Origin of the sequence: Sphingomonas sp. IBVSS2 (assembly GCF_002127225.1) — a bacterium.
GTDB lineage: Bacteria > Pseudomonadota > Alphaproteobacteria > Sphingomonadales > Sphingomonadaceae > Sphingomonas.
The window spans coordinates 58,291-115,961 of the sequence record NZ_NFUR01000001.1; the positions used below are offsets into that span (position 1 = coordinate 58,291).

The following is a 57,671-nucleotide window of genomic DNA, read 5'->3' on the forward strand; positions in this document are numbered from 1 at the left end:
CACGAAATTGCGGTCGGGGCAAGTGACGATCACGCGCGCGGATATGATCTCGGCCATGACGTGCCCTGCTTCCCCTTCCTGTCCGGCGCGTCGTCCGGCGCGCGCCTTATGCTTGGTAGCGCTACCATTGTTGCCCTGTTACAAGCTTGTCAACGGCGGCGTATGACCGCGAACCGGTAGGAAGAGCGATGCTTCGGAAATTGCTGGCTATTTTGTCTGCGTTTTTGTGTTTCGGCCTTGCGAATCAAGGCCATGCCGAGGACGGATATGATCTCTGGCTGCGCTATCGGCCGCTCGAATCCAGCACGGTCGAGCGCTATGCGTCGCGGATCACCAATGTCGTCGGACCCACCGATCGCCCGACGATCGGCGCCGCGGTCGAAGAGCTCCAGCGCGGGGTCAAAGGGCTGTTCGGTCACGACCTCGTCCGGCGCGAGACGGTGATGCACGATGGTGCGGTGCTGGTCACCCGCGCGGACTCGCCGCTGCTGAAAAACCTCGACCTGCCGTTCGCCAGGCTGGGCGACGAAGGCTATCTGATCCGCACCGCCATGGTGCAGGGCAAGCGCACCACCATCATCGCCGGCAACGGCGATATCGGCGCGCTCTACGGCGTGTTCCGCTTCCTCCGCCTGCTCCAGGCCGGCCAGCCGATCGACAGGCTCGACATCGTCGACGCCCCCAAGCTGCAGGTCCGCGTCCTCAACCATTGGGACAATCTCGATCGCCATGTCGAGCGCGGCTATGCCGGCCAGTCGCTCTGGGACTGGCAGAAGCTGCCGCGCTTCAAGGATCCGCGCTACACCGATTATGCCCGTGCCAACGCCTCGATCGGCATCAACGGCACGGTGCTGACCAACGTCAACGCCAATGCCGATATCCTGCGCCCCGATTATCTTCAGAAGGTGAAGGCGCTGGCCGAGCTGTTCCGGCCCTATGGCATCAAGGTCTATCTCACCGCGCGCTTCTCCGCGCCGATCGAGCTGGGCGGGCTCGGGACGGCCGATCCGCTCGACCCGGCGGTGCGCGCCTGGTGGAAGGCGAAGATCGACGAGATCTATGCCGTCATCCCCGATTTCGGCGGCCTGCTGGTCAAGGCCAATTCCGAGGGCCAGCCCGGCCCGGCCGACTATCATCGGACCCATGCCGAAGGTGCGAACATGCTGGCGGACGCGCTTGCCCCGCATCACGGCATCCTGATGTGGCGCGCCTTCGTCTATGCCGCCGAGAATGCCGAGGATCGGCACAAACAGGCCTATACCGAGTTCCAGCCGCTCGACGGCAAGTTCCGCGACAATGTCCTGGTCCAGGTCAAGAACGGCGCGATCGACTTCCAGCCGCGCGAGCCCTTCCATCCGCTGTTCGGCGCCATGCCCAGGACGCCGCTGATGATGGAATTCCAGATCACCAAGGAATATCTCGGCTTCGCCACGCACCTCGCCTATCTCGGCACGATGTGGGAGGAAGTGCTCGAGGCCGATACCTTCCGCCCGGCCAGGGGCAGCACCGTGGCCAAGGTGATCGAGACGCCGGTCGATGCCGGCGCCGTCACCGGCATGGCGGGCGTCGCCAATATCGGCAGCGACCGCAACTGGTCGGGTTCGCAGTTCGACCAGGCCAATTGGTATGCCTTCGGGCGGTTCGCCTGGGATCCGGACGCGAAGGCCGAGGCGATCGCCCGCGACTGGGCGCGGATGACCTGGGGCAAGGATCCCGCGGTGACCGACACGATCGTCCGCATGATGATGGGCTCGCGCGAGGCGGTGGTCGATTACATGACGCCGCTCGGCCTCACGCATCAGATGGCGACCGGCCATCATTACGGCCCGGGGCCCTGGGTGTCGGACCTCAAGCGGCCCGAATGGAACCCGGTCTATTATGCGCAGGCCCGCCCCGACGGCATCGGCTTCGACCGTACTTCCAGGGGCAGCGATGCGCTTGCCCAATATGCGCCGCAGGTTGCGAGGAACTGGGGCAGCCTGGCGACGGTGCCGGACGAACTGCTGCTCTGGTTCCACCATCTTCCCTGGGACCATCGGATGAAGTCCGGGCGCACGCTGTGGGACGCGCTGGTGATCCGCTACGATGCCGGGGTGGACCATGTCCGCCGCATGCAGGCCGATTGGGTGGGGCTGCGCGGCAAGGTTGACGAGACCCGCTGGGCCGAGGTCCGCGACTTCCTGGAGATCCAGCTGGACGAAGCGATCTGGTGGCGCGACGCCTCGATCGCCTGGTTCCAGTCGATCTCGAAGCGCCCGCTGCCGGAGGGGCACAAGCCGCCCGCGCACGATCTGGACTATTACAAGGCGATCACCACGCCCTATGCGCCGGGGCAGGGGAAGTAGGTCTCCCTCTCCCCTTTGGGGGGAGAGGGAGAAGCGCTACGGCCTCGCCAATCCCCGCGCCAGATATTGCTTGATGTACTGGCGCAGCTGCGGGGTCGGCTCGCCCAGCACGCTGCGATGCTCGGGCGCCAGATGTGCCGCCGGATCGCCATGTTCCCGGAAGACGAAGGTGTCGAAATATTCGGACCAGGCCGCGCGCCGCTCGGGCGGCAAATGGCTGAGCGTCAGTACCGCATAGACCATTGCGTCGAACCGCGCGTCCTGGTCCGGCGAGTCCGGCCACCAGAAGTTGACCAGCACGTTGAACGGCGAGAGCGCCTCAACCTGGTGCCACCAGAGCGCGGGGATGTAGATCGCGTCCCCCGGTTCGAGTTCGGCCATCCGCGCCGCCGCCAGCGCGTCGCGGAAGCGCGGGAAACGCGCGAAATCGGGGGCGGCCATGTCGACCATGCTCAAGGGCTGCCCTGCCACTGTGTGGTCCAGCGGGCCGATATAGAGGTTCGCCGCCTGGTCGGGCGGGAACAGGGTGAAGCGGCGCCGCCCGGCCGCGACGCAGGCGATATTGTCCGATGCGTCGAAATGCGTGGCGATGCTCGCCCGGTTGCCGATCCAGATCCGCGGCTCCGCGCCCATGCCAAACAGGGCGGGCAGGGCATTGGCGCCGGCCAGGCCCGGCAGCGCCTGGGCCGTCTCTACTGCGCCGGCATAGACGGCGGGCGCGTCGTCGCGGTCCCGCAACTGCAGCACATAGCGCAGAAGGTCGGCGAAGCGGCCCTTGCGCCGCTCGAAATTATAGCCGCGCATGTCGTCCGAATAGAAGAAGCGGCCCCGGATCGCCGGCGGGCCGACGAACGCCTCCGCCGTCGCTCCGCGATCGAAGCCGAGCAGATAGTCGCATAGGGCCTGATCCGACTGCCGGCCGGCCGCCACGAGCGGCCAATCCCCGGCCACGCCGCGCAGCACGACGGGCGCATAGTCCCGGACGAGCACGGCCAGTCCGGCTGCGTCGAGCGGCCCTTCGATCTCGCGGATCCCTGCTTCCTCCTGCCTGGGCATTTTTCGCTATCCCGGAAATGCGCTGGTCATATCCGGGTGGTTCGTGTCCCCGGCATGTCCATGTTGTCGCACGATTTTTCGCTCAACCCGCGCCCCGCCGCCCGGCTCTCGCGCCTGGGGCGGGAAGGGGAACCGCTGCTCTGCCTCGACGGGCTGATGCGCGTGCCCGCGGCCCTGATCGACTATGCCGCGCGCGAGACCCGGTTCGCGCCCGTCCATGGCCCGCATGGCGGCTATCCCGGCATCCGCGCGCCGGCGCCGCTCGACTATGTCGAGGCGGTGGTCCGCGCGCTCGATCCGGCGGTGCGCGATGCGTTCGGGCTGGGCGCGGTCCGCCTCGGCCGGGCCGAATGCAATTTCTCGTTGGTCACGCTCGCGCCCGATGCGCTCGCGCCGTCGCAGCGCGTGCCGCACATCGATACCACGGATCCGCTGCAATTCGCCTTCCTGCACTATCTCTGTGGGCCGGAACAGGGCGGCACCGCCTTCTATCGCCACCGCGCCACCGGCTATGAGGCGATCACGCCCGAGCGCGCGCCGCGCTACGAAGCCGCGCGCGTCGCCGAGCCGGTGCCGGGGCCGGGCTATATCCAGGGCGATACCGGGGAATTCGAGCGCATCGCCGCAGTGGACGCCGAACTCGACCGGCTGCTCGTCTATCGCAGCCGCCAGCTGCATTCGGGGCTGGTCGCCGGCGCCGGCTCGGCGGATCCGCGCCGGGGCCGGCTCACCGCCAATATCTTCCTCACCTATCGTCCCGCCTGAAAAAATCGGCGCCGCCGGCTGGGAACCGGCAGCGCCAGGCTGGGTGTCTCCGTGGATCAGAAGTTGAAGCGCGCGATCGCGGCGAAACGGCGGTCGTTCATGTACCAGCCGCGCGGCACCTCCACATACCCCTTCGGGTCGCCGATCTTCGTGATCACCGCGGTGGTGCGGGTGATCTCGTTGGTCAGGTTCGAACCCTGGACGCCGATCTTGATCTGCGGCGTGATCGTGAAGAAGATCGACGCATCGAGCTGGCCGGTCGCCTTGTTGATGATCGGGTCGTTCGGCACGATCACGTCGCGAATGGTCAGCACGAAGTCCGAGCGCCACGAATAGCTCGCCCGCAGCGACACCGGGCCATAATCGAAGAACGGGGTGATGTTCACCTGGTGCTTCGAGAGCCCCTGTAGCGGCAGCAGCGACAGGTCGACCGTGGTGACGCGACCCGCGGCGACGTCCGGATCGGTTTCCGACAACGTCGACTGGGGCACGCCCGAACTGTCGATATAGGTGTAGTTCGCCTGCAGGCCCAGGCCCTTGAGCGGTCCGGGCAGGAAGTCGAAGGTCTGCTGATAGCCGACTTCGACGCCCTTGATCTTCCCCTTCTGCGTCGCGTTGATCGGCGTGGTGATCACCACCGGATAGGTCTGGCCGTTGTTGGTGAGGTCCACGCGGCGGGTGTTGTTGGTCACCACGCCGTCGAGCACCTTGTAGAAGGCCGAGACGGTGAGCGAGCCGACGCGTGAGAAATACCATTCCGCCGTCAGGTCGAAATTGTCGGCCTTTACCGGCATCAGATAGGGATTGCCGGCGGTGGTGACGCCCTGCAGGCGGAAGCTGCCGGGGATCAGCGTGCCGCTCGAGTCGACATTCTGCACCGCGCTCAGATTGGCCTGGAGATAGTTGCGGATATAGCCGGTCTGGGGCGGCGACACGCCCTTGAAATAGGCGGCGCGGAACTGCAGGCCGCCCCCCGCCTCGAGCTTGAAGTTCACGCTCGGCAGCCAATAGTCATAGTCGAACTTGACGTGCGACGGGATCAGCGCCCCGTTGACGAAGGCACGTGCCTGGTCGCGGGTCGGCTGGTCGAACGAGCAGAAGGGCGATGCCGTCTGCCCGGCCGGCGGCGGCGTGGCGCAGGTCGTGTCGGTCGGCAGCGCCGTGGTGTTGCTGAACGAGATATAGCCGTCGGTATTGCGCCTGGTCTTGGTGTAGCGCACGCCGACATTGCCGGTCAGGTGCAGCCCGCCCAGATGCGTGTCGATGCGCGCCATCAGATAGGCGGCATAGTTGCGCTCGCGGATCGGGTTGATCTCGTCGGGCAGGAACGGCGTGCCGGAGATCACGCCGCAACGATCGGCCAGCGCGTTCCAGCCGGCATTGACCACGCGGCCGCCGGCACAGGTGGTCGTGCCCTGCCATTCGCGCGCGATGGCATTGGCGTAGCGCACCATCGCGTCATAATCGCTGACGGTGTTGCCCGTATAATAGAGGCGCCCGTCGCCGCCGAGCGGATTGGTCACCTGGCCGCGGAAGAAGTTGTTGAAATAATAAGGAGAGTTGGCGTTGAACGGCTGTCCGTCGGCGCGGCTGGCGTTGTTGCCGTTCACCGGCATGTCCATCCATACCGGGCCGTTATTGCCCCATTGCTCGGAGAGCACGCCCCAATTGTAGCGCGAGAAGCGCGAGACCTGGTCGCGATCGGCATAGCGCACGCCGCCCTGGATCGACTTCAGGAAGCTGCCCTCCGGCAGCGCATAGTCGAGGTCGAGGCGGAAGGCGTCCGAATTGCCGTCGCTCTGCTCGATATGGTCCATCGCCGCGCGCGGGAAGCTGTTGAACGGATCGGTGAAGCTGGTGTGGCCGGCGCCGAAATAGTTCGGCGTGTACTGGTTGGGGTTGCCGCCGGCGCGGCAGTCATTGTCCGTGCCCTGGGCGTCCTGCATGTTGGCGGCCGGGCCGCTGCAGACCTGGGGCGGCAGGAAGGCCACGGTCGGGAAGTTCGAGCCGTTCAGCCGGATCGACGCGTTCTGATAGGTCGAGTTCCACACCGTGTTGTCGAGCAGGTTGGTGCTCGATTTCACATGCTGATAGTCGAAGACCACGCCCAGCCGCTCGCTGGCGTTCCACTTCAGGTTGAAGCCGTAATCGTCGGTGACGAGCTTTTCCTGGTGATCGCGGCGCTGGTTGTTCGATTGCAGGCCCAGCATCGGCACGCGCGGGATCAGGCCGCTGTTGTTCTGGCCGATATTCTGGTCGCCGCGCCAGCCGGTGGGGCCGGTGATGGTGCCGCTCACGAACATCCCGTCGCTGTCGAAGTCGAGCGTGGTGCCCGGCACGCGGCGGGAGTCGCCGTTGGACGAGACATTGTCGGTCGCGATCTCGATCGTGCGCTCGGTCCAGGCCTGGCGCGCGTCGGAGCGCAGGAACTGCGCGACCGCCTCGATCGCGCCGTCATTGCTGCGATACTGGAGCGCCGCGGCATAGCCATAGCGCTCGCGGTTGAACTCCTGGCGGCCCATCACTGCGCCGCGCGGGAAATAGACCTGGCGCTGGACGGTCGCGCCATTGCCGTTGTTGATGACGTCGCCATCCGAATAGAGGTTGCGGATGCGGAAGCTGGAGACCTGGAACCGGTCCGACTGGCTCTTCAGCTGCGAATAGGAGAAATTGCCGAGGATGCCGATCTCGCCGATGCCGGTCTCCCAGCGATCGCTGACCATCAGCGAGCCGGTCGGCGTCCATTCCTTCTTGTAGTCGCCGTAATTCGCCTCGAGCGAGCCGGCGATCACCAGGCCCTTCTTGTTGTCGAACGGCTTGCGGGTGCGCAGGTTGACCACGCCGGCGATGCCGCCCTCGATGCGGTCGGCCGAGGGCGACTTGAACACGTCGACGCCGCCCATCATTTCCGAAGGCACGTCGGCGAAGCTCAGCGAGCGGCCGTTATTGGCGGTGAACGCCTCGCGCCCGTTGAACTCCGAGCGGACATAGGTGAGGCCGCGCACCACCACGCCCGAGCCCTCGACCGAGAAATGGTCGGGGTCCACGCCGGCGGCGAAGCGGTTGATCGAGACGCCGGGAATGCGCTGCAGCGTCTCGGTCACCGAACGGTCGGGCAGGGCGCCGATGTCCTCGGCGGTCACCGAATCGACGATCACGTCGGCATTCTTCTTGAGCGCCTGGGCGCTCTGCAGCGACTGGCGATAGCCCTGGACGACGATGGTATCTTCCGGGGTCTGCGCATCGCCCGAAGCCGGCGCCGCCTGGGTGCCCTGCGCCCAGGCCGGCGCGGCGACCGACAGGCAGGCGAGCGCAGCGACGGAGACGCCGGCGCGTAGCGCCCCCGTGCGGAATCTGCCCGCCTGGCTCGCATGATGAATGGAATCGTGCTTTCGCATCGCGCTGTCCCCTCCCGTGTTAGCGCTACCATATATTGGCGCGTTTCTTGTTTGGGCCGAACCTAAAGTAGGAGTTATCGAAAGATCAAGCCGTCTTGTGACGCTTCGATGCAAGCCACGGATTTGTGGCGATTTCGCAACGGTTTCGTTGCGTTGCGGCACGGATCCCGCATCTGCGAAGGGCGGGTTTCGGCTTCGAATCGCCCGTGGACGCGATTGACGATTTTGCGACGGGAGCGCTAACATTCGCGGCGGAGAGGGGCATCGCAAGCATGCTGGCAGGGCGCATACTCGTGGTCGGCGGGGGCACCGCGGGGTGGATGACCGCCGCGGCGCTGGCGCACAAGCTCGCCGGCATGCCCGCGCGGATCACGCTGGTCGAATCCGCGGAGATCGGCACGGTCGGCGTCGGCGAGGCGACGATTCCGCACATCCGCCATTTCAACGCGACGCTCGGCATCGACGAGGCCGATTTCCTAGCCGCCACCAAGGGCACCTACAAGCTCGGCATCGAATTCGTGGACTGGGGCCGCAAGGGCGATTCCTATATCCATCCCTTCGCCGAGTTCGGTGCCCCCATCGGCGGCGTGCCCTTTCACCAGCAATGGTGCTCGGCGCGGGATGCCGGAGCGTTCGAGGCATATTCGCTGCCGATCCAGGCGGCCCGCCGCGGCCGTTTCCGCCGACCCGATGGCGATCCGTACAACTATGCCTATCAGTTCGATGCCGGCCTCTATGCGAAGTTCCTGCGCGGCTATTCGGAGGCGCGGGGAGTCACCCGGCGCGAAGGCAAGGTGATCGACGTCGCCCGCGACGGCGAGAGCGGCTTCGTTCGCTCGGTCGCGCTCGAAGGCGGCGAGACGCTGGAGGCGGATCTGTTCATCGATTGCTCGGGCTTTCGCGGCCTGCTGATCGAGCAGGCGCTCCATGCCGGATACGAGGAATGGACGCACTGGCTGCCCTGCGACCGGGCGATCGCGCTGCCCTGCGCCAATATCGGCCCCATCCCGCCGCTGACCCGCGCGACCGCGCAGGATGCCGGCTGGACCTGGCGCATCCCGCTCCAGCACCGCACCGGCAACGGGCATGTCTATGCGAGCGGCTTCACCAGCGACGAGGAGGCGCTGCGGGTCCTGCTCGGCGCGATCGCCGCGGAGCCGATGGCCGATCCCAATCGCCTCCGCTTCGTCGCCGGCAGGCGGCGCAGGCAATGGGTCGGCAATGTCGTGGCGATCGGCTTGTCCTCGGGCTTTCTCGAGCCGCTGGAATCGACCAGCATCCACCTGATCCAGCTGGCGATCGGCCGGCTGCTCGACCTGTTCCCCACCCGGGATTGGGACCCGCTCGACGCAGCCGAATTCAACCGGCTGATGGCGCTCGAATATGAGCGGGTCCGCGATTTCCTGATCCTGCACTATCATTGCACCGAGCGCGACGATTCCGAATTCTGGCGCCATTGCCGCGCCATGCGCCTGCCGGACTCGCTCGAATACAAGCTCGCCCTGTTCCGGGAGCGCGGCGTGGTGGTCCAGTATCGCGAAGGCACGTTCCTCGAACCGAGCTGGCTCGCAGTCTATCTCGGCCAGCACGTGACGCCGCGCCACTGCGATCCGCGCGCGGGCGGGGCGGCGGCCGTCGCCGCCATGGCCGCGATGCGGGCCGGTATCGCCGCGACGGCCGAGGCGATGCCGGCCCATGAAGCCGCGCTGGGGATATCGGCATGATCCGCAGCATCGGCATCGTCGGCGGCGGGGTCGCCGGCTGGATGGCGGCGCTGGCACTCGTCCGGGCGCTCCCCGGCATCCAGGTCTCGCTGATCGAGACCGAAGGCCCCGACTGGAGCCTGGGGCCCTTCGGCCCGGCCGAGGCCAGCCTGCCGGATTTCCCCGCCTGGCTCGGCGAGCACGGCATCGACGAAGGCGCGCTCCTGCGCGGCGCGCGCGGCGGCTTCTCGCTCGGCACCGCGGTTTCCGGCTGGGCGGCGCGCGACGCGGACTGGTTCCTGCCGTTCGGCACGATCGGGGCGCCGCTCGCCGGCATCGCCTTCCACCAGCTCGCCGCCCGCATTCGTGAGGGCGGCCGGGCGCTCCGCCTCGCCGATTTCTCGCTCGCCGCGGTTGCCGCCGCTGCGGGCCGCTTCGCCCGGCCGAGCCCCGATCCGCGCTCGATCCTGTCCAGCTATGGCTATGGCCTGCATCTGGATCGCGCCGGCCTGGCTGCCGCGCTGCGTGCCGCTTCCGGGCTGGAGCCGGTGGGCCAGTTCCGCCGTGCGATTGTCGAGGGCGCGGTCACCGCCGTCGCGCTGCGCGGCGGCAGCCGAATGAGCGCCGATCTCTGGCTCGACTGTTCCGGCCCGGCCGGGTTGCTCGCCAGCCGCATGGGCGGTCGCTGGGAGGACTGGTCCGCCTGGCTCCCCTGCGACCGCGTCATCGAAACCTGGGCCGAAGTGGAAGGGGTTCCGCCGCCCCATGCTCATGCCGGTGCCTTCGAGGCCGGCTGGCAGCGCACCGTGCCGCTGGTCGGCGGGCAGGGCGGGGCGCTGTTCCATTCCGCCGCGCTGCTGCCCGACCGGCCCGGCGCCATTCCCCTTGCCCAGGGGCGCCGCGTGGACGCTTGGACCGGCAATGTCGTCGCGCTCGGCGGTGCGGCCATTCTGGTCGAGCCGCTCCATGGCTGGAACCTCACACTGCTCGCGAACGCGCTCGTCCGGCTGATCGGCCTGCTCCCCGCCGCGCCCAATGGTCCCGAGCCCGCCGAATATAACCGCCTGACGGCGGCCGAGGCCGATGGCGTCCGCGACTTCGCGATCCTCCATTACAAGACCAATGGCCGCACCGGCGAGGCCCATTGGGATACCGCCCGCGCCATGCCCGTCCCGGAGGCGCTCCGGCGCAAGCTCGATCTCCATGCCAGCCGGGGCCGGGTGCCGCTGGAGGACGAGGAACTGTTCGGGGCGGACGACTGGATCGCCGCGCTCGACGGCCAGGGCCTGCGTCCGCGCCGCTACGATGCGCTGGCCGATACCATTTCCGAGGCGCGGCTGATCGACCATGCCGGGCGGGTTCGCGCGCTGATCCTCGACGCCGTCCGCGCGATGCCGCATCACGGCGCCACGCTGCGTGCCGAGGGATTGATCGCATGACCGCTCCCGCGCCGATCCGCCGGATCGTCATCGTGGGCGGCGGCACCGCCGGCTGGATGGCGGCCGCCGCGCTCGCCCGGCTGATCCCCGCCGGCGTCTCGGTGACGCTGGTGGAATCGGAGGAGATCGGCACCATCGGCGTGGGTGAGGCGACGATCCCGCCGATCCGCAACTTCAACGCGCTGCTCGGCCTCGACGAGCATGATTTCCTGAGCCGGACCCAGGGCACGATCAAGCTCGGCATCGAGTTCGTGGACTGGACGCGCGAGGGCCATCGCTATGTCCACCCGTTCGGCGAGTTCGGCTTCGACGTCGAGGGCGTGAAGTTCCACCAGATCTGGCGCAAGCTCCACGCCGAGGGCCGCGCCCGCGAGATCGACGCGTACAATGTCTGCGCGCTGGCGATGGCGGCGGGGCGCTACCAGCCGCCGGTCGCCGATCCCGGCTCGATCCTGTCGCGCATGGCCTATGCCTATCAGTTCGACGCTTCGCTCTATGCCCGGTACCTGCGCGACCATGCCGAGGCGCGGGGCGTCGTCCGGGTCGAGGGCAAGGTCGCGCGCATCCCGTTGCGTGCCGAGGACGGCTTCATCGAGGCCGTGGTGCTCGAAGGGGATCGCCGCGTCGAAGGCGAGCTGTTCGTCGACTGCACCGGCTTCCGCGCGCTGCTGATCGAGCGGGCGCTGGGGGCCGGTTGGGAAAGCTGGGCGCACTGGCTGCAATGCGATCGCGCCGTCGCGGTGCCCAGCGCCAGCCCGGGGCCGGAGATCACGCCCTTCACCCGCAGCACCGCGCACCGGGCCGGCTGGCAATGGCGCATCCCGCTCCAGCACCGCGTCGGCAACGGCCATGTCTATTGCAGCGCCGACATCTCGGACGACGCGGCGCGCGAGACGCTGCTGGCGAACCTCGACGGCGTGCCGTTGCGCGATCCCTTCATCCTCCGGTTCGAGGCCGGCCGCCGCAAGCGGGCCTGGCACCGCAACTGCGTCGCGCTCGGCCTGTCCTCCGGCTTCCTCGAGCCGCTGGAGTCCACGTCGATCCACCTGATCCAGTCGGGAATCCACAGGCTGATGGCCTTGCTTCCCGATACCGGCTTCTCGCCCGTGGAGCGCGACGAATATAACCGGCTCACCGACGTTCAGATGGAGCAGGTCCGCGACTTCGTCATCCTGCACTACCATGCCAACGCGCGGCGGGAGGGCGATCTGTGGCGCCGCGTCCGCGAGATGGCGATCCCGGAGACGCTGGCGCGCAAGCTCGCCTTGTTCCGCAATCGCGGCCGCTTCTTCCGCACCGAGGACGAGTTGTTCGCCGAATCGAGCTGGATCGCGGTGCTGCTGGGGCAGGGCGTGATCCCGGTGGGCTGGGATCCGCTGGCCGACGGGCTCGACGAGGGCAAGCTCGCGCTCAGCTTCGAGCGCTTCCACGAAATGTTCGCCCGCGCCGCCCGGGCGATGCCGCGCCACGAAGACTGGCTCGCCCGCAACGCGCCCGCAGGGATTCCCGCATGACCGAAAACCGCAACATCCGCTCCATCCTGATCGTCGGCGGGGGCACCGCCGGCTGGATGACCGCGGCCACCTTCGCCCGCATCCTCGGCCCCGATTACGCGAAGATCACGCTGGTCGAGTCGGACGAGATCGGCATCATCGGCGTGGGCGAGGCGACCATTCCCCAGATGGCCACCTTCAACCGCATGCTCGGGCTCGACGAGGACCAGTTCGTCCGCGAGACCAAGGGCAGCTTCAAGCTAGGCATCCAGTTCGTGAACTGGGGGCGGCTCGGCCATCGCTATTTCCATCCCTTCGGCCGCTACGGGCTCGACATGAAGGGGGTGTCCTTCCACGCCTATTATCTCCGCCTGCGCCAGCTGGGCGAGGCGCCGGACGTGGACGCATGGTCGCTCCAGGCGATGGCGGCGCGCGACGACAAGTTCATGCGCGGGATCGATGCGGGCAACTCGCCGCTCTCCGACATCGCCTATGCCTATCATTTCGATGCCGGCCTCTATGCCCGGTTCCTGCGCCGCTATGCCGAGGAACGCGGGGTGGTGCGGCGCGAGGGCAGGATCGTCGACGTGAAGCTGCGCGGCGAGGACGGCTTCGTCCGGTCAGTGACGATGCAGGACGGCAGCGAGATCGAGGCCGACCTGTTCGTCGATTGCTCGGGCTTTCGCGGCCTGATCATCGAGCAGGCGCTGAAGGTGGGCTATACCGACTGGTCGCACTATCTTCCCTGCGACCGCGCCGTTGCCGTGCCCTGCGCCAGCGTCGACGCCTGGACGCCCTATACCCGGTCGACCGCCCATGCGGCCGGCTGGCAGTGGCGCATCCCGCTCCAGCACCGGATCGGCAACGGCCATGTCTTCTCCTCGAGCCATATGTCCGACGACGAGGCGACCGCGATCCTGATGGCCAATCTCGATGGCGAGCCGCTCGCCGACCCGCGCACAATTCCCTTCACCACAGGCCATCGCAACCGGATGTGGGTGAAGAACTGCGTCGCCCTGGGCCTGGCGGGCGGCTTTCTCGAGCCGCTGGAGAGCACGTCGATCTGGCTGATCCAGTCGGGCCTGTCGCGCTTCCTGACGATGTTCCCGGACCGCGACTTCAACCAGGCCGACATCGATCGCTACAACCGCATCATGACCACGGATTACGAGGAGATCCGCGACTTCCTCGTCCTCCACTATCACGCGACCGAGCGCACCGATTCCCCCTTCTGGGACACTTGCCGCACCATGGCGATCCCCGAGCGGCTGGCCGAGAAGATGCGCGTGTTCCGCAGCCATGGCCGCGCGTTCCGCGAGAACGAAGAGCTGTTCAACGATACCAGCTGGTTCGCGGTGATGCTGGGCCAGCTGATCGAGCCGGCGTCGCACGACCCGGTGGCGGACGTGATGCCCCTCGACGAGACGCGCGCGCGTCTTGCCCATATCCGCGAGGCCGTCGCCAATTCGGCCGCCTATATGCCGAAACACCGCGCCTTCATCCGGGAGCATTGCGCCGTATGAGAAGCCTTCCCACCGTCTTCGCCGCGCTGCTCCTCGCCGCGCCCGCCACCGCCCAGCCGGTCGCGACCTTCTCCAGCTTCTCCACCGGCGGCAGTGACGCGGTGGACCGCATGACGGTCCGCCCCGGCGAATATGCCAACCCGATCCTGCGTGGTTTCTACCCCGATCCCAGCGTCACCCGGGTAGGGAAGGACTTCTACCTCGTCACCTCCACTTTCGGCTGGTTCCCGGGCATCCCGGTCTTCCACAGCACCGATCTCGTTCACTGGACCCAGATCGGCAACGCGATCGACCGGCCGGGCATGCTCGACTTCAAGCAGCTCGGCCTCTCGCGCGGCGTGTTCGCGCCCTCGATCCAGGCGCGGGACGGCATTTTCTACCTCCTCAACACCTGCGTCGATTGCGGCGGCAATTTCCTGCTCACCGCGCGGAACCCCGCCGGACCCTGGTCCGATCCGGTCTGGCTGCCCGATCTGGAGGGCGGCATCGACCCTTCGATGTTCTTCGACGAGGACGGCCGGACCTGGGTGGTCAACAACGGCCCGCCCGAGGGCACGCCGCTCTATCCCGGCCACCGCGCCATCTGGATCCAGGAATTCGACCGCAAGGCGCTGAAGACCTTCGGCCCGCGCAAGGTGCTGGTGAACGGCGGCATCGATCTGTCGAAGAAGCCGATCTGGATCGAGGGGCCGCACATTTTCCGGAAGGATGGCTGGTATTATCTCAGCTGCGCCGAGGGCGGCACCGCCGAGGGGCACAGCCAGGTGATCCTGCGCGCGAAGTCGGTCACCGGCCCTTATGCGGCCTGGAGCGGCAACCCGATCCTCACCCAGCGGGACCTGCCGCGCGATCGGCCGAACCCGATCACCTCCGCCGGCCATGCCCAACTCGTCACCACGCCCGACGGCAAATGGTGGGCGACCTTCCTTGCGGTGCGGCCATATGAGGGCGATTTCTACACCACCGGGCGCGAGACCTTCCTGCTGCCGGTGGAATGGAGGGACGGCTGGCCGGTGATCCTGCCGCCCGCCACGCCGATCCCCTGGGTCCATGCCCGTCCTCCGTTGCCCCGCGGCACGGGGGCGGAGCCGATCAACGGCATCTATGCCAGGCTCGACTCGTTCAATGGGCCGACGTTGCCGTTCGACTGGATGATGCTGCGCAACCCGCGCGAGCGCTGGTATGCGCTCGGCCAGGACGGCCTCCAGCTCACCGCTCGCCCGGTCGGGCTGGGCGACTACGGCAACCCGTCGTTCCTCGCCCGCCGCCAGCAGCACCAGAATGCCAATGCCGAGACCCTGGTGCGGTTCGCGCCGCAAAAGGACGGCGACCGTGCCGGCCTCGTCGCCTTCCAGAACGATGATTACTGGTTCTTCCTCGGAGTGAAGCAGGTCGGCGGCAAGGCGCTGCTCACCGTCGACCAGCGCGAAGGGCCGGGCAGCCCGAAGCGCGGCAGGACGCTGTTCGCCGCCGCGGCTCCCGCGGGCCAGCTTCGCCTGCGCGTTGACGTGCAGGGCCGCAGCTATGCCTTCAGCTATGCCGCGCCCGGCGCGCAGCCGACATGGCAGCGGCTCGGCACGGTCGAGACCGACAGCCTGACCACCAAGGTGGCGGGCGGTTTCGTCGGCTCGGTCTTCGGGGTGTTCGCGGGGCGGGAGGAATGAGGGATTTTCACCGCCTTCCTCTCCCTGAAAGGGAGGGGATCGAGGGGTAGGTAGGGGCCAGGCGATACTGCGCGCAATCGCCCAGCCTCACCGTATCGCGCGCAAGGACCCACCCCCAACCCCTCCCTTTCAGGGAGGGGAGATGGCTGGCCTTCCTCCTCATCCCCCTCCTCGCCGCTGCCTCGCCGCAGGAAGCGCCCGCTCAGGACATCCCGATCAGCCTCAACCAGCTCGGCTTCGAGCCCGGCGACCCCAAGACCGCGATCGTCGAGGCGGACGGCGCGCCCGCCGGGATGACGTCTAGCGCACCGTCAGCGTGGTGCTCTTCAGGGTCACCGAATTCGGCCCGGCCGAGATGGTGAACGTGCCCGGCTCCACCACGCGCTGCATCTGCACGTTCCACAGCGACAGGTCCTTGGGCGTCAGCTCGAAGGACACGGTCTTCCGCTCGCCGGGCTGCAGCGTCACGCGCTGGAAGCGCTTGAGCTCGATCAGCGGCCGGGTCACGCTCGCCTCGTCGTCGCGCACATAGAGCTGGACGACTTCGTCCCCGGCGCGCTTGCCGGTGTTGGCCACGTCCACCTTCACCGTCACCTTGTCCGAAACCCCGATCGTGCCCGCGCCCAGCACCGGCGCGCCCATTTCGAAGGTCGAATAGGAAAGGCCATAGCCGAACGGATAGAGCGGCGTCGTGTCGCCGAACAGATAGCCGCGCCGCGCGGTCGGCTTGCGGTTATAGTAGATCGGCAGCTGGCCCACGCCGCGCGCGATCGACACGGGCAGCTTGCCGCCCGGGTTGAAGCGGCCGAATACCACATCGGCCAGCGCGTTGCCGGTCTGCTCGCCCAGATACCAGCCTTCGATCAGCGCCGGGGCCTTCTCGGCCAGATAATTGACCGCATAGGGCCGGCCGTTGAGCAGGATCACCACCACCGGCTTGCCCAGCGCGAAGATCTCCCGGGCAAGCTGGTCCTGCGGCCCCGGCAGGTCGAGCGTGTCGCTGTCGCCCAGATGCTCGTCGGCCCAGGCCTCGCGGCTCAGCGCCTCGTTGCCGCCCAGCACCATCACGACGACATCGGCATCCTTCGCCGCCGCCACCGCATCGGCGCGCAGCTTGTCGTTGGTCGCGGCATCGGTGAGCGTCACCTTGTCCTGTGCCCAGACCCGCCCTTCGGTCAGCCGCACGCCTTCCGAATAATCGACCTGGAACTTGCCCTTGCCCTCGGCCTGCATGGCCTCCAGCACCGAGACGACATGGTTCGGCACGTCCGAATAGCCGCCGATCGGCGTGTCCCGCGCATGGGTGCCGATCACCGCCATCCGCTTGATGCCGGCGGCGTCGAGCGGGAGCAGTCCGTTCGCGTTCTTGAGGAGGACGACGGACTCCCGCGCCGCCTGGCGGGCCAGGGCGATCGCCTCGGGCGTGTTGGTGCGCCGGGCGGCCAGCTTCACGTCCGCATAGGGGTTCTCGAACAGCCCGCCCTCGAACTTCATCTCGAGCACGCGGCGCACCGCATTGTCGATCTGGCCCTGGCTCACCTTGCCCTCGCGGACCAGCTGGAGCAGCGCGTTGAAGCCTTCGCCGTCCGGCGTCTCGACGTCGACGCCCGCATCAATCGCGCGCGCGCCGGCGTCCTTCACGTCCTTGAACATCTTGTGCCGGGTCACGAGCTCGCGGATCGCGAAATAGTCGCTCACCACCGCGCCCTTGAAGCCCCATTCGCCGCGCAGCACGTCGTGCAGCAGCCATTTGTTGGCGTGGCTCGGGATGCCGTCGATCTCGTTGTAGCTCGCCATCACCGCGCGCACCGGCAGCTGCGTCACCGCGCTTTCGAAGGGCGGGAAGAAGTCCTCGCGCAGCGTGCGCTCGCCCAGCGAGGCGGGGCCGACATTGGTGCCGTTGTCCGGCTGGCCGTGCCCGGTCATGTGCTTCAGCGTGACGAACACCTTGTCCCTGGCCAGCGGCAGCGTGGTGCCCTGGAAGCCGCGGATCGCCGCCAGTCCCATTTCCGAGACGAGATAGGGGTCCTCGCCATAGGTCTCCTCGATGCGGCCCCAGCGCGGGTCGCGCGCCACATCGACCACGGGGGCCAGCACCAGATTGGCGCCGCGCGCCCGTGCCTCGGCCGCGGCGACCGAGAATATCTTCTCGAGCAGGCCCGGATTCCACGTGGAGGCGAGGGCGATCGACTGGGGGAAGCTGGTCGCGCCGGGGGCGACCAGCCCGTGCAGCGCCTCCTCGTGCATGATCATCGGAATGCCCAGCCGGGTGCGCTCCATCGACCATTTCTGCGCGGCGTTGATATAGGTGGCGGTATCCACCGGGCCGCGATTGGCCGCGACATCGGCACCGGCATTGGCAGTGCCGGCGGCCACGCCCTTGCGGTCCGACGGACGCGAGATCATGCCCAGGCCGTTGGGGAAGGCGGCGCTCGCCTTGGCCGGATCGAAATCGCCCGCCGGCGTCTGGATCGCGTCCTTCTTCAGCCAGATCGCGACCAGCTGGGCCACTTTCTCCTCCAGCGTCATCCGGCCGAGCAGGTCGTCGACGCGCGCATCGATCGGCTGGCCGGCGTCCTTGTAGAGCGGGCGCTCCGTCTTGCCGTCCGCCCTGGCGGCCTGGGCGTGCGCCGCAGGGGCAATGGCGGGAGTCAGCGCCGTGGCGGCGATGGCAAGCGCGGCGATGCGGCGGAAATTGCGCACGTTCCTCTCCTTTGGGTCGCGGCGCTCGGGCGCCGGCTGGTTCCGACTATGGTAGCGCTATCACTATCAGTCGGAATCCGTAACGGTCAACCGGGCCACGCCGATTGCATTTATGCTAATCGCGGCATATCCCCGAAACGATGAGCAGACCCAGCCGCAGAAGCCGAGGCACGGTCACCGTACAGGACGTCGCGCGCGCCGCCGGCGTTTCCGCGATGACGGTCTCGCGCGTGGTCAATGGCGGATCCAATGTCAGGGAAACCACCCGCCAGGCGGTTCTCGAGGCGATCGCGACGCTGAACTATTCGCCCAACAGCGCGGCGCGCAGCCTTGCGGCGGGCGAGGCGACCCAGATCGGCCTGCTCTATTCGAACCCGTCCGCAGCCTATCTCTCGCAATTCCTGATCGGCGCGCTCGCCGCCGCCAGGCGGGCCGGCTGCCACCTGGTGCTCGAGGCTTGTGAAGGCGAGCGGGCGGACGAGCAGGCCGAGGCGACGCGCCAGTTCGCTTCCACCAGCGTGGAAGGCGTGATCCTGCCGCCGCCGCTGTCCGAAGCCGCGCCGGTCCGCGCCGAGCTGGAGGCGGCGGGCATTCCCTGGGTCTCGGTCGCGATGGGCCTGCCGCCCGAGCGCAGCCTCAACGTGCGCATCGACGATGCCGCCGCCGCGGCCGCGATGACCCGGCACCTGATCGACCTCGGCCATCGCCGGATCGGCTTCATCCGCGGCAACCCCAACCAGACCAGCTCCGCCGAGCGCCATCGCGGCTTCGTGGAAGCGGTCGAGGCCGCCGGGCTCGACGTGAAGGCGATGCCGGTGGAGCAGGGCTATTTCACCTTCCGCTCGGGCATCGTCGCCGCCGAGCGGCTGCTCGACCGCAAGGACCCGCCCACCGCGATCTTCGCCTCGAACGACGACATGGCCGCGGCTGCGGTGGGCGTGGCGCACCGGCGCGGGCTGCACGTGCCGCAGGACATCAGCATCGTCGGCTTCGACGACACGTCGCTCGCCACCACCATGTGGCCCGAGCTCACCACCGTCCGCCAGCCGATCGCCGCCATGGCCGAGAGCGCGCTCACGCTGCTGCTCGCCCGGCTGCGGGCCCACCGCGCCGGCACCACCGGCAAGCTGGAGGAACAGGTGCTCGACCATGAGCTGATCCTGCGCGAATCCTCCGGCCCGCCGCCGGGCGCCGCGGCACCCCGGCCGACACCGGGCAAGAAGAGCTGGCGCTGATCTGAGCCCCTCCCTTCCGGGGAGGCGAGTGGAAGGGGCTTGGCCCCCGGCCCAAACCGGTCCAGCATGACAACGCGGGACAGAGTCGTCCGGCGGAAGCAACCCTACTTGCTTTTCCCCTCGGATCGCGTCACCGTTACCGCTAACAATTCGCCCGGACGGGGCGTGATGGAGGGGAAAGAGCGAATGAACGATGCGGCGCAAAGGGCCAATTTGGGCCTGATCGGCGCCATCGTCGCGGTGGCGACGATCGGCGGACTGCTTTTCGGCTATGACAGCGGCGCGGTGAACGGCACGCAGGAAGGGCTGCGCTCCGCCTTTGCGCTGGACGAGGCCGGGCTCGGCTTCACCGTCGGCTCGCTGCTGATCGGCTGCGTGTTCGGCGCCTTCTTCGCCGGCACGCTCGCCGATTCGATGGGCCGCCGCAACGTGATGCGGCTGGCCGCGCTGCTCTTCCTCGGCGGCGCGCTCGTCCAGGGCTTCGCGCACGATCACACGATCTTCGTCATCGCCCGCATCATCGGCGGCGTCGCGGTCGGCGCGGCGTCGGTGCTGTCGCCGGCCTATATCTCCGAAGTCGCCCCCGCCAGCATCCGCGGCCGGATGACGACGGTGCAGCAGATCATGATCATCACGGGCCTCACCGCCGCATTCGTGGTCAACTATTACCTTGCCCAGGCTGCCGGCAGCTCGCTCGGCCATCTCGGCGGGATCGAAGCATGGCGCTGGATGTACCTGATGCAGGCGATCCCGGCCGCGGTCTTCCTCGTCGCGCTGTTCTTCATTCCGGAAAGCCCGCGCTACCTCGTGGCCAAGCAGCGCAATCCCGAGGCGCTCAAGGTGTTGACCAGCCTGTTCGGCGCGACCGAGGGCGGGCTCAAGCTCGCCGAGATCCAGGCCAGCTTCTCGACCGATCACCGCCCGCGCCTGGCCGACATCTTCGCGCCCGGCGGCTTCCTGGGCATCCGCGCGATCGTCTGGGCCGGTCTGCTGTTGGCGGTGTTCCAGCAGCTCGTCGGCATCAACGTGATCTTCTATTATGGCGCTACCCTGTGGCAGCTCGCCGGCTTCACCGAGAATGACGCGCTGTTGATCAACATCGTCTCGGGCGCCGTCTCGATCGCCGCCTGCTTCCTCACCATCGCGCTGATCGACCGCATCGGCCGCAAGCCGCTGCTGCTGATCGGCTCGGCCGGCATGGCGGTGACCCTGTTCGTGATGGTCTATGCCTTCAGCCAGGGCACGCTCGATCCCGCCGGCAAGCTGGTGCTGACGCCGCAGATGGGCATGGTCGCGGTGATCGCGGCGAACCTCTACGTGATCTTCTTCAACGTCAGCTGGGGCCCGGTGATGTGGGTGATGCTCGGCGAGATGTTCCCCAACCAGATCCGCGGCTCGGCGCTGGCGGTCTGCGGCTTCGCGCAATGGGGCGCCAATTATCTCATCGCCCAGACCTTTCCGAGCATGGCCAAGTGGAGCCTCACCGGCGCCTATACCTTCTACGGCGTCTGTGCGGTGATCAGCTTCTTCCTCGTCCAGAAGTTCATCCACGAGACCAAGGGCAAGGAACTGGAGGCGATGGAGGGGTGACATCCCAATTCCTCCCCTAGGCAAGCTGGGGGAGGGGGCCGCGCCCGAAGGGCGTGGTGGAGGGGCCGCCGTCGAAGACGGCGGTGTTCCACCGCCGCCCCTCCACCATTCGCTTCGCGAATGGTCCCCCTCCCCGAGACAAGCTCGGGGGGGAATTTGATTGGAGTAGCTAGTGACCCGCACCCCCGTCCGCCCCTTCCGCTCGCGCGAATGGTTCGCGGCGCCAGGACGTGCCGACATGGCGGCGCTCTATCTCGAGCGCTTCATGAACTACGGCATCACGCCGGAGGAGCTGACGAGCGGCAAGCCGATCATCGGCATCGCCCAATCGGGCAGCGACATCGCTCCCTGCAACCGCATCCATCTGGAGACGGTCAAGCGCGCCCGCGCCGGCATCCTGGCGGCGGGCGGCGTGCCGATGGAGTTCCCGCTCCACCCGATCTTCGAGAATTGCCGCCGTCCCACCGCGGCGCTCGATCGCAACCTCGCCTATCTCGGCCTGGTCGAGATCCTCAACGGCTATCCGATCGACGCGGTGATCCTCACCACCGGCTGCGACAAGACCACGCCTTCGTCCCTCATGGCCGCCTCCACCGTCGACATCCCGGCGATCGTCCTGTCGGGCGGCCCGATGCTCGACGGCTGGCACGAAGGCGAGCTGGTGGGTTCCGGAACGGTGATCTGGCGCAGCCGCCGCAAGATGGCCGCGGGCGAGATCGACGAGGCCGAGTTCCTCCGCCGCGCGATGGAGAGCGCGCCTTCGTCGGGCCATTGCAATACCATGGGCACCGCCTCGACGATGAACAGCATCGCGGAGGGGCTCGGCATGTCGCTCCCCGGCTGCGCGATGATCCCGGCACCCTATCGCGAGCGCGGCCAGATGGCCTATGAGACCGGCAAGCGCATCGTCGAGATGGCCTATGAGGACCTGCGCCCCTCCCGGATCCTCACGCGTGAGAGCTTCCTCAACGCGATCCGGCTGCTCACCGCGATCGGCGGCTCCACCAACGCCCAGCCGCACCTGGGCGCCATGGCCCGCCATGCCGGCATCGAAATCACGCCGGACGACTGGCGCGCGGGCTATGACCTGCCGCTCGTCGTCAACATGCAGCCCGCCGGCCAATATCTCTCCGAGCGCTTCCACCGCGCCGGCGGAATCCCCGCCGTGCTCGCCGAAATGCTCGCCAATGGCGCGCTCGACGGCGGGGTGATGACCTGCACCGGCAGGACGCTCGCGCAGAACATCGCCGACAGCCATGTCAGCGACCGCGACGTCATCTTCGCTTGGGACAAGCCGCTCAAGGAGAAGGCCGGCTTCCTCGTCCTGTCGGGCAATCTGTTCGACATGGCGATCATGAAGACGAGCGTGATCTCCGAGGATTTCCGTGCCCGCTACCTCTCGCGCCCCGGCCGGGAAGGCGTGTTCGAGGGCCGGGCGATCGTGTTCGACGGCTCGGACGATTATCATCACAACATCAACGATCCGGCGCTGGGCATCGACGAGAACTGCATCCTCGTCATTCGCGGCTCGGGCCCGATCGGCTGGCCCGGCTCGGCCGAGGTGGTCAACATGCAGCCGCCCGACCACCTGATCCAGCGGGGCATCATGAGCCTGCCGACGCTGGGCGACGGCCGCCAGTCGGGCACGTCGGACAGCCCCTCGATCCTCAATGCCTCGCCCGAGAGCGCGGCGGGCGGCGGCCTGGCCTGGCTGCGCACCGGCGACACGATCCGCATCGATCTGAACGCCGGCATCTGCGATGCGCTGGTCGCGCCGGACGAGATTGCGCGCCGCAAGGCCGAGCCCGCCCCGCCGATCCCGGAAAGCAACACGCCCTGGGAGGAGCTCTATCGCGAGAAGGTCGGCCAGCTGGGCGAGGGCGGGGTGCTCGACTTCGCGCTGAAATATCGGCGGACCAGCGAGAAGGTGCCGCGGCACAATCACTAGCCTAAATTCCTCCCCCAGCTTGCTCGGGGAGGAATTGCTCCAGTCGCGCCGGCGGCGCAAAACACCGCAATGCACCCGCTCGACAATCCCGCCTGGTCCGCGCTCTGCTCCCGCCAGAAGCATCTTGCGCGCAGCACGGGGCTCGCCCAGCGCTATGACGGCGACTATGCGACCTTCGCCACTGTGGTGAACCACAGCTACGAGCCGCTGGCGGCACTTGGCGCGCTGGTCGCCCGCACCGGCCCGGCGATCGTGCTGGAGAAGGATCCGCTGCCCCCGGTCCCGGGCACGATCGTCCGGAAGCACCGCATGGGAGTCCAGATGGTCGCGGAGCATCCGCTGCCGGCCGATCCCGATTTCGCCTTTCTCGAGCTGGGCGATGCCGATGCGCCGGAGATGCTGGCGCTCGCCACGCTCACGGAGCCGGGGCCTTTCTTCGCCCGCACCCACCAGCTGGGCCGGTTCATCGGCATCCGGCGCGAAGGGCGGCTGATCGCGATGGCAGGCGAGCGGATGAAGCCGCTCGATTTCACGGAAGTCAGCGGCGTGTGCACCCATCCCGATTTCCGTGGGTTCGGCCTCGCCGGCAAGCTGATGCGCATCGTCGCCGCTCGCATCGCGGCGCGGGGTGAAGTGCCCTTCCTGCACGCCTATGCGGACAATGCATCCGCCATCGGCCTGTACGAGCGCCTCGGCTATCGCCGCCGGATCGATGTGAACGTGACGGTGCTGGCGCCCGCCTGACGCTCCGAGCGGCCGCTCCCGGCCCTCCCTTCCGGGGAGGGGAGCAACAGCTTATCCGGCATCGCCCTCGGCCCCGTGGCCGATGTCGATCAGCGCCGCGAGCACTTCGCGGGCATGGCGGACCTTCTCCGCGCCCACCCGTGCGGCCAGTTCGGCATCGATCGCCACGCGTGCGGCGATCTGGGTGTCGGCGGCGGCGCGGCCGCGCTCGGTCAGCGTCACGGTCAGCCGTCGCCGGTCGGCGGGATCGACCTGCCGGTCGAGATAGCCGCGCAGCACCAGCGCATCGACCAGCTGGCCCGCCGCCTGCTTGCTTACGCGCAACTCCCGGATGATCTGGGAAAGCGGCGCTTCGCCCAGCGCCAGCGCGCCGATCACATAAAGCCCATTGCCGGGGATGTCGTCATGGCCGTGCTCCGCCAGTGCCGCCCGCATCGCGGCGCCATAGGTGTGGCGCGCGTGGCGCAGCAGCGCGGGCAGGGGAATCGGGATGGAGGATTCATTCGGCATGCGGGATGTTTACAGTCCCGCTTCCTGATAGTCAATATTGTTTACTATATCTGCCTTGGCCTGCGCCATGGTGGCGCTGCGGCGGGCAATGACGTGGCGGCCTTTCGTGCCCGAGATATCCGGTTCACGCGCCTTCGCGGATCAGCGTCCCCGCCACCCCCGGCACCGAGACGCGAAAGGCGAACAGGTCCCCCGCATGCGGGTTCGCCGCCTTTTCCGCGGGGGAAAGGTGCTTGTTGGCGGTGGTCGCATAGACCGTCTGCAGATCGGGCCCGCCAAAGGCGATCTTGGTGATCGCGTCGACGGGAAATCGCACGGCCTCCAGCAATTCCCCGGAGGGGGCGTAGCGGCGCACCGCCGATCCCTTGTACAGCCCTACCCACAGGCAGCCCTCGGAATCCATGGTCGGACCGTCGGGATAGCCCTGGTCGTTGGGGATGCGGGCGAACTCCCGCCGGTTGGCCAGGCTGCCGTCCGCGGCCAGGTCGCAGGCATGGATCACGCCGCCCAGCGTATCGATATGGTAGAGCGTCCGCCCGTCGGGGCTCACCGCCGGGCCGTTGGTGATCGCGGTGAAGGGGCTCATGAGGATGCAGCGGCCGTCCGCCGCCAGCCGGTAGATCGCGCCCGTATCGGCTGCCTCGCTGTCGTCCATCGTGCCGAACCACAGCCGGCCGGCGGGATCGACGGTGGCGTCGTTCAGCCGGTTTCCCGGCTTTTCCGGCTCGGGATCGACCAGCGGGGCGAAGCTGCCGTCGGCCGGATCGAAGCGAGCGAGCCCGGCCTGCAGCCCGGCGACGAAGCCGCCGCTCGCCACGGGCAGCACGAAGCCCAGCTGGCCGGGGGCGGCCCAGCTCCGCTTGTCGCCCGTCGCGGGATCGTAGCGATGGACCCTATGGCCCTTGATGTCGACGAACCACAGCGCGGCATCGCGCGCCACCCAGACCGGCCCCTCGAGCAGCGGCGCGGCGAGCGACCAGACACTCGCCGGTGCCGAGGTCACCACGCCCATGGCTCAGCGCCAGCCCGCGTCGACGAAATACTCATGGCCGGTGATCAGCCGCGCATCGTCCGAGGCGAGGAACAGCGCCATCGCCGCGATGTCGTCGGGCACCAGCCGGCCCTTCAGGCACTGGGCCTTCACGATCTCGGCCTCGCCCTCGGGCGTGTACCATTTCATCTGGCGCGGGGTTTTCACATTGCCCGGCACGATGCAGACCGAGCGGATATTGTGAGGGCCCAGTTCGCGCGCGAAGCTGCGGGTCAGGCCCTCGATCGCGGCCTTGGCGGTCTGGTAGAGCGTCAGCTCCTCCAGCGCGAGGTGCCACGAGATCGAGCCCAGGTTGATGATCACGCCGGCGCCCTTGGCCTTCATCCCGGGGATCACGGCCTGGGCACAGAAGAACAAATGCCTCAGGTTCACGTTGAGCCGGTTTTCCCAATATTCTTCCGTGACTTGCTCGATCGTGTGGCGATCGTCGTTCGCGGCGTTGTTCACCAGGATGTCGAAGCTGCCGAAATCCTCGATCAGCCGGGCGATCCGGGCCTTGGCGCCGGCCACGTCGGTCAGGTCGACATGCGCATAGGCCGGCGGCTGCCCCAGGCCGGCAAGGCCGGCGATCAGCGCCTGCGATTCCGCATCGGCGATGTCGAAGAAAGTGACGTCGCAGCCCTGGCGGACAAAGCCCTCGACCATGCCGGCGCCGATGCCCGATCCGCCGCCGGTGATCAGCACGCGCTTGCCCTTCAGGCTCGGATAGAGGGCGCGCTGATCGCGAGTGAGCGGCACGTGCATGGGATCAGCTTCCGACATGAGAATAAGGTACCCTGGAATAGCGTTTAATTTGTCCGAGTAAATCGCTCACAGCAGGCCGCGGCCCGCCAGGTTGCGCATCAGCTCGCGGATGCCGAAGGTCCAGGGCGGGGCCGCCTTGGACGTGGTGACGCGGTTGGCGAGAACGCCGAGCTTCGGGCTCGAGATGCGCACCAGGTCGCCGTCCTTGTGGGTGAAGCCGCGGCCCGGATGGTCGCGATCCTGGATCGGGGCGAACAGCGTGCCGAGGAACAGCGCGAAGCCGTCCGGATATTGGTGCTCGCTCAGCGCCTGGCGGACCAGCTCGGTGGGATCGCGGCTGATCTGGCTCATCTTGTTGGTGCCCTGGAGGCGATAGCCCTCGGGCCCGTCGATGACCAGGTCGACCTCGGCGGTGCGGACATCGTCCATGGTAAAGCCGTCGTCGAACAGGCGGATGAACGGCCCGAGCGCGGTCGAGGCGTTGTTGTCCTTGGCCTTGCCCAGCAGCAGGGCGCTGCGCCCTTCGAAGTCGCGCAGGTTGACGTCGTTGCCCAGCGTCGCGCCGCGGGGCGTGCCGTGCCGGTCGACGACGAGCACCACTTCGGGCTCGGGGTTGTTCCAGTCGCTGTCCGAGCGCACGCCGATGTCCGCGCCCCAGCCCACTGCGGAGAGCACGGGCGCCTTGGTGAACACCTCGGCATCGGGGCCGATCGCGACTTCGAGATATTGCGACCACATGCCCGCGTCGATCAGCGCCGCCTTGAGGCTCGCCGCCTCGGGCGTGCCGGGAACGACCGCGCGGATGCCCGAGCCGATCCTGGCCTCCAGGTCGTCGCGGATCGCCACCGCCTTGTCGGCATCGCCGCGCGCGCGTTCCTCGATCACCCGCTCGATCGCCGAGAGCGCGAAGGTCACGCCACAGGCCTTCACGCACTGCAGGTCGATCGGAGCGAGCAGGACGGGGCCGTCGTCGCTGCCGATGTCGGACACCGCACCGATGTCGACGCCGGCCAGCTCCGCCGGCTCGGCATGGTCGAGCAAGTCGGATACCGTCGCCGCGCTGGCCGATACGTCAAGGATCCGGCCACCGCGCAGGATCACGGGGCTGGGCCCCGCTTCCGTCAGGATGCGGCCAACCAGAATCGCCTTGGCATGATCGACAGGCAGCACTTCCGCCGGAGACGCTTTCAAATCCTCTCGCCCCAATATCTGCTTTTGATAGCGCTACCATGCGGCGCCGCGGGGTAGGCTGTCAAGCCGGTCGCGCCGCTTTCAGCCTTGTTGCGGAACCGCTTCCAGAAGCGCGAGGATCTCGCCGACGATCTCGGCCGGGGCGCGCATCATGCCGTCGCTGCTGGCATGCACCATCCGCCAGGGGCCGAGCAGGCCGGCCGCCACGATCGACTCGTAATTGCCGCGCACGCGCTGCTGGAGCGCGACATCGGCCTCATATGCGTCGAAGCTCTTGCTCGTATAGCTGCGCTCCGCCTTTTGCAGGATCAGCGCGCGGGCCAGCTCCCAGGGCGTGTTGAGATAGATCGAGAGGGCGGGAATGGGCAGGGCGAACTGGCCGGTCTCGAGCGCCAGGATCCATTCCATCAGCGCGCGGCTCTCCTCCGCCGGCACGCGCGCGCCCTGATAGGCCATGTTCGAGGCGACGTAGCGATCGAAGATCAGCACGTCATGGGCCGCGGCCGAAGCCAGTATCCGCTCGCGCCACTCGAACCGGTCGAGCGCATAGAGCGTTGCGGCGGCATGGGGGCTCACCGGCACGGGCATGTCCCCGGCCAGGTAGCGGCCGATCGTCACTCCGGCGACGGTTTCGCCATAGCGCGGGAAGCCGATCACCGTGGCGGTCTTGCCGGCTGCCTGGAGCGTTTCGCAGAGCAGCTTTGAAATAGTGTTCTTGCCGACGCCGTCGGCGCCTTCGATCGCGACGATGATCCCCATGACGGGGCGCCCTAGCACGGGCGCCGGGATCAGAGGAAGACGGCAGAGACGATCGCGGCCAGGCGCGCCGGATCGCAATCGTCGAGCGATATCTCCATGTCGGGATTGATGCTGTAGCCGATCATCCGCCCGTCCCGGCCCGAAGCGACCGAGAGCAGCCGCCAGCCTTCCTCCTCGCGCAGCGCGGCGATGCCGCCGGGCACCGGCAGGCGATCGGGATCGGCGACCACTATCGCCTGGGCGGGCAGGCCGCCGCCCAGTGTCGCGCGGCACACCTTGAGGCCGAAGGCGCGGGGCCCCGCGATATGCGGCGCCTCCACGGTCTTGCCGGTCGGCTGGTCGCCGATCAGGCCATGGGGCAAGGGCGCGCCGAAGACGGGCAGCAAGCGGATCGCCGTCACGGGCGTGCCGGGAAGCGGCAACAGGGTCGCCGTCGCGGCGACGGCCGGCGCAGGGGCCTCTTCGCGCAGCGCCGCCAGGAGTTCGGCGACGCGCTCGCGCGTGCGGGCGATCCGGGTCTCGGGATTGGCGATGGTGGCCAGGAAGCTGTCGAGCACGCCGGCGGCGCGGCGCTTCTCCACTTCGGCGCGCAATCCAGGCTCGTCGGCGACGCCGAACAGCGCGAACAGCGCGCGTTGCACGGCGGCGTTCCAGCGGCCGAACGGCTTCTGGGCGTTCTCCACGCGCGAAAGATTGACCGGCGGCAGGCCGTAGTCGCGCTCGATCATGGCGATGGTCAGCGCGGGATCGAGCGTGCGGCGCGCGCGCAGCGCGGCACCGAGCAGCACGGCGAACCGCTCTTCCTTCAGGTCGATCTGGGCGCCGTCGCTGAACGGCTCGGCCCAGGCGGCGATGTCGAAATCGGCGGCATCGATGTCGAGCAGCAGTTCGGCGGGAGCAATGCCGAGCGCGGCGGCGACGCGGCGCAGTTCATCGGCGCGCGCGACGACTTCGCCGCGTTCGATCTTCGAAAGACGAATATAGGGGATTTCCGGAATCCTCGCCGAGAGGCGGAGCAGTTTGGCAAAGCCATGCCGCTGCCGCTGCTCGCGCACCCGGTTCGGAAAGACAATTGCACGATAGAAATCGATCATGGGTTCGCCTGCGGGTCCCGCCCGCATCTTACCCTTGCCGTTCGCGCTTGCCATGACCGATCCCCTCGATTCTGAGGGTATCTTGAAGCAATTCAAGGATAATACAAGGTAAACGGCATTCCGTTAGTGGAATGAACCCGCCGCCTGGCCCCCCGTCAGCAGCCCGCACGGGCCGGCCGGATCAAGGTCGAGGATCATCGCCAGCGTGCTTTCGCCGGTGGCATGGCGAAGCAGCCAGCCCTCGGCCGAAGGCGCGGGATGATCGGGGGCGAAGGCCACGCCGGTCCCGTCGGTGATCGCGCCCAGCGCGCCCGGCGGCGTCGGCCAGCGGCCGGCAAGATAGTCGAGCAGTGCCGCCGCGGCATCCTGCAGCGCGCCCTCGTCGCTATCCTCCGGGCAAAAGGCATCGGGCGCGGCCGAGATGATCGCCACGCGCCGGAAATCGCGCCGGCGCCACCAGAGCAGGTGGATCTGGCCGTCGGCGGTCGCTTCCAGGCCGAGGATCAGTTCGCTGCCGGCCGGCAGCAAGGGGCGCGCCAGTCGCGCCACGTCCTGCGCGAGCGCGGTCAGGCGGCGATTGGGGCGCGGCAGCGAGCCGGGGAAATCCTCGGTGCCATGCCAGTCGAAATTGCGATGCATCGGTTCCTCCAGCCCTCTCGGGAGCATTATAGGATATGGCGGGACGCGCTCGGCGTTCCGATGCGATCAGTGGAGCGAAGCGCTCGACGGAGCCGGGGCGGCGGCGAGCTGGACCGCTTCGACGCGCTCCGATTGCTCGGCGACGGCCGTCGTGGCGGCGGGCGAGAGCGTGCTCGGATCGACGGCACGGACGCTGGCCAGGCGATTGTGCGGCAGGCTGGCGTCGGGAAGGATCGGCGTGGTGCGCGCGGCCGGGGCGGGGCGGCGCTTGGGGGCGCCCGGTTGGCCATATTCCGCCATCACGGCGAAGCGCGGGTCGTTGGCCGCGATCTCGGCGATCGCCTTGGCGGCGCGCTTGGTGATCTGGCGGACGCGCTCCTTGGTCACGCCGGTCTCGAGCGACAGGTCGTCGAGCGTGGCGGTCTGGAAGACGCGGCGCTCGACGATCTCGCGATCGCGGCTCAGCTTGGCTTCGAGCTTCTCCAGCTCGGCGGGGTCGATGCCATGGGTGGCCGAGCGCAGGCGCGGCCCCTCGGTGCGGCGCAGCGCAGCCTCGGCGCGCTTCGGGCGCGGGCGGCGGCGGAGAGCCTCGACGCCGACCTTGCGGAGCTGGTCGACATAGGCATCGATGAGCTGGGAGACGGCGCCCTCGGCGAGATAGTCGGAAGCGGCGGCCTCGGTGCGGGCGACGGCGTCCTCGTCCTCGATCATCGCCTCGGGGGCGATTTCGTCGCCGTCGGTGGCGGCCAGCGCGCTGAGCGAGACGGTGGTGGCCTCGACCTTCCTGGCCGAGGGGCGCTGGTCGGTCATCAGGCGGAAGCGCAGGCTCTGGAGCTCGCCGCGGATCTGCCAGTTCACGAAGGTGGTGAACTGGGCCTTGGTGGGATCATAGGATTCGATCGCGCGGTGGACTGCGATGGCGCAGCACTGTTCGGCATCCTCCCAGTGCGCGGTCAGGCCGTACTGGCGGACGAAGTGGCGGATGCGCGGGGCGATCAGCTTGAGGATCTGGGCGAAGGCGCGGTCGACATAAACGCGCTGGCGGTTGGTGCGAGCGGCGCCATCCGCCGGCATATTCTCGATGACGGTGGCGACGGCCGCTTCCAGCGCGATCGTGATCTTCGACATTGCGTATCCCCTGCTGCCGCAGCGCCCCGGCTGCTGCTGTCGTGCGGGGAATATGACCAGGCGCAACGGGCCCGCCAATTTGGCGGGAACCCTTATGGTAGTCGCACCTTACGGATGAATCCGGGGCCGGCGTAGTGACGATTCGTTAACCATGGCCGCGACTCGCGCGCTCAGGCGAACACCTCTTCGAGGAAATTGGCCATCGCCTGCCAGCTGCGGCGGTCGGCCTTGGGCTCATAGGCCACGCCCGGAACCGTGGAGACCTTGCGGTCCTGGTCGGTGAAGGCGTGGCCGGCATGGCCATAGGCATGGATCTGCCAGTCGGCACCCGATTCGGTCAGTTCCCGGGCCAGCGCCACGGTCTTCTCGGGCGGTGCGATCGGATCTTCCCAGCCATGGCAGACGAGCAGCCTGGCCGTGATCGGCGATACGCTGGCATAATCGGGCGCATCATAGACGCCGTGGAACGAGACGCCGCCGAGGATCGGCAGGCCCGCCCGCGCCATGTCGAGCACGCACTTGCCGCCGAAGCAGAAGCCGATCGCGGCGAGCCTGGCGGGGTCGACCCGGTCGAAACCGGCCAGCGCGTCCAGCGAAGCCGCCAGCCGGGCGCGCAGCAGCGCCCGATCGGCGTTGAGGGCATCCATATATTCGCTGCGATTGGGGGAGGCGTGCGTCACGCGCTTGCCCTGGCCATAGATGTCGGCCGCCAGCGCGACATAGCCGAGCTTGGCGAGGTTCTCGGCATGGACGTTGTCGGCTTCCTTCTGGCCGAGCACATTGGGCAGCACCAGCACGCCCGGGCGCAGCGTCGTCACTTCGTCCTCATAGGCGACCACGCCTTCGAAGGGGCCGCCAGGGCCATGGTACACCAGAGTCTCCCGAACGATCGCCATCGCCTGTCTCCCTTGTCCCCGCCGCTCCTGCCGCTAAGGACGCTCGCAACCGGTTGCAAGGAGTTCGCATGCCCAAGCTCGTCCTGATCCGCCACGGCCAATCGGCCTGGAACCTCGAGAACCGCTTCACCGGCTGGTGGGACGTCGACCTGACCGAGCAGGGCGTGCAGGAAGCGACCGCCGCCGGCGCGCTGATGCAGGAGAAGGGGCTCGACTTCGACCTGTGCTTCACCAGCTTCCAGAGCCGCGCGATCAAGACGCTGCACCTGGCGCTGGAGGCGATGGGGCGCCTCTGGCTGCCCGAGGAGAAGAGCTGGAAGCTCAACGAGCGCCATTATGGCGGGCTGACCGGGCTCAACAAGGCCGAGACCGCGGCACTGCACGGCGACGAGCAGGTGAAGATCTGGCGCCGCAGCTTCGACGTGCCGCCGCCGCTCCCCGAAGCGGGGTCGCCCTGGGACCTGGCCAGGGACGCGCGCTATCGCGGCGTGGCGATCCCGCAGACCGAAAGCCTGAAGGACACGATCGCGCGCGTGCTGCCCTATTGGGAGGAACGGATCGCACCGGAACTCAAGGCCGGCAAGCGCGTGCTGATCGCCGCGCACGGCAATTCGCTGCGCGCGCTGGTGAAGCATCTCTCGGGCATTCCCGACGACGAGATCGTCAACCTGGAGATCCCGACCGGCCAGCCGATCGTCTATGAACTGGACGACCAGCTGAACGCGCTGGATCGCTATTATCTCAGCGAGCGGTGAGATCTCAGCCGGTGATCACGGTGCGGCGCGTGCGCAGAATGCGGACGCGCTGCATGTGGCCCGGGATATAGCGTGCCCGGGCGCAGACGTAGAACTCGCCCCATAGCCGCTGCTCGAATGGGCGACCGTCCCAGAAGCGCCGTATTGCCGGCGGCGCCTCTTTCTCGCTGTCGGCATCGTGCAGGTTCAACACATGCTTCGTGCCACGGACCCAGAGCCGGTTGATGCCGCTGCCATTGGCCACGTAGAAGCCGCCCCGCACCCATTGGCATTGCCCCGTCCGTGTCGGGAAGGGGGGTTGACCGGCGGCGAGCAGGGCGAGAGCGAGCAGCATCGGCCGATGCTATTACGGCAAGGCTGGTTCTTCCAGCGGGGATGGGTTGCCCTCCCCGCCCCTCCCCTCTAGGAACGCGCCTTCCACACGAGACGGGGCAAGACGTGGCACCTCTGGTCGGCATCATCATGGGCAGCACTTCCGACTGGGAGACGATGCACCACGCCGCCAAGGTGCTCGAGAAGCTCGGTGTGCCGCACGAGACCAAGGTCGTCTCGGCGCACCGCACCCCGCAGCGGCTCTACGACTATGCCACCGGCGCGGCCGGACGCGGCCTCAAGGTGATCATCGCCGGGGCCGGCGGCGCGGCCCATCTGCCCGGCATGGCCGCTTCGATGACGCACCTGCCGGTGCTCGGCGTGCCGGTCGAGTCCAAGGCGCTCAAGGGCATGGACAGCCTGCTCTCGATCGCCCAGATGCCCGGCGGCATCCCCGTGGGCACGCTGGCGATCGGCAAGGCCGGGGCGATCAATGCCGGGCTGCTCGCCGCCGCGATCCTGGCGACTTCGGACGAAGCGCTCAGCCAGCGCCTCCAGGCCTGGCGCGCGGCGCAGACCGAAGGCGTGGCGATCGATCCCGAATGAGCGATGCGCTGCCCCCCGGCTCGACGATCGGCATCCTGGGCGGGGGCCAGCTCGGCCGCATGCTCGCCGTCGCCGCCGCGCAGCTCGGCTATCGCACCCATGTGCTCGCGCCCGACGAAGAGAGCGTCGCCGCGCAGACCGCCTCCAGCTACACCCGCGCCGACTATCACAGCCGCATCGTGCTCGACGAGCTCGCTGCCCAGTGCGACGTGATCACCTATGAGTTCGAGAACATCGCGATCGGGCCGGTGGAGTTCCTCGCCGGCAAGGTGCCGGTGCGCCCCGGCGCGCAGAGCCTGTCGATCGCGCAGGACCGGGCGCGGGAGAAGGCGTTCGTCGCCGCGCTGGGCGGCCGGACCGCGCCCTGGGCGCTGGTCGAGACCCGCGCGCAGCTCGACGCCGCGATCGCGGAGATCGGTGCGCCCGCGATCCTGAAGACGTTGCGCCTGGGCTATGACGGCAAGGGCCAGGTGCGCATCCGCGACGCGGCCGAAGCGGCTTCGGCCTGGGAGGAGATCGGCGAGCGGCCGGCGATCCTCGAAGGCTTTGTGACGTTCAGCCACGAATTCTCGATCATCACGGTGCGCGGGGTGGACGGTTCGCTGGCCAGCTATCCGCCGCCCTGGAACGAGCACAAGGACGGCATCCTCGACAAGTCGACCGTGCCCGCGCCCGCCGAGATCGCACGCCACTGGACCGAGGCGGCGACGCTCGCCGGCCGGGTGGCCGAGGCGCTGGGCCATGTCGGCGTGCTGACGCTGGAATTCTTCGCGACCGACGACGGGCCGGTGTTCAACGAGATGGCGCCGCGCGTGCACAATTCGGGGCATTGGACCATCGAAGGCGCCGAATGCTCGCAGTTCGAGAACCATATCCGCGCGATCTGCGGGCTGCCGCTGGGCAGCACCGGGCTCACCGGCACCGGCATCGAGATGGAGAACCTGATCGGCGACCAGGCGAACCGCTGGGCCGAGCTGCTCGCCGAACCGGGCACGCATCTCCATCTCTACGGCAAGGGCGATGCCCGGCCGGGGCGGAAGATGGGGCATGTGACCCGGGTGCGGCGCTAGCCCGACTGCCCCTCCCTTGCAGGGAGGGGAGCGTTGGGGTCAGTGCCCCTTCTTCCCCGGCACCAGGTGGAGCACTCCGACGATCGCTGCGCCGACGATCATCCCGCAGATCCCCGCGCCGATCGCGCCGACCAGCCACGCCACGAAGCCGCCCGCGAACGGCACTGCGTGGCCCGCCGCCTCGGCGAGGTGGTGCACGAAATGCGGCACGACATTCAGGCCAAACACCTCCAGCCCGTGCAACAGGATGCCGCCGCCGACCCAGACCATCGCCGCCACGCCGATATGCGACAGCGCCTGGAGCAGGACCGGCATCGCCTGGACCAGCAGCCTGCCCGTGCGCTGCGCGATCGCCGAGGGGCGCTTGCTCAGGTGCAGCCCGATATCGTCCATCTTCACGATCAGCGCGACCACGCCATAGACGCCGACCGTGATCGCGATCGCCACCGCCGCCAGCGCCGCCGCGCGCATGCCGAGCGACGCATCGGGCAGCTCGGCCAGCGCGATCGCCATGATCTCCGCCGACAGGATGAAATCGGTGCGCACCGCGCCGGCGACCTGGCGCTTCTCCAGTTCGGCCGGCGTGTCGATCTCGGCGACTTCCGCCTCGGCATGATGCCCGGCCAGCGCCTCGACGATCTTCTCTACCGCCTCGAAGCACAGATAGGCGCCGCCGAGCATCAGCAGCGGCGTCACCGCCCAGGGTGCGAAGGCGCTGAGCGCGAGCGCGACCGGCAGGATGAAGAGCAGCTTGTTGCGGAGCGAGCCGAGCGTGATCTTCCAGATGATCGGCAGCTCGCGGTCCGGGGTGAGGCCGACGACATAGCGCGGCGTGACCGCGGCATCGTCGATCACCACCCCCGCCGCCTTGGTGCCGGCGCGCCCCGCGGCCCCCGCCACGTCGTCCAGCGAGGCCGCCGCCAGCTTGGCGAGCGCGGCAACGTCATCCAGCAATGCGACCAGACCGCCCGGCATGTATCCCCCTTTGTGAACTGGCGTTCAGCACATAGCGGCACCGCGCCGGCACGCAACGCTCCCGCCTGCACCATTTCTCCTTGCCGGCCGCATCAGCGTTGCGCGGCCGGCTGCGAGAGAACGGGCCCGGCCGGCGCCTGCGTCCTGCTCTGGTGCGCTCGACGGGCGCCGGTCCGGGAAGGCACGGGGCCCTGGCCCGGCGGCTCCGCGTCTTGCGGAAGCGGGGGGGGTGCGGTTCGCTCCCCGCTTCCGCGCTTTCTCCGAACAGCAAGGCGCCCGCCCCGCGCGGTGCGGGACGGGCGCCTGGTTACCCTGGCCGGGCGCGTGCGCTCAGGCGCGCGTGCCGGTGAGCGGGAAGGCGCCGAACGCACCCGCCGTGACGGTGCCGGTCATGTTGTCGCCGTCCACGGTCGCCTCGCCGGTGAGCGTCATCGGCATGGGAACCGAGACGTCCATCGTCCAGCTCAGCTTGTCGCCATCGGTCTTGCCGTCCTTGGCTTCGGCATTGCCCATCGCGCCGGCGAAGGTGCCGGTGAAGGTGTCGCCGTTGCTCGTCACGGTGAACACTGCCGCCTGGTCGCCCAGCGGCGACTTCACGACCGTGTTCCAGCTGCCGTCCACATTCGCCATGAGAACTCTCCTGATTAGTTGGCCGCCGGCTTGGTGCTTGCCAGCGACGCTGCGGGGACCACCTCGACGGGGAGACCGATGCTGTCAAGCTGCGGCCGGACCTTCGCGGCATCGCCGACGACCACGAAAACGAACTTGTTCGGGTCGAGAGCCGCGCGTGCCGCAGCGTCAAGCTGGGGTACGGTGAGCGTGCGATATTTTTGTGCGATGGTGCTGAAATAGTCGTCCGGACGGCGGCGCAGGTCGTTCTGCTGCATCGCGCTGAGCACGGCGTCCGACGTCTCGAAGCGGCCGGGCAGCTCGCGAGTCGAGCCATTGACTTCGCGCGTCAGCTCCTCGGGCGTCACGCCCTTGCTGGTCAGGAAGTCGCGCACCTGCTGCTGGATCGCCTTGATCGAATCGCCCGTCCTGTCCGCCTGGACCGGAGCGCTGATCGTATAGGGCACGGCGTGCTCCAGGAAGGAATAGCCGCCGCCCGCGCCATAGGACCAGTGCTTGGCCTCGCGCAGATCCATGTTGATGCGCGACAGGAAGCCCGAGCCGAGCGCCTGGTTCGCGGTCGCCACCGCCAGCGTGTCCGAGAAGGGATCGACGCCGGTCAGCTGCGCCGCGACGATCTGCGACTGGGGCGAATTGGGCCGGTCGATCAGGATGATCCTGGGCGTCATCGCCTGGGTCGAGGCCGTGAAGGCCTTGGTGCCGGCCGCCCCTTCGCTCTTCCAGCCGCCGAAGCGCGCCTCGAGCGCGGCCTTGATCTCGGCGAGCGGGCGGTCGCTGACGACGAAGATCTTGGCCTTGTCCGGGCGGATCCAGGCATTGTGCCACGCGACCAGATCGTCGCGCGTGATCGTCTTCACCACCGCCGGATCGCCCGAGCCGGCGCCCAGCTTGGCATAGGGGCTGCCCGCACCGTAGAGCACGCGCGGCACCATGCGGCCGGACAGGCCCGTCGGGCTGGTCAGCTCCTGCGCGATGCCGGCGAGCATCTGGCCGCGCACGCGCTCGATCTCGGCCGGCGCGAAGGCGGGCCGCTCCACCACATCGGCGAACAGATCGAGCGCACCGGCCAGGTTGGGGCTCGGCGCATCGACGCCCAGATAGGTGCGATCGGCCGAGCTGCCCGAGCCGATGGTCGCGCCCAGCCGCTCACGCGCCTCGGCGAGCGCAGTCGAATCGAGGCTGGTCGTGCCTTCGTCCATCATGTTGAGCGTCAGGCGCTGGGTGCCGAGCTTGCCCGCGGGATCGGCGGCGACGCCGGCATCGAAGCTCATCTCGATCTGGGTGACCGGCACGGCGTTGCGATACGCATAGGCCAGTTCGATGCCGTTCGAGAGCCGGGTGCGCTCCACCTTGGGGAAGACGAGGTCGCCGATCGGGGCGACGGCGGGCAATGCGCCGCGGGTGCCCTTCACCGGCTCGGCCTTGGGGCCCTCCGCCGGCTTGGCGGCGACGGCAGTCGCTTCCTGATAGGCCTCCCGCTGGCCGGGCACGACCATCACGGTAAGCGCGGGCCGGTTGAGCCACTTGTTCGCCGCCGCGGTCACTTCGGCCGGCGTGACCCGGGCCATCGCTTCCAGCTCCTTCCTGAAGTGGAGCGGGTCGCCCGAATAGAGTTCGCCCGACGCGAGCGCCACCGCCTTGCCGCCGAAGCCGCCGACCGATTCGAGCCCCGCGATGCGGCCGGAGACATTGGTGGTGGCGACGCGCTTCACTTCGTCCGCGGTCGGCCCGTTCTTGAGGAGATCGGCCAGCACCTCGTCGAGGCGCTTCGACACCACCGCCGGATCGACGCCGGGCTTCACCACCGCCTGGACCATGAAGATGCCGATCTGCGCCAGCGACTGGACGTTGCTCGACACCTGGACGGCGGTCTTGTCCTTGCGGACCAGTTCATTGTCGAGCCGCGAGCTGGCGAGGCCGCCCAGCACCGAGGCGAAGACGTTGAGCGCCGTCGCATCCTTGTCGTTCAGCCCGGGCACCGCCCAGCTGCGCAGGATCAGGGTGGCGGCGACGCTGTCCTTGATCGTCACCGTCTTGGGCGCGGCCAGCGTCGGCACGGTGACCTTCGGCAGCACGCTCTTCGGACCGGCCGGGATCGCGCCGAAATATTTCTCGACCAGCGGCCGGGCTTCCTTGACGTCGACATCGCCGGCGAGGACGAGGATCGCGTTGTTCGGGCCGTAATGCGCGCGGAACCAGTTCTTGACGTCGTCGAGGCTTGCGGCATCGAGATCGGCCATCGAGCCGATCACGTTGTGGCCATAGGGCGTGGTGCCCAGCAGCTCCTCGAGCACCTTGTAAAAGACCAGGCCATAGGGCTGGTTGTCGCCCTGGCGCTTCTCGTTCTGGACGACGCCGCGCTGCTCGTCGAGCACGTCCTGGGTGATCGCGCCGAGCAGATAGCCCATGCGGTCGCTCTCGAGGAACAGCGCGCGATCGAGCGCCGGGCGCGGCACGGTCTCGAAATAGTTGGTGCGATCGAAGCTGGTGGTGCCGTTGAAATCGGTGGCGCCGACCTGCTTGAGCGGCTCGAAGAAGTCGCCCGGGGCATTTTCCGAACCGTTGAACATCAGGTGCTCGAACAGGTGCGCGAAGCCGGTCTTGCCGGCGGGTTCGTGCTTCGAGCCGACATCGTACCAGGTCGAGACCGCGACGATCGGCGCCTTGCGATCGGTGTGGACCAGCACGCGCAGGCCGTTCGGGAGCGTGAAGCCCTCATAGGGGATGTCGATCTTCTTCACGAGCTCGGCCACCGGAACCGGCTTGGCCTGTGCCGGGGCGGCCGCGGCGGCGACAGGCGCCTGCTGGGCGAATACGGGCGCGGCGGCGCCAATCGCCAGCGCACAGATCGACGCGCCGCAAAGCATCCGGAAGGATTTCATGTAGTTGTTTCCCCGAGAGACAAGAGAGGGGGCGAGCATAGCGCCGGGCAGGCCCGCCGCAAGCCGGTTGCGCCTGCATTCATTTGCTCTAGCCTGCGGAAAACTGCGCCATTCCGGGGAGAAATCCGTGCACCGCAAATCGTTTCTCATCGCGCTGGCGCTCGCCCTGGCACCGGCGGCGGCCTGGGCGCAGGCGGGGACCGGGGAACCGGTGTTCAGCCCCGACGAGGTGCGCGCGCATGTCGAGTTCCTCGCCGACGATCTGCTCGGCGGGCGCGACAATGGGACCCAGGGGTTCGAGATCGCGGCACGCTATGTCTCCAGCCGTTTCGACGCGATGGGGTTCAAGCCCGGCGGGACGCAAGGCTGGTACCAGCCGGTCGACATCGCCGACTATGTGCTCGACGCCGGGAAGCCCGCCTCGATCGCGGTCGGCGCGAAGCGGTTCGCGAGCGGCCAGGACGTGCTGTTCGGCCCGAGCCCGCTCTATGGCAACGAGACCCAGACCCTAACCGCCGACGCGGTGTTCGTCGGCCATGGCAGGGAGGCCGACTATGCCGGGGTCGACGCCACCGGCAAGTTCGTCGTCGCGCTGCTCGGCAATCCGCCGGGCACCGAACCCGGCAAGATCGACAAGGCCGCCATCGCCGGCAGGCACGGCGCGCTCGGCCTGATCTACCTCGTCACGCCGGACAATCTGAAGGACGCCTTTCCCTGGGCCCAGGCCGTCACCTATTTCCAGGGCCCGCAGACCAACTGGCTGAGCCCGGACGGCTTCCCCAGGGGCGAGAACCCCGGGCTCAGGATCGGCGCCTATGTGAAGGGCGCCGCCGCCGATGCATTGTTCAAGGACGCGCCGATGCGCGCCGACCAGCTCTATGCCATGCTCGCCGCCCCGGGCGCCGCGCCGGGCAGCTTCGCGCTCAAGCCGCGGCTCACGCTGCAGCGGACCAGCATCGTCTCGGTGAAGAAGAGCGAGAACGTGATCGGCATCCTGCCGGGATCGGATCCGAAGCTCGCCAATGAATATGTCGTGCTCTCCGCGCATCTCGACCATGAGGGCACCGATCCGGGCCTGGAGGGCGAGGACAAGATCTACAACGGCGCGATGGACAATGCCGCGGGCGTGGCGACGATGCTGGAGGCCGCGCGCGCCTTTGTGCAGAGCGGCAAGCGTCCGCGCCGCTCGATCCTGTTCGTCGCGCTCACCGCCGAGGAGGACGGGCTGATCGGCTCCGAATTCCTCGCGCGCTATCCGGTCGTGGGCAGCGGCAAGGTGGTGGCCGACGTCAATCTCGACATGCCGATCCTGCTCTATGATTTCCAGGACGTGGTCGCCTTCGGCGCCGAGCATTCGACGCTCGGGCCGATCGTCGCGCGCGCGGCGGCGAAGATGGGCGTGGCGCTCTCGCCCGACCCGATGCCCGAAGAGCAGCTGTTCCTCCGTTCGGATCACTATAGTTTCGTCAAGGCCGGCGTGCCGTCGATCTTCCTCGTCACCGGCTTCAGGAATGGCGGCGAGAAGGCGTTCCGCGACTTCCTGAAGGCGCACTACCACAAGGTGAGCGACGATATCCGCCAGCCGTTCGACTGGCAGGCCGGCGCCAGGTTCGCGAAGATCAACTATCTGATCGCGCGCGAGATCGCCGATACCGATCAGGAGCCGCGCTGGTACCAGGGCAACAGCTTCGGCGAACGCTATGCCAGGGATGCGCCCAAGGCACCGCGACCGGCGAACGCGCCGGCGGCCACGGCACCGAAGGCGATCTCGATCACCCTGCCGGCACCGGCGAAGAACTGAGCGGCGCGGAAACGGGGCTTTCTTCGCTTTTCCGCCAGGCGGAAAGACGGCACGCTCCGGCACCCGCCGTGCGAGGACTCGACCCGCCGTGTACCAGTCCGCCAAGCGCAAGCCGATTGCCGATCGCCCGGCCGCGACCGGGCCCGCCGGGCCTGCCGGGCCTGCGCCGGTGCAACGCGCTGCGGCACCGGCGCCCTATCATGCGCTCCCCGCCTCGGTCGGCCTTACCGCGCCCAATCGCACCGGCCTGCCCAACGGGCTGAAGAGCGGCATCGAAACGCTGTCGGGCCTGTCGATGGACGATGTCCGCGTGCATCGCGGATCGAGCCGGCCCGCCACCGTCCAGGCCGAGGCCTATACCCAGGGCAGCGAGATCCATCTTGCCCCCGGGCAGGAACGCCACTTGCCGCACGAGGCCTGGCACGTGGTGCAGCAGAAGCAGGGCCGCGTGCGCCCCAGTTTCGATCTGAACGGCACATCGATCAACGACGATGCCGGGCTTGAGCACGAGGCCGACCGGATGGGCCAGCGCGCCGAGCGAACGGGCGGCGGGCCGGCCGGATCGACGGCCCCGGTGCAACGGGCCGGAATCGCGACCCCCGTCGTCCAGCGCTCGGTTCTCCACATCCAGAATGACGAGGGCGACTTCGTCTATTATTCCGATCTGGAAGTGGTACCAAGAGGCAAGCGGCTGACCACTTTCGCGTCGCGGAAAGAAGCCCAGAAATTCGACGAAAAGCTGGCGGGCAACTCCGGCGTGCTCGCCAAGGCGATCACGACGAGCCAGAACCGGGACCGCCGGGTTCCCACGCCCTATGGCCACGCCAACACCTTGCCTACCGCCAAGGTACGCCACCAGGATCAGGGGCCGCATTCGCTGTCGTTCATCGCCTTCGAAGAGAGGCTGCAGCATCGGCTGGCCAAGGGCCAGCATCTCGAGCTCCTCGATCAGGTCGAGACGCCCGAGCGGGCCATTTCCCTGATGCAGTCGGAATATGGCCTGGGTGACGACAGCGATGTGCTCAAGCGCTACGGGCTCGATTATCGCAGCCTCTACGACGAGTTCGTCCTGCTGCTGAAGAGCGATGTCGATCACGGCATCGGCTCGCGCTTCCACCTGGTCGCCCGCAAGCTGCTCCAGCTCAATCCGTACACGACCTATAACGGCCCCAAATCCACGAACCGCGGCGAGGACAGGCACGGCATATTGGGATCGAACACGCTCGATTCGAAGGCCAAGTACAAGAGCCAGCTCGAATATGAGACCTATCTGCAGACGCGCGGCGACCTGTTCCATTCATCGGATGAGGAAGACGAAGACCAGAAGCCGAAAGAGGGCGGCACGCCCTATACCTTCTCTTCCATTTCACCCCGCGAACGCCGCTACTCGCGCAAATCCAAGGCAGAATCGAAGAAACGGACCAGCAGCTCGTCAAAGTCGAAAATATCGATCGAGGACGACAGCAGCAGCAGTAGCAGTAGCAGCAGCAGCGACGAACGGCGGCCCACGAAAAAGCCGAGAGACCGGAAAGCGGTCGCGCAGGAAGATACGGTGAAGTATTTCGGCCACAGATTCAATCCGAACACGGTCGGCATTCGCGACGGTGGGGAGTGCTTCTGGGACACGATGCGGCACTATGGCTTCACCGAGAAGCAGCTCTCCGACGCCGCCAGCGAAGCGGGCCTGACCGTGGATGTGGCCGTCGATGCGCGCGACATCGCGGCGTTCGTCGACGCGCTCAACGAAGAGGTCGATGAGACGATCTGGGTGCGGCTCGTCACCTACGACCTGAAGACGCTCAAATTTCAAAGCTACATCGACATCGGCGACGGCGACAAGCAAGTCTATGTCGCCTTGTTCGCGGATGACGACCAGGGGCATTACGTGCCCGAGCTATAGGCGCGCGCGGCCCAGCCGCGCCGCGCCGCACGGAAAAGGCCGGAGCTTGCGCCCCGGCCCTTCCCGCTGCCCTCCCCCTTTGCTGTCCGTGGGGAGGAGAGGCTCAGAACCCCGCCTTCAGCGTCACGAAGAACTGCTGCGGCGCACCGACCATCAGCGTCTGGTTGTCGCCCGAATTGCCGTAGCCGTTCGTGCCGATCGTCGAGACATATTTCTTGTCGAACAGGTTGGTCGCGTTGGCCTGGATCTCCAGGCTGCGGCCGCCTAGGTCGAACTTGTAGCCGAGCGTGGCGTCGACCAGCACGCGGCCGGCGATCGACTGGTCGTTGGTGTAGGTGAAATAGCGCCGGCTCATATAGTTGGCGCCGATACGGGCGTTGAAGCCGGCAAGATCGTAGGTCAGTTCGCCCTTGAGCAGGTGCTTGGGGGCATCGACCACGGTCTTGCCTTTGGTCGCCGCGAGCAGCGTGCCGGCCGCATTGCGCACATCGTCGCGATAGGTCGAGTCATTATAGCTGTACGAGACGAATGCGCCGAAGCCGCTGCCCAGGCGGAGATCGCCGGTCGCTTCGAAGCCGATGGCGCGGACGTCGCCGACATTCTGCAGCGTCACCGGATTGCCGACGATGCCGGCGCCGGTGGTGACGCCGAGCAACCGGTTGCGGAAGTTGACATAATAGCCGGCGAGCGAGCCGGTGAACGGCCCCGAGCGCAGGCGGCCGCCCAGCTCCCAGGTGTCCGACTGCTCGGGCTTGAGCCTGGTCGAGCCCGAGAGCAGCGCGTTGAAGCCGGCCTGGGTGGTCGCGAACGGGCCACTGGTGGCCGAGGCGACGAAGGCACGGGTCACCTGGGTGAAGCCGCCGAACAGCTCGGCACCGGCGCCGAGGCGATAGTTGAAGCCCGCGGTCGGCTGGAACCAGTCGGTCACGTCGATCTTGCCGCGCGCCAGCGTGCCGGCAACGTTCGGATCGGCCGCGTTCTTCACCTTGAAGCCCTTCCAGCCCAGGTTCAGCGTCAGGTCGCCGAAGGTCAGCTTGTCCTGGACATAATATTGGAAGGTGTCCGTCGTGTAGTCATAGTCCCATTGGGTGAAGAACGGGTTCGACTGGAAATCGCGGCTGCGGCGCGACGGCGCGGTGCGGCTCGACAGGGCATAGAAGCGGCGGGCCTGCTGGAAATCGTTGCGCTCGTACCAGAAGCCGATGGTCACGTCGTTGTGCTCGCCCAGCTTTCCGCCGGTATGGCCGAACACGCCCTTGCGATTGATGTCGTACTCGGTGGTGCGGATCGAGATGGGCGAGGTGCCGCCCGGGCTGGGCACATAGGGCGTGAACCACAGGCCCTGGCCGTGATTATTGTGGTAATAGCCCTTGAGCGCGAAGCGCAGGCCGCCGCTCTCGCCCTCGACGCCAAGCGAGCCCAGCCAGTCGCGGCGCAGGCCCGCCGCGTCGAAATAGGCATCGTCCACCGTCGCGAAGGGCGCCGGATAGACCGTTCCCGCCGCCGCGTTCGACACCGGGGCACCGGTATCGCCGCGATTGTTCGCGATATCGGCGATGCGAACCGCGAGCGCATAGTCGTTCGAGATATTGTCCCACCGGTAGCCGAGACGCTTGATCATGCCGAGCGACAGGTCCTGATAGTCGTTCTCGCGGCGATCCGAATAGCTGAGGGTGCCGACCAGGCGCACGTCATCGGCCAGCGGAGCGACGATCTTGCCGTTCGCCTGGTTGGTGCGCTGCGCGCCCCAGCCCTTCCACTTGTCCATGTCCGAATAGACATAGGAGGCATAGGCCTTCACGCCGCCGCCGATATCGCCGCTCTCGATCCGGCCGAAGAGGCGCTTGGTGTTCGCGCTGCCATAGGTGCCCTCGGCATGGATGCCGAACTGGTCCGACGGATCGCGCGAGAAGAATTCCAGCGTGCCGCCCAGATTATTGGTCGCCTGGGTGCCGAGCGAGCCAGCGCCCTGCGACACCCGGACCACGCCGACATTCTCGCTGGTGATCGCACGGCTGATGTGGAGGCCGTTGACATTGCCGTAGCTGGCGTCGCCCAGGGGAATGCCGTCGAGCGTGAAGCCGAGCTGGTTCTGGTTGAAGCTGCGGATCGAGACGCGCGTCGCCCATTCATAGGCGCCGAAGGGATCGGCGGACTGGAAGTTGACGCTGGGCAGCTTCTCGATCGCCTTCAGCGGGCTGGTGCCGGCGGCGAGTTCGGCGATGTCGCTGCTGGAGAGCTGCTGGACCTGGCGGGTCTCGCCGCGGCCGATCACGACGATATGGTTCTGGTCCGCGCCGTCGTCGGCGGCGGGCACCGGCCCGGCCGGCGCGTCCTGCGCGAAGGCGGCACCGGAAAGCAGCATCGAAGTGCCGGCGAGCAGAATGGAAAGCTTGCGCATGGCGGGTTCCCCCCAAGGGTTTGTTTTCGGCGCGGGCACGGTGCCCGGCAGTCGGGGAGCTAGAATTTGTGCGTTGCAACATCGCGTAGCTGCGATGTCAGTTGCGCGACCGTGAAGTTACAGCTTCTGGACACATTACGGAAACCGTAGCGGCAACCGCCATAACGAAGCTAATCGCCGTTCCTCTTTGCGGCTGCCTGGGTCATAGTCGCGGCAAGACGGTGAAGAGGAAGGCGGATGCATGCTCGCCTGCAACCCAGGCCCGGCCGACCCGCGCAGGCCCCGCAGGCGCGCCCGCCCGCAACGGATGCCCAGCCCGTAGCGCAGCGCGCCGCACCCGCGCACCTGGCGCCCGGGCGCGAGACGATCGCCGATTATGCCCGCTCGCGCGCCTCCGGCCTGGCACGCGCCGCAGTGGCGGCCAACCGCACCGGCCTGCCCGATGGACTGAAGACGGGCATCGAGACGCTTTCCGGCATCGCGCTCGACGATGTCCGCGTGCATCGCAACTCCGCCCGGCCCGCGCAGCTTCAGGCGCATGCATTTGCGCAGGGGAGCGACATCCATCTGGCGCCGGGCAAGGAAGGCCATCTGCCGCACGAGGCATGGCACGTCGTCCAGCAGAAACAAGGCCGGGTACGCGCGACGCAGCGGGCCGGCGGCGTCCCGGTCAACGCGGACATCGCGCTGGAGGACGAAGCCGATGCTATGGGCGCCCGGGCGACGCGCGCACCGCTGCTGCATGGGGGCGCGGGGCCGGCCGCACCGGCCTTCGCGCCGGCATCGCCCGCGGCCCAGTGCATCAGAGTCGATGCCACCGATATCGGCCAGACCTTCGACGTGACGACCAATGCCGGCGTCCGGCAGAATGGCGTGCTCCTGGCGATCGGCGTCCATGGCTGGTTCACCTTCAGCTGCGGCACGGTGCGCGGTCAGGGCAACATCCATGCCCGGGTCGGCGCGCCGTCCTCGAGCACGACGGGTCCGGGGAGCACGCTCACTCCCGGCCTGCCCAGCGCCACGCCGCCCGGTTCCTCGCTTCCCGGTTCCACGCCTGTCGTGCCCGGCCACACCGGTGCGCCGCCGTCCAGCACCCCGAGCATCCCTTCCAGCAGCACGACCCAGGGCACGGCCCTTCCGACGACCCAGACCGAGTTCAACGTCCAGCAGATCGCGACGAGCCAGGGCATCAGCGGCCTGGGCGCGATCGGCCTGATCCGGGAAAGCTTCCAGAGCCAGCCGCGCACCGTGCGGGTCCATTATCCGTTCGGCAGCAAGACAATCTCGCGCGGCGGCGAAGCGTTCGACACGCCCCAGGAGACCACCAAGCGAGCGCAGGGCATGGTGGGCTATCGCGCCAAGGACTATGGCAAGGGCCACAAGAAGGTCGACAAGGACTATTCCGACTTCGTCGACGAGCTTTCCGACAATGAGACCGAAACGGTCAAACGGGCACGCGCCAAGAACGTCCTGACCTTCCTGGAGAGCGACCCGACCGTCAAATTCGGCGACCTGACCAGCGAAGGCCGGGCGGGCCTGGGCGGGCTCCTCTCGGTCGGGCTGATATCCGATCCGATGCGCACCGAGCATCATTCGCAGCGCACCCAGGACGACTTCCTGGAGGAGCTGCGCAAGCGCGAGCGCGGCGAGACCAGCTTCCACAAGTCGTTCGGCAGCAAGACCGGCTCCACCTTCCTGCCGGCACGCAAGGGCGGATCGAAGGAGCAGCGCAAGCGGCTGCGCGCGCTCGGCCCGATCGTGCCGAAAGCGCCGCCGTCCAGCGTTCCGCAATCGACCGTCCCGCAATCGAGCACGACGCAGTCCACCGGGCCGCTGCCCGTGACGACCACGGCACCGCCCACGCAGTTGCCGATCTTCGGCATACCGGTGCCGCAGCCGTCGCAGCATATGCTCAACCTGCAGGCGAACGTGGTCGGCGTGGCGGACGACCTGTTGCGCCTGCTGCAGCCGCAAGGCGACCAGGACGACGGCAATCGCGGCCTCTTTGCCGCCCAGGTGCAATATGCGCGCAATGTGGCGACGAACGCCAACCTGCTCTCCCCCGCGGCGCTACTGCATCTGAATCAGCTGCTCGGCGCGCTCAACCACACCTATCGCCAGGCTGCCCCGGTCCTTCGCCGCGACCTCATTTTCCACACCAATCCGGAGGACCCGCATGGCGCTGCCGGGCAAAGGCTGGCGGCACTCGAGCAAGTGTTCGCCGAATGCGGACAGATGGCCGCGCGCAATGCCCTGGCGATCGTCGGCCGGGACCCGACCGCCCAGGCCGTCCAGGCCGATGTGGCCAATCACGCCGGGCTCAACGCGCTCGGCAATTTCGCGAACAATATCGACGAGAACGCGATCCGGCAGATGCTGGCGACGGCGGGCGCGACCGACATCCCGGTCATGGGCAATATCGGCCAGGTGGGAGCGGTGGTCGACCATATCAACCAGAACGACCTGGCATGGCTGGCGCACATGCAGATCGGCCAGGGCGAAGTGGCCTCGCTGCAGCCGGTACGCGCCTTCATGCTGGGCACGATCCCTTCGCTGACGCTGATCCTGAACATACAGGGCCATGTGAACGCCGCGACCAAGCAGCTCCATTGGATCACGGTGCGGGTGACGCGCACCCAGCACGGGCTCGCCGTCCAGTATCTCGATTCCCTGCGCGCGCCCGCCGACTATACCGGCGTATTCACTGCGCTGCGCCAGCTCCTGTCGCGCGCGCCGGCGCAAGCCCAGCCGCAGGCGCAGCCCCAGGCGCCGCAGCATGGCGGAACGGGCGCCGGCTCGGGATCGCCCCCCGGTTCGAGCGGGTTCGGCGCCTCCTTCTTCGGCCCGGGGACCACCTCCAGCCCGCTCGTACCGTCGAAGCCGCCCGTCTCGCCGGGCTTCGGTACCGGCGGCTTCCCCACGTCGTCGCACGGCACGTCGCCCTTCAGCGGCTTCACCAGCAGCTGGACCAGTACCAGCAGCTGGACCAGTTCACCGCTGCCCAAACTGTTCCCCGAGCTCGATGATGACGATACCGACATGTCCTAGATCGCTCCCCCGCGGCGGAAGCCCGCGGCACCGGGGGCCGCCGAGGGAGGCCGATGCAAGCCCCATTCCAGCATAGGCCCATGGGCACGACGCGCGGGCAGGGCGGCCGGGCGGGCAGCACCAGCCCGGCCATAGGGCAGCGTGCCGCGATGCCGGGGCGTCCCGGCGCCGCCGCGAACATCGCGGCACCGCGGGAAACGATCGCCGACTATGCCGCATCGCGTGCCCTTGGCGTGGCGCGCACCGCCGCCGGGCCCAACCGCACCGGCCTGCCCGACCGGCTGAAGAGCGGCATGGAATCGCTCTCGGGCATCGCGCTCGACGATGTGCGCGTCCACCGCAACTCGGCCCGGCCGGCCCGGTTCCAGGCGCTCGCCCACACCCAGGGCAGCGAGATCCATCTCGGCCCCGGCCAGGAACGCCACCTGGCGCATGAGGCCTGGCACGTCGTCCAGCAGAAGCAGGGCCGTGTGCGCCCGACGATGCAGCTCGGCGGCACCGCGATCAACGACGATGCCGGGCTCGAGCGCGAAGCCGACACCATGGGCGCGCGGGCCGCACGGCCGGGACCGCCTGGATCCGGCCTGGCGCCGGGCGGCCTCGCGCCGGTCCAGCGCATCGCCGGGCCACCGGTCGTCCAGCGCGCGATCGGTTATGAGGTGGAGGTCGGCGATATCCGCGTCACCTCGACCACCGACGCTCCGCCCGTCAAGGGCCAGGTCCTGTGGACGGGGCCCGGCTGGGATGCCTCGGTCGACGAGGTCCCCTTGCCCCCCGACCATCATGCGGAGGAGGAGGACGGCGAAGCCAAGGAGGAACGTGCCCCGCGGGATCCGGGCAGCGTCTTCGACCTCGAATTCCGCACCAAGCCGATCGACGACGTCACGCCCGGCGGGCGCAAGGAGGCGCAGAAGATCCTGACGGCGATCGCCGCGCAGTGGAACGCGGTTCAGAACAGCTATCCGCGCCGCTATGCGGGCGCACCTCCGGGCATCGACATCAGGCCGACGGCGCCAAGCTGCGTGGCGCAGGTCCAGGCCAGCGTCGGACTGTCGCTGGACGGCCTACGCCGGATGCGCTCGGGCGAGGCACTCAGGCGAATCAATGCCCTGGTGCCGGAGAATGCCAATGTCACCGTGCGGGACGCGCTCGCCGAAGGCGGCACGGCCGATCGGGGCATCTCGGAAGCGGTGGAAGCGCACAAGGCCCGGATCCGTACGGCGCTGCACCTGGCGGGGCATGTCAATATCGACAATCTCTGCGCGGTGATCGGGATGATCGTCAACGTGCCCGTCGCGGCCGCCCAGGGCGGCCTCCTCTATCCGAAGAGCGCCGCCGGCCCCTTGATGGCGCGCAGCAACTTCACCACGATCCTCCGCCAACTGCCCCCCGATCAATTGCGGGCGATCCAGAACAATCGCATTGCCTGGACCAATGTCCTGCTCGCGATCACCCGCACGGTGATTGGCGAACAGGACGAAGAAGAGGGCGCGCCGGTATTTCCGGAACGCGCGTTCAGCAAGCCGAACGCCAAGACCCGCCACCTCTCGGAGCATCTCTCCCGGCGCGACTGGTTCTCCGGGCTCGCCAATGACGAGGATCGGCTCACCGGGGCGGACTATCAGGCCCGGCACGGCAACCAGGACGCCGCGGACGAGCTGGAATCGCTCGGCAGCTACGGGACCAAGCTGGATGCCAGCAGCTATTCGATCAGTGGCGGCGGCTATGCCGCGATCACGCTGGGGGTGGCCGGCATGGTAGCAGGCATCGCGGCCACGCTGGCCAGCGGCGGGCTCGCGGGCGGCCTGCTGGCGCTCGGCGGGCTCGGCACCGCCGCGCTCGGCTATTCGAAGGGGACCAAGCCAAACCGGACCCGGCCGATCTTCGAACTCCGTTCGCTCGGCAGGGTCTATGCGGACGACCTGGTCGAAGCCGGGCTCATAATCTGGGATTATGTCGCGCAGGCAAATACCGAAGAGCGCGAGGCGGACTAGCATCTGCACCCGGCGCGCCAGCCCTTGTGTTGCACAATGGCAACACTACATCCGGGCTGACCGAAACAAGGGGCCAGCATGAACCTCGAGAAATTCACCGACCGCGCCAAGGGCTTTCTCCAGTCGGCGCAGACCGTCGCGATCCGGATGAATCACCAACGGATCGCGCCGGAGCATATCCTGAAGGCGCTGCTCGAGGACGAGCAGGGCATGGCAAGCGGCCTGATCCAGGCGGCGGGCGGCGACGCCAGGCGCGCGCTGAGCGAGACCGACCTGGCGCTTTCGAAGATTCCCGCGGTCTCGGGCGGCGGTGCGCAACAGACGCCCGGGCTCGACAATGATGCCGTGCGGGTGCTCGACCAGGCCGAGCAGATCGCCCAGCGCGCCGGCGACAGCTTCGTCACCGTCGAGCGGCTGCTCGTGGCGCTCGCCCTGTCGCTCAACACCGCGGCGGGCAAGGCGCTCCAGGCCGCGGGCGTGAAGCCGGAGGCGCTCAACGCCGCGATCAACCAGCTGCGCGGCGGCCGCACCGCCGATACCGCGGGGGCGGAAGACCGCTATGACGCGCTCAAGAAGTTCGCGCGCGACCTCACCCAGGCGGCGAAGGACGGCAAGCTCGACCCGGTGATCGGCCGCGACGAAGAGATCCGCCGCACCATCCAGATCCTCGCCCGGCGCACCAAGAACAATCCGGTGCTGATCGGCGAACCCGGCGTCGGCAAGACCGCGATCGCCGAGGGACTGGCACTGCGCATCGCCAATGGCGACGTGCCCGACAATCTCAAGAACCGCACGCTCATGTCGCTCGACATGGGCAGCCTGATCGCGGGCGCGAAATATCGCGGCGAGTTCGAGGAACGCCTGAAGGGCGTGCTCGACGAAGTGAAGGCCGGCGAAGGCGACATCATCCTGTTCATCGACGAGATGCACCAGCTGATCGGCGCCGGGAAGACCGAGGGCGCGATGGACGCGGGCAACCTGCTCAAGCCCGCGCTCGCCCGCGGCGAGCTGCATTGCATCGGCGCCACCACGCTCGACGAGTATCGCAAATATGTCGAGAAGGACCCCGCGCTCCAGCGGCGCTTCCAGCCGGTGTTCGTCGGCGAGCCGACGGTCGAGGACACGATCTCGATCCTGCGCGGCCTCAAGGAGAAGTACGAGCTGCACCACGGCGTGCGCATCACCGATGCCGCGATCGTGAGCGCCGCGACGCTCTCCAACCGCTACATCACCGATCGCTTCCTGCCCGACAAGGCGATCGACCTGATGGACGAGGCCGCCAGCCGCATCCGCATGGAAGTGGAGTCCAAGCCCGAGGAGATCGAGACTCTCGATCGCCGCATCATCCAGCTCAAGATCGAGCGCGAGGCGCTGAAGAAGGAGACCGACGCAGCGTCGCGCGACCGGCTGGCCAATCTCGAGGCGGAGCTGGCCAATCTCGAGCAGCAATCGGCGGGCCTGACGTCGCGCTGGCAGGCCGAAAAGGACAAGATCGCCGGCGAATCGAAGCTGAAGGAACAGCTCGAGGCCGCCAAGATCGAGCTGGAGCAGGCGCAGCGCGCCGGCGATCTCGCCCGCATGAGCGAGCTCAGCTATGGCACGATCCCGTCGCTCGCCAAGCAGCTCGAAGAGGCGCAGGGCGCGAGCAAGGGCGCGATGCTGCGCGAGGAAGTGACCAGCGAGGATATCGCCGCCGTGGTCGCGCGCTGGACGGGCATACCGGTCGACAAGATGCTCGAGGGCGAACGCGAAAAGCTCCTCGCCATGGAGGACGTGCTCGGCAAGCGGGTGATCGGCCAGGCCGACGCGGTGAAGGCCGTGTCGACCGCGGTCCGCCGCTCGCGCGCCGGGCTGCAGGACCCGAACCGGCCGCTCGGCTCGTTCCTCTTCCTCGGGCCGACCGGCGTCGGCAAGACCGAGCTGACCAAGGCGCTCGCCGAGTTCCTGTTCGACGACCCGAACGCGATGGTGCGCATCGACATGAGCGAGTTCATGGAGAAGCACGCGGTCGCGCGGCTGATCGGCGCCCCTCCCGGCTATGTCGGCTATGAGGAAGGCGGCGTGCTGACCGAGGCGGTGCGGCGACGACCTTATCAGGTCGTGCTGTTCGACGAAGTCGAGAAGGCGCATGGCGACGTGTTCAACGTGCTCCTCCAGGTGCTCGACGACGGCCGCCTGACCGACGGCCAGGGCCGCACGGTCGACTTCTCGAACACGATCGTCATCCTCACGTCGAACCTGGGCAGCCAGTTCCTCACCAATCTGGGCGAGGGACAGCCGGTCGAGAGCGTCGAGCCGCAGGTGATGGAAGTCGTCCGGGCGCATTTCCGCCCCGAGTTCCTCAACCGGCTGGACGAGATCATCCTGTTCCACCGGCTGGGCGCGGAGCACATGGCACCGATCGTCGACATCCAGGTCGGCCGCGTCGCAAAGCTGCTCAGGGATCGCAAGATCCAGCTCGACCTGACGGACGCCGCGCGCGCCTGGCTGGGCCGGGTGGGCTATGATCCCGTCTATGGCGCGCGCCCCCTGAAGCGGGCGGTGCAGCGCTATCTGCAGGATCCGCTCGCCGACATGATCCTGCGCGGCGACGTGAAGGACGGAGCGACCGTTCGGATCGACGAGGGCGACGGGGCGCTCGCGCTCGCGGTCGCCTGATCCTCGCTGCGCCGACCGCTTCCCGCGCCCTCCGCGCGAAGCCGGAGCAGCATCGGCGAACGGACCGGACAAAAAGAAGGGGCGGCTCCCGAAGGAGCCGCCCCCGATTTTTAGTCGCTCGGAAGGACTTAGAAGTCGATCCGGGTGCCGACGCGGAAGTAGCGGCCGACCACATTGGCCTGCGCCCACGACGGGTTGTAGTTGAAGATCGAATACGCGGCCGACGGGTCGAACTTCGGCTTGATATCCAGGAAGTTCAGCGCGTTCACGTAGATCATGAAGTTGTCGTTCACGCGGTAGCTGGCCGTGAGATCGGCGTTCCACTGCGCGCCAACCTTGCAGAGCACGGGGCTGCCGTTCTGATAGGTGACGACGGAGTGACCGATATTGGCAGCGCAGTCCGCGGCGCTGGTGCCGCGGTTGCCGCCGTAATCGACCGAACCGAGGCTGTAGCCGCCGGTGTAGTAGACGGTGCCGGTGAGCGAAGCGCCGCCCACCGAGATCGTGTTCTGCCAGCTGCCGCGCCACTTCGGCGAACCCGAGCACGAAGTATAGTCGCACGGGCTGAGCGAGCCGTCATAACGCTCGACCGAGCCGTCCTGGCGCAGCACTTCATACTTGATCAGGTACGACGCGTCGAACGAGCTGTAGAGCTTCACGCCACCGAAGTCGTGACGGAAGTCGAAGCCCAGATCGATGCCCTGGACGCGCTCTTCATCCGCGTTCTGGAACGAGAACTGGATGAAGCCCGGCAGGGCACGCGCGGCCGGGAACTGCGGGTCGGCAGTGCCCGGGACCACCACGACGCCCGGAACGGCGGTGGTGTTGCCGCTGTTCAGATACGCCGCGAGCGCCGCATCCTGGTCCGCCGCCGAGATGTTCCCGATGACGTCCTTCACCTTGATGTTGAAATAGTCGACGGTGAAGCTGAGGTTGCGGATCGGCTCGAACACCGCGCCGGCAGTCCAGCTGGTGGACTTTTCAGGCGCCAGCGCCGGGTTGCCCACCGAAGTGCGGCCCAGCGAATACTGGCCGGTCACATAGGTGTTGTTGCCGTGCGAGGCGCAGAACGCCGCATAGGTGGTGCAGTTGACCGAGAGCGTCGTGTAGCCGGTCGTCGGCAGGCCATAGGCCTCGTTGAACGACGGAATACGGAAGCCCTTCGACCAGGTGCCGCGGAGCAGGATCTGCTCGATCGGCTTCAGCTTCGCGCCGAACTTCGGCGAGAAGTTGGTCTGGCCCGACGAATAATCGTCGTAGCGGCCCGAGGCGCTCAGCTCGAGTTCCTTCACGATCGGTGCGCTGACTTCGTAGAAAGCCGACTTGATGTTGCGCGAGCCGATCGCGCCCACCGCGTTGACCGTGTAGTAGCGGTCATACGGATGCGCGAGGTTCTCCGGATTGGCCGAGGCGTCGTTGATCGCCTCGTGGCGGTACGACGCACCGACGGCGGCCTGCAGCGGGCCACCCGGCAGCTCGAACAGGGCGCGACCGAGAGTCGCATTGACCTGCCAGAGATCCGAAGTCGAACGCTTGATGCTCGTCGGAGCGACATAGTCGCGCACCGCCTGGGTGTTCAGCCAGGGCTGCACGAAGTTGTAGGCACCGGTGGCGATCACGTCGGCCAGACGCTGCGGGATCAGATAGTTCTGGCTGATGCGGCTGAGCTCGACCTGCGAGGCCGTGAACTCGACATTGTAGTTCCAGTCGTTGTTCTCGCCGAACGAGCCGCGGATGCCGGCGGCGCCGCGGAGCGAACGGGCGTTCGTTTCCACGGTCTGCGGGCGATCGTAGCGGCCGCGCAGCAGCGCGACGGTGCCGGCGGCTGCGAACGGGTTGTTCGGGTTGAGCGTGCCGTTCGCGGCGGAGCAGCCCGTGCTGGTGTTCACGCCCGTCGCCGGGTTGATCGTGGCCACGCCACCGGCGCAGACATAGACCGGCAGCACGATCGGGTTCAGCAGGACGGGGCCCGGAGGCGGCGTCTGGTTGTTGAACGCGGCCGGCGTCAGCTGCGAATAGGTATTCACATGCATGTAGTTGCCGGTGATGTACGCCTCGGCGTTGTCGCCCACCTTGATAGTCGCGCGGGTCGCGAAGCCATAGCGCTCGGTCGACGGACGCACGGTGCCGTAGAGCTTGCGCAGGTCGCCCGTGCACTGGTTGGGCGCCCAGGAATAGAGCGTGCCCGCCGTGTTGAGCTGGCGCGCGCTGTTCGGCAGCGTGATCGGCGAGAGGCCGAAGGCGCCGCAATCGGTGTTCAGCAGCTGATATTCGCCGGTACGGCCGCCGGCCGCAGTGCCCGGCGCGACGAGCGGGTTGACCGGAGTGGTCGAGCCGCCGAGCGTGCCGTTGCGGTTGACGCCGAACTGATACCAGCGCGTGGCGATCGGCATACAGCCGGTGGTGAGGCCGGTGGCCGGGGTGCCCGGGGCGCAGATCTGGCTGTTGTCGCCGCTGCCGAACGGATATTCGCGGTCGCGCGCCCAGATCTCGTCGTTCTTGCGGTAGAAGCCGTTGATGTAGACGTTGAAGCCCTGCTCCTCGAGGTCACCATGACCCAGGGTCAGGTCGAAGCGCTGCTCGCCACCGTCGCCACGGCTCGAGATGCCGGCCGAGGCATTGGCGTGGATGCCCTTGACTTCCTTCTTGGTGATCACGTTGACCACGCCCGCGACGGCGTCGGCGCCGTAGGTCGACGAAGCGCCGTCCTTCAGGACTTCGATCCGGTCGATGATCGCGTCGGGAACGGTGCTCAGGTCAACGAAGTTGCGGTGGCCGTCGTCGGCGAGCGGATACGGCGCCATGCGCATGCCGTCGAAGATCGTCAGCGTCTTCTGCACGGTCAGGCCGCGCAGCGACACGGCGTTCGCGCCGGCCGCGAAGTTGTTGCCGTTGTTCCAGCCTTCCGAGATGGTGCCCGAGCCGTTGGCCGACAGGCGCTGCAGCGCTTCGGCGACGGTGTTGACGCCACGCTGTTCCAGCGTTTCCGCCGACAGCACGGTCACCGGCGACGGCGTCTCGGTGTCGGTACGGCGCAGGATCGAGCCGGTGACGACGATCTCGCCGCCGCTCTGGTCGTCCTGGGCAGTCGTGCTCTTGGTGGTGGAGCTGCTCGAGCTCTGCGCCATCGCCGGTGTGGCGACGAGCGCACCCGCGAGCACGAGCGCGCACAGCGCCGTGCTCCCGCGCAGGGTGATCTGCGTGTTCTTCATGGTGATCCCTCTTGTATCCGACTGTTCCGCGGATGCTCGACAGACGGGTTTGTCTCCCCGCTCCGCCATCCATTCGTGTGCAACTCACGTATCAGGATGGCAGAGCTTGGCGGGATCGTGGATCGCCACTCCGCGACTGTAAACCGCGCACGGCGATACTGCGCGCGCTTTCAACGAGACTGTAGCCAAAATGCCACATGACGGCTTGTAATATTGCGCTGTCGACACGATTCGTGTTTCTTTGTGTTGCAGCGCGACACATTCGCGCCTCAATCGGTAACAGGCATCGGCCCCGCAACGAGCAGCGGATCGATCCGCGCGTCGCGCCATTTGAGACTCCAGTGGAGATGCGGCCCATTGGCGCGTCCCGTCATTCCCACCGCACCGATCGGCTGGCCGCGCCGCACATGCTCGCCCAGCTTAACGTCGATGCGCGAGAGGTGCATGAAGGCGCTGTTCAGCCCCGCGCCGTGGTCGATCATCAGCAGGTTGCCTTCCAGCGTGAAGGGCCTGGCCGCCACGAGGATCACCACGCCGTCGGCCGGCGCCAGCACCACCGTGCCCGTCGGCCGGGCGACGTCGATTCCCGAATGATAGGATCCGGGCTCACCCCGATAGATGCGCTGCGATCCGAACAGCGTGGAGATGCGCCCGACCACCGGCCAGAAGAACGGCATCTGCCGCCAGCCCGCCGAATCGGTCTGCAGCTTCCGCGCGGCATTGATCTGGGCGAGTTCGCCGGGCCGAACCCGCTCGAACTCGGGGCGCGGCACCGGATATTTGGGCACGGTATCGAGCCGGGAAATGTCCCAGGCGCGCGGCGCGATCGCCAGCACCTGGCGCTGCTGCGTGCCGTCGCCCAGCGTCGCCACCAAGGTGGCGGAGGGGCCGTGATCGCGGTCGAAGGCGATCAGGAAGCGGCGATCGGGCGTGACCGGCACCGATTCGCCGTCGAGCGTCAGCAGGCTGGTGCCCTTGGGCGCGATGCCGATCGCCGCGCCGCCCTGGACCAGCTGCCCCTGAAAGGCGAAGGGCCCGGCGACGTCGGGGGCCGGCGGGATCGGCGCCGCGACCGCCACGGGAGCCGCAACGCCGGGCGCGACGGGCAATTGGGCGCTGCCGAGCAGAGTGAAGCCGAGGATCGCGGCGGGAAGCCGGGCGGCGAGTCCCATCAGCCGCGCATCGCCTGCATCGCCAGCGCCGCGGAGGCATAGGGCTCCTGGGCGGCGACGCTCCAGTAGCGCAGCCGATCGAGCGGCACCTTCTCGCCGCTGACCGCGCAGACGACATGGTCGCCCGGCGTCAGGACGCGAAAGCCGTTCGCCATGAAGTGCAGGCGTGCCGCGCGGGCGACGGGGTTCGACATCAGCATAAGCGCGGTATCCTCGTAACCGGCATCCTCACGACAGGCTCGCTCACAACAGGCTGGGCTGTTCGGGCCTGGCGGCATCATAGGATTTGCCGCCCGGCCGCTCAACCCGCGCGTCGACCGCGCCGTCGATGAAGTGGAGCGTCACGGCGCCGGCGGCGCGCGCGCCCTCGGCCGTGCCGATCACCTTGCGCGTGCCCCGCGCCTCGACCCAGGCATAGCCCTTCTCGAGCGGGCGATTGGGGTGCACCAGGTCGAGATGCCGGCCGATGCCCTCCAGCCGCTGCCTGGCCGCGGCGAGCCGCTGGTCGAGCATCGCCGGGCGCAGCGCCCCCGCCGAACGATCGAGCTGCCCGCGCGCCAGCGTGACGCGGCGCTCCAGCGCCCGGTCGAGCCGGCCGCCCAGATCGTCCATCTTCTGCCGCTGCGGCCCCAGCAGC

41 protein-coding genes (2 of these 41 only partly in view) are annotated in these 57,671 nt (G+C 68.0%); 19 read left to right on the forward strand and 22 right to left on the reverse strand.

All coding sequences use genetic code 11. The annotated features are described in order from the left end of the window. Positions 1–57, reverse strand: partial view of a D-mannonate dehydratase ManD gene (gene manD, locus CAP40_RS00250; RefSeq protein ID WP_086127367.1) — the 5' portion only. Its footprint begins 1,155 nt before the window's first position; 57 of the gene's 1,212 nt are visible here — the first part of the coding sequence; its start codon is at positions 55–57; its stop codon lies beyond the left edge, outside the window. Between the two features lie 131 nt (positions 58–188). Between manD and CAP40_RS00255 the strand changes: the two genes are divergently transcribed. Continuing rightward, positions 189–2,345 carry an alpha-glucuronidase family glycosyl hydrolase gene (locus CAP40_RS00255; RefSeq protein WP_086127368.1) on the forward strand — a complete coding sequence of 719 codons (2,157 nt, stop codon included), beginning with the start codon at positions 189–191 and terminating at the stop codon, positions 2,343–2,345. Positions 2,346–2,381: 36 nt separating this feature from the next. Here CAP40_RS00255 and CAP40_RS00260 read toward each other — a convergent pair whose 3' ends face one another. Then, positions 2,382–3,401, reverse strand: coding sequence for a cupin-like domain-containing protein (locus CAP40_RS00260; RefSeq protein WP_086127369.1), 1,020 nt, complete (start codon positions 3,399–3,401; stop codon positions 2,382–2,384). A 54-nt stretch (positions 3,402–3,455) separates the two neighbouring features. On the opposite strand from CAP40_RS00260, the gene CAP40_RS00265 reads away from it, so the two are divergent. Then, complete coding sequence (locus CAP40_RS00265; protein ID WP_086127370.1) at positions 3,456–4,166, forward strand: DUF6445 family protein; 711 nt, start codon at positions 3,456–3,458, stop codon at positions 4,164–4,166. A 56-nt stretch (positions 4,167–4,222) separates the two neighbouring features. On the opposite strand, the gene CAP40_RS00270 is transcribed toward CAP40_RS00265, so the two are convergent. Next, the gene (locus tag CAP40_RS00270; protein WP_086127371.1) at positions 4,223–7,564 is read right to left on the reverse strand and encodes a TonB-dependent receptor; all 3,342 of its coding nucleotides are present in this window, start codon (positions 7,562–7,564) and stop codon (positions 4,223–4,225) included. A 272-nt stretch (positions 7,565–7,836) separates the two neighbouring features. Here CAP40_RS00270 and CAP40_RS00275 point away from each other — a divergent pair, with 272 nt between their 5' ends. The 5 genes from CAP40_RS00275 to CAP40_RS00295 are packed head-to-tail and all read left to right on the forward strand — an operon-like array spanning position 7,837 to position 15,386. Then, positions 7,837–9,288, forward strand: a complete 1,452-nt coding sequence (locus tag CAP40_RS00275) for a tryptophan halogenase family protein (protein WP_086127372.1) — start codon at positions 7,837–7,839, stop codon at positions 9,286–9,288. Next, complete coding sequence (locus CAP40_RS00280) at positions 9,285–10,706, forward strand: tryptophan 7-halogenase (RefSeq protein WP_086127373.1); 1,422 nt, start codon at positions 9,285–9,287, stop codon at positions 10,704–10,706. The genes CAP40_RS00275 and CAP40_RS00280 overlap by 4 nt, the downstream gene beginning before the upstream one ends. Then, a complete protein-coding gene (locus CAP40_RS00285; protein WP_086127374.1) occupies positions 10,703–12,220 on the forward strand; it encodes a tryptophan halogenase family protein in 1,518 nt (505 codons plus the stop codon). Before CAP40_RS00280 ends, CAP40_RS00285 begins: the two co-directional genes overlap by 4 nt. Further along, complete coding sequence (locus CAP40_RS00290) at positions 12,217–13,722, forward strand: tryptophan halogenase family protein (protein ID WP_086127375.1); 1,506 nt, start codon at positions 12,217–12,219, stop codon at positions 13,720–13,722. Before CAP40_RS00285 ends, CAP40_RS00290 begins: the two co-directional genes overlap by 4 nt. Continuing rightward, positions 13,719–15,386 (forward strand): glycoside hydrolase family 43 protein, encoded by a 1,668-nt coding sequence (locus CAP40_RS00295; RefSeq protein ID WP_086127376.1) that lies wholly within the window; start codon positions 13,719–13,721, stop codon positions 15,384–15,386. Before CAP40_RS00290 ends, CAP40_RS00295 begins: the two co-directional genes overlap by 4 nt. A gap of 300 nt (positions 15,387–15,686) precedes the next feature. Here CAP40_RS00295 and CAP40_RS00300 read toward each other — a convergent pair whose 3' ends face one another. After that, positions 15,687–18,089, reverse strand: a complete 2,403-nt coding sequence (locus tag CAP40_RS00300) for a glycoside hydrolase family 3 N-terminal domain-containing protein (RefSeq protein WP_086127377.1) — start codon at positions 18,087–18,089, stop codon at positions 15,687–15,689. 140 nt (positions 18,090–18,229) lie between these two features. On the opposite strand from CAP40_RS00300, the gene CAP40_RS00305 reads away from it, so the two are divergent. The 4 genes from CAP40_RS00305 to CAP40_RS00320 all read left to right on the forward strand — a co-directional run bounded on the left by CAP40_RS00305 (position 18,230) and on the right by CAP40_RS00320 (position 23,606). Beyond that, on the forward strand, positions 18,230–19,324 hold the full coding sequence (locus tag CAP40_RS00305) for a LacI family DNA-binding transcriptional regulator (protein WP_086127378.1): 1,095 nt from the start codon (positions 18,230–18,232) through the stop codon (positions 19,322–19,324). Positions 19,325–19,510: 186 nt separating this feature from the next. After that, positions 19,511–20,914, forward strand: a complete 1,404-nt coding sequence (locus CAP40_RS00310) for a sugar porter family MFS transporter (protein ID WP_086127379.1) — start codon at positions 19,511–19,513, stop codon at positions 20,912–20,914. A 172-nt stretch (positions 20,915–21,086) separates the two neighbouring features. Continuing rightward, on the forward strand, positions 21,087–22,862 hold the full coding sequence (locus CAP40_RS00315) for an IlvD/Edd family dehydratase (protein WP_086127380.1): 1,776 nt from the start codon (positions 21,087–21,089) through the stop codon (positions 22,860–22,862). A 69-nt stretch (positions 22,863–22,931) separates the two neighbouring features. Further along, positions 22,932–23,606, forward strand: coding sequence for a GNAT family N-acetyltransferase (locus CAP40_RS00320; protein ID WP_086127381.1), 675 nt, complete (start codon positions 22,932–22,934; stop codon positions 23,604–23,606). 51 nt (positions 23,607–23,657) lie between these two features. Here CAP40_RS00320 and CAP40_RS00325 read toward each other — a convergent pair whose 3' ends face one another. The 9 genes from CAP40_RS00325 to CAP40_RS00365 form a co-directional block, all read right to left on the reverse strand. Then, positions 23,658–24,116 carry a MarR family winged helix-turn-helix transcriptional regulator gene (locus CAP40_RS00325; RefSeq protein WP_086127382.1) on the reverse strand — a complete coding sequence of 153 codons (459 nt, stop codon included), beginning with the start codon at positions 24,114–24,116 and terminating at the stop codon, positions 23,658–23,660. A gap of 124 nt (positions 24,117–24,240) precedes the next feature. Then, a complete protein-coding gene (locus tag CAP40_RS00330; protein ID WP_179187825.1) occupies positions 24,241–25,128 on the reverse strand; it encodes an SMP-30/gluconolactonase/LRE family protein in 888 nt (295 codons plus the stop codon). Positions 25,129–25,131: 3 nt separating this feature from the next. Continuing rightward, positions 25,132–25,911, reverse strand: coding sequence for an SDR family NAD(P)-dependent oxidoreductase (locus tag CAP40_RS00335; RefSeq protein ID WP_179187827.1), 780 nt, complete (start codon positions 25,909–25,911; stop codon positions 25,132–25,134). A gap of 66 nt (positions 25,912–25,977) precedes the next feature. Beyond that, positions 25,978–27,081, reverse strand: a complete 1,104-nt coding sequence (locus CAP40_RS00340) for a fumarylacetoacetate hydrolase family protein (RefSeq protein ID WP_086127384.1) — start codon at positions 27,079–27,081, stop codon at positions 25,978–25,980. Between the two features lie 102 nt (positions 27,082–27,183). Beyond that, positions 27,184–27,861 carry a dTMP kinase gene (locus CAP40_RS00345; RefSeq protein ID WP_086127385.1) on the reverse strand — a complete coding sequence of 226 codons (678 nt, stop codon included), beginning with the start codon at positions 27,859–27,861 and terminating at the stop codon, positions 27,184–27,186. A gap of 29 nt (positions 27,862–27,890) precedes the next feature. Then, positions 27,891–28,955, reverse strand: coding sequence for a helix-turn-helix domain-containing protein (locus CAP40_RS00350; RefSeq protein WP_256923946.1), 1,065 nt, complete (start codon positions 28,953–28,955; stop codon positions 27,891–27,893). Between the two features lie 123 nt (positions 28,956–29,078). Continuing rightward, positions 29,079–29,594, reverse strand: a complete 516-nt coding sequence (locus tag CAP40_RS00355; protein WP_086127387.1) for a hypothetical protein — start codon at positions 29,592–29,594, stop codon at positions 29,079–29,081. Positions 29,595–29,660: 66 nt separating this feature from the next. Next, entirely contained in the window at positions 29,661–30,722 is a 1,062-nt protein-coding gene (locus tag CAP40_RS00360) for a sigma factor-like helix-turn-helix DNA-binding protein (protein ID WP_086127388.1), read from the reverse strand. Positions 30,723–30,892: 170 nt separating this feature from the next. Continuing rightward, a complete protein-coding gene (locus CAP40_RS00365) occupies positions 30,893–31,618 on the reverse strand; it encodes a dienelactone hydrolase family protein (RefSeq protein ID WP_086127389.1) in 726 nt (241 codons plus the stop codon). Between the two features lie 68 nt (positions 31,619–31,686). Here CAP40_RS00365 and gpmA point away from each other — a divergent pair, with 68 nt between their 5' ends. Beyond that, positions 31,687–32,373 (forward strand): 2,3-diphosphoglycerate-dependent phosphoglycerate mutase, encoded by a 687-nt coding sequence (gene gpmA / locus CAP40_RS00370; protein WP_086127390.1) that lies wholly within the window; start codon positions 31,687–31,689, stop codon positions 32,371–32,373. A gap of 4 nt (positions 32,374–32,377) precedes the next feature. Here gpmA and CAP40_RS00375 read toward each other — a convergent pair whose 3' ends face one another. Further along, the gene (locus CAP40_RS00375; RefSeq protein ID WP_144034176.1) at positions 32,378–32,707 is read right to left on the reverse strand and encodes a hypothetical protein; all 330 of its coding nucleotides are present in this window, start codon (positions 32,705–32,707) and stop codon (positions 32,378–32,380) included. 128 nt (positions 32,708–32,835) lie between these two features. On the opposite strand from CAP40_RS00375, the gene purE reads away from it, so the two are divergent. Together purE and CAP40_RS00385 are read left to right on the forward strand one after the other, a co-directional pair. Beyond that, the gene (gene purE / locus CAP40_RS00380) at positions 32,836–33,291 is read left to right on the forward strand and encodes a 5-(carboxyamino)imidazole ribonucleotide mutase (RefSeq protein WP_086128373.1); all 456 of its coding nucleotides are present in this window, start codon (positions 32,836–32,838) and stop codon (positions 33,289–33,291) included. Continuing rightward, positions 33,288–34,361, forward strand: a complete 1,074-nt coding sequence (locus CAP40_RS00385) for a 5-(carboxyamino)imidazole ribonucleotide synthase (protein ID WP_086127392.1) — start codon at positions 33,288–33,290, stop codon at positions 34,359–34,361. Before purE ends, CAP40_RS00385 begins: the two co-directional genes overlap by 4 nt. A 39-nt stretch (positions 34,362–34,400) precedes the next feature. Here the strand turns inward: CAP40_RS00385 and CAP40_RS00390 are convergent, their stop codons facing one another. From CAP40_RS00390 to CAP40_RS00400, 3 genes are all read right to left on the reverse strand, one after another. Continuing rightward, positions 34,401–35,336 (reverse strand): DUF808 domain-containing protein, encoded by a 936-nt coding sequence (locus tag CAP40_RS00390; protein ID WP_086127393.1) that lies wholly within the window; start codon positions 35,334–35,336, stop codon positions 34,401–34,403. A 330-nt stretch (positions 35,337–35,666) separates the two neighbouring features. Continuing rightward, a complete protein-coding gene (locus CAP40_RS00395) occupies positions 35,667–35,966 on the reverse strand; it encodes a hypothetical protein (protein ID WP_086127394.1) in 300 nt (99 codons plus the stop codon). A gap of 14 nt (positions 35,967–35,980) precedes the next feature. Continuing rightward, positions 35,981–38,848 carry a pitrilysin family protein gene (locus CAP40_RS00400; protein WP_086127395.1) on the reverse strand — a complete coding sequence of 956 codons (2,868 nt, stop codon included), beginning with the start codon at positions 38,846–38,848 and terminating at the stop codon, positions 35,981–35,983. Between the two features lie 127 nt (positions 38,849–38,975). Here CAP40_RS00400 and CAP40_RS00405 point away from each other — a divergent pair, with 127 nt between their 5' ends. Both CAP40_RS00405 and CAP40_RS00410 read left to right on the forward strand, forming a co-directional pair. Next, complete coding sequence (locus CAP40_RS00405) at positions 38,976–40,649, forward strand: M20/M25/M40 family metallo-hydrolase (RefSeq protein WP_086127396.1); 1,674 nt, start codon at positions 38,976–38,978, stop codon at positions 40,647–40,649. An 88-nt stretch (positions 40,650–40,737) separates the two neighbouring features. Next, complete coding sequence (locus CAP40_RS00410; RefSeq protein WP_218822095.1) at positions 40,738–42,549, forward strand: DUF4157 domain-containing protein; 1,812 nt, start codon at positions 40,738–40,740, stop codon at positions 42,547–42,549. Positions 42,550–42,652: 103 nt separating this feature from the next. On the opposite strand, the gene CAP40_RS00415 is transcribed toward CAP40_RS00410, so the two are convergent. Next, a complete protein-coding gene (locus CAP40_RS00415; protein WP_086127398.1) occupies positions 42,653–44,950 on the reverse strand; it encodes a TonB-dependent receptor in 2,298 nt (765 codons plus the stop codon). Between the two features lie 237 nt (positions 44,951–45,187). Between CAP40_RS00415 and CAP40_RS00420 the strand changes: the two genes are divergently transcribed. From CAP40_RS00420 to clpB, 3 genes are all read left to right on the forward strand, one after another. Further along, entirely contained in the window at positions 45,188–47,998 is a 2,811-nt protein-coding gene (locus CAP40_RS00420; protein ID WP_086127399.1) for a DUF4157 domain-containing protein, read from the forward strand. Positions 47,999–48,078: 80 nt separating this feature from the next. Next, positions 48,079–49,992 (forward strand): DUF4157 domain-containing protein, encoded by a 1,914-nt coding sequence (locus tag CAP40_RS20635; protein WP_086127400.1) that lies wholly within the window; start codon positions 48,079–48,081, stop codon positions 49,990–49,992. A 78-nt stretch (positions 49,993–50,070) separates the two neighbouring features. Beyond that, a complete protein-coding gene (clpB, locus tag CAP40_RS00430) occupies positions 50,071–52,650 on the forward strand; it encodes an ATP-dependent chaperone ClpB (protein WP_086127401.1) in 2,580 nt (859 codons plus the stop codon). Between the two features lie 128 nt (positions 52,651–52,778). On the opposite strand, the gene CAP40_RS00435 is transcribed toward clpB, so the two are convergent. The 4 genes from CAP40_RS00435 to xseA form a co-directional block, all read right to left on the reverse strand. Further along, positions 52,779–55,862 carry a TonB-dependent siderophore receptor gene (locus CAP40_RS00435; protein WP_179187829.1) on the reverse strand — a complete coding sequence of 1,028 codons (3,084 nt, stop codon included), beginning with the start codon at positions 55,860–55,862 and terminating at the stop codon, positions 52,779–52,781. Between the two features lie 269 nt (positions 55,863–56,131). Beyond that, positions 56,132–57,034, reverse strand: a complete 903-nt coding sequence (locus CAP40_RS00440) for a M23 family metallopeptidase (RefSeq protein WP_086127403.1) — start codon at positions 57,032–57,034, stop codon at positions 56,132–56,134. Next, positions 57,034–57,234 carry a DUF2093 domain-containing protein gene (locus CAP40_RS00445; protein WP_086127404.1) on the reverse strand — a complete coding sequence of 67 codons (201 nt, stop codon included), beginning with the start codon at positions 57,232–57,234 and terminating at the stop codon, positions 57,034–57,036. Before CAP40_RS00445 ends, CAP40_RS00440 begins: the two co-directional genes overlap by 1 nt. A gap of 43 nt (positions 57,235–57,277) precedes the next feature. After that, positions 57,278–57,671 carry the 3' portion of an exodeoxyribonuclease VII large subunit gene (xseA, locus tag CAP40_RS00450; protein ID WP_086127405.1) on the reverse strand. It continues 983 nt past the right edge of the window, so only the last 394 of its 1,377 coding nucleotides appear in the window; its start codon lies beyond the right edge, outside the window; its stop codon occupies positions 57,278–57,280.

Excerpts from the sequence above, each read along its gene's own strand:
- CAP40_RS00255 (WP_086127368.1), top strand. The coding sequence starts at position 189 with ATGCTTCGGAAATTGCTGGCTATTTTGTCTGCGTTTTTGTGTTTCGGC.
- CAP40_RS00260 (WP_086127369.1), bottom strand. The coding sequence starts at position 3,401 with ATGCCCAGGCAGGAGGAAGCAGGGATCCGCGAGATCGAAGGGCCGCTC.
- CAP40_RS00265 (WP_086127370.1), top strand. The coding sequence starts at position 3,456 with ATGTCCATGTTGTCGCACGATTTTTCGCTCAACCCGCGCCCCGCCGCC.
- CAP40_RS00270 (WP_086127371.1), bottom strand. The coding sequence starts at position 7,564 with ATGCGAAAGCACGATTCCATTCATCATGCGAGCCAGGCGGGCAGATTC.
- CAP40_RS00275 (WP_086127372.1), top strand. The coding sequence starts at position 7,837 with ATGCTGGCAGGGCGCATACTCGTGGTCGGCGGGGGCACCGCGGGGTGG.
- CAP40_RS00280 (WP_086127373.1), top strand. The coding sequence starts at position 9,285 with ATGATCCGCAGCATCGGCATCGTCGGCGGCGGGGTCGCCGGCTGGATG.
- CAP40_RS00285 (WP_086127374.1), top strand. The coding sequence starts at position 10,703 with ATGACCGCTCCCGCGCCGATCCGCCGGATCGTCATCGTGGGCGGCGGC.
- CAP40_RS00290 (WP_086127375.1), top strand. The coding sequence starts at position 12,217 with ATGACCGAAAACCGCAACATCCGCTCCATCCTGATCGTCGGCGGGGGC.
- CAP40_RS00295 (WP_086127376.1), top strand. The coding sequence starts at position 13,719 with ATGAGAAGCCTTCCCACCGTCTTCGCCGCGCTGCTCCTCGCCGCGCCC.
- CAP40_RS00305 (WP_086127378.1), top strand. The coding sequence starts at position 18,230 with ATGAGCAGACCCAGCCGCAGAAGCCGAGGCACGGTCACCGTACAGGAC.
- CAP40_RS00310 (WP_086127379.1), top strand. The coding sequence starts at position 19,511 with ATGAACGATGCGGCGCAAAGGGCCAATTTGGGCCTGATCGGCGCCATC.
- CAP40_RS00320 (WP_086127381.1), top strand. The coding sequence starts at position 22,932 with ATGCACCCGCTCGACAATCCCGCCTGGTCCGCGCTCTGCTCCCGCCAG.
- CAP40_RS00325 (WP_086127382.1), bottom strand. The coding sequence starts at position 24,116 with ATGCCGAATGAATCCTCCATCCCGATTCCCCTGCCCGCGCTGCTGCGC.
- CAP40_RS00330 (WP_179187825.1), bottom strand. The coding sequence starts at position 25,128 with ATGGGCGTGGTGACCTCGGCACCGGCGAGTGTCTGGTCGCTCGCCGCG.
- CAP40_RS00335 (WP_179187827.1), bottom strand. The coding sequence starts at position 25,911 with ATGCACGTGCCGCTCACTCGCGATCAGCGCGCCCTCTATCCGAGCCTG.
- CAP40_RS00345 (WP_086127385.1), bottom strand. The coding sequence starts at position 27,861 with ATGGGGATCATCGTCGCGATCGAAGGCGCCGACGGCGTCGGCAAGAAC.
- CAP40_RS00350 (WP_256923946.1), bottom strand. The coding sequence starts at position 28,955 with ATGATCGATTTCTATCGTGCAATTGTCTTTCCGAACCGGGTGCGCGAG.
- CAP40_RS00355 (WP_086127387.1), bottom strand. The coding sequence starts at position 29,594 with ATGCATCGCAATTTCGACTGGCATGGCACCGAGGATTTCCCCGGCTCG.
- CAP40_RS00360 (WP_086127388.1), bottom strand. The coding sequence starts at position 30,722 with ATGTCGAAGATCACGATCGCGCTGGAAGCGGCCGTCGCCACCGTCATC.
- CAP40_RS00365 (WP_086127389.1), bottom strand. The coding sequence starts at position 31,618 with ATGGCGATCGTTCGGGAGACTCTGGTGTACCATGGCCCTGGCGGCCCC.
- gpmA (WP_086127390.1), top strand. The coding sequence starts at position 31,687 with ATGCCCAAGCTCGTCCTGATCCGCCACGGCCAATCGGCCTGGAACCTC.
- CAP40_RS00375 (WP_144034176.1), bottom strand. The coding sequence starts at position 32,707 with ATGCTGCTCGCTCTCGCCCTGCTCGCCGCCGGTCAACCCCCCTTCCCG.
- purE (WP_086128373.1), top strand. The coding sequence starts at position 32,836 with ATGGGCAGCACTTCCGACTGGGAGACGATGCACCACGCCGCCAAGGTG.
- CAP40_RS00385 (WP_086127392.1), top strand. The coding sequence starts at position 33,288 with ATGAGCGATGCGCTGCCCCCCGGCTCGACGATCGGCATCCTGGGCGGG.
- CAP40_RS00390 (WP_086127393.1), bottom strand. The coding sequence starts at position 35,336 with ATGCCGGGCGGTCTGGTCGCATTGCTGGATGACGTTGCCGCGCTCGCC.
- CAP40_RS00395 (WP_086127394.1), bottom strand. The coding sequence starts at position 35,966 with ATGGCGAATGTGGACGGCAGCTGGAACACGGTCGTGAAGTCGCCGCTG.
- CAP40_RS00400 (WP_086127395.1), bottom strand. The coding sequence starts at position 38,848 with ATGAAATCCTTCCGGATGCTTTGCGGCGCGTCGATCTGTGCGCTGGCG.
- CAP40_RS00415 (WP_086127398.1), bottom strand. The coding sequence starts at position 44,950 with ATGCGCAAGCTTTCCATTCTGCTCGCCGGCACTTCGATGCTGCTTTCC.
- CAP40_RS00420 (WP_086127399.1), top strand. The coding sequence starts at position 45,188 with ATGCATGCTCGCCTGCAACCCAGGCCCGGCCGACCCGCGCAGGCCCCG.
- CAP40_RS20635 (WP_086127400.1), top strand. The coding sequence starts at position 48,079 with ATGGGCACGACGCGCGGGCAGGGCGGCCGGGCGGGCAGCACCAGCCCG.
- clpB (WP_086127401.1), top strand. The coding sequence starts at position 50,071 with ATGAACCTCGAGAAATTCACCGACCGCGCCAAGGGCTTTCTCCAGTCG.
- CAP40_RS00435 (WP_179187829.1), bottom strand. The coding sequence starts at position 55,862 with ATGAAGAACACGCAGATCACCCTGCGCGGGAGCACGGCGCTGTGCGCG.
- CAP40_RS00440 (WP_086127403.1), bottom strand. The coding sequence starts at position 57,034 with ATGGGACTCGCCGCCCGGCTTCCCGCCGCGATCCTCGGCTTCACTCTG.
- CAP40_RS00445 (WP_086127404.1), bottom strand. The coding sequence starts at position 57,234 with ATGCTGATGTCGAACCCCGTCGCCCGCGCGGCACGCCTGCACTTCATG.